This is a genomic window from Nonomuraea monospora (assembly GCF_039531895.1).
Taxonomy (GTDB): Bacteria; Actinomycetota; Actinomycetes; order Streptosporangiales; family Streptosporangiaceae; genus Nonomuraea; species Nonomuraea monospora.
This window is the reverse complement of record NZ_BAAAQX010000007.1, coordinates 57,672-113,262: the sequence shown is the minus strand read 5'-3', so window position 1 is coordinate 113,262 and position 55,591 is coordinate 57,672. Positions and strand designations below refer to the sequence as shown.

Sequence of the window (55,591 nt, the reverse complement as noted above, 5' to 3'; positions counted from 1 at the left end):
GCCGGTCGGCCAGCCGCGCCGTCGTCTCGGCGTGGTGCGGGTAGCGGCGGTAGAACTCGGCGTTCTTGGCCGCGACCCGCGGGTACGTGCGCCGGTAGACCTCGGCGGCGTCCGGGTCGAGCGACGGCAGGCCGCCCGCCACGTAGCAGGCGCTGAGGCCCTCGGGCGCGTTCGACAGGTACGTCAGCGTCAGGAAGCCGCCGTAGCTCTGCCCGAGCGTGGACCAGCGCCGCCCGCCGAAGACGGTCCTGCGCAGGTGCTCGGCGTCGGCCACGATCGAGTCGGCGCGGAAACGCGCCAGGTACTCGGCGCCCTCCGGCGCGCCGAGCGCGCCCATCACCCGGCCGTCGACACGCGAGCTGCGGCCCGTCCCGCGCTGGTCGAGCAGGATCACCCGGTACGTCTCCAGCGCCCGCCCCAGCCAGCCGGACGTGCCGACCGGGCGGGGCCCCTTGCCGCCGGGCCCGCCCTGGAGGTAGAGCAGGCACGGCAGGTCCTCGCCGTCGCGGGCCGGGTCCACCAGCTCGCGGGCGAACACCGTGATCGTCCCGCGCGCGGGGTCGCACCAGTCGAGCGGCACCCGCTCGGCGTGGTCGCGCACCCGCATCCCGGGGATCGTGTACGTCGCGGTGATCAAGACCTCTCCCTCCTGCGGCGGTCCCACTCCGGGTCGATCCGGGGGATGGCCGCCAGCAGCGTGCGCGTGTACTCGTCCTGCGGGTCGCCGAACACCTGCGCCGCGGGCCCGAGCTCGACGATCCGGCCCTTGCTCATGACCGCGACCCGGTGCGCGATCTGCCGCACCACGGCCAGGTCGTGGGCGATGAACACGTAACTGAAGCCGCTCTCCTTCTGCAGCCGCCGCAGCAGCTCGATGACCTGCGCCTGCACCGACACGTCCAGCGCGGAGACGGCCTCGTCGCAGATCACCAGCCTGGGGTTGACGGCCAGCGCGCGGGCGATGCCGATGCGCTGGGCCTGCCCGCCGGAGAACTGCGCGGGGTAGCGCAGCGAGTGGTCGGGGTTGAGCCCGACCCGCTCCATCAGCTCCTTGGCGTGCTCGCGGCGGCTGCCCTTGGGCGCGATGCCCTGGTAGACGAGCGGCGCCATGAGGATGCGCTCCACGGTGTGGCGGGGGTTGAGCGAGGAGAACGGGTCCTGGAAGACGACCTGCACGTTCGAGCGGAAGCGGGACAGCGCCGCGCCCGTGGCGTGCGTGACGTCCTCGCCCTCGAACTCCAGGGTGCCCCCGGTCGGGTCCATCAGCTTGGCGATCATACGGGCGGTGGTGGACTTGCCGCTGCCGGACTCGCCGACGACGGCCAGCGTCTCGCCCAGCCGCACCTCGAAGCTGACCTGGTCCACGGCGGTGAACTCGCTCCTGGCGCCCAGCGGCCCGCGCGAGACGAACCGTTTGGTGAGGCTCTCGGCGCGCAGCAACGTCATAGGACCACCTCATCGTCGATGCGCGGGATGCTCTCCAGCAGCATCCGGGTGTAGTCGTGCCCGGGCTCGGCGAAGATCTGCTCGGCGGTGCCGTACTCGAGCTGCTCGCCGCGCCGCATCACCAGCACGCGGGTCGCGATCGAGCTGATCACGGCCAGGTCGTGGGTGATGAACACCATCCCGGTGCCGCTCTCCCGCTGGAGGCTGGCCAGCAGGCGCAGGATCTGCGCCTGCACGGTCACGTCCAGGGCGGTGGTCGGCTCGTCGGCGATCAGCAGCGCCGGCTGGCACACCAGCGCCATCGCGATCATGACGCGCTGCCGCTGCCCGCCGGAGAACTGGTGCGGGTAGTAGCCGGCGCGCCGCTCCGGCTCGGGCAGGCCGACGTGCCCGAGCGCCTCGACGGCGATCGCGCGCGCGGCCTTGCGGGAGCCGCCGCGGTGCGCGCGGTACATCTCCTCGATCTGCAGGCCCACCGTGTAGTACGGGTTCAGCGACGACAGCGGGTCCTGGAAGATCATCGACATCTGCTCGCCCCGCAGCTTGCGCAGCTCCCTGTCGGGACGGCCGAGCAGCTCCGTGCCGTTCAGCCGGACGCTGCCCCTGGTCTGTGCGCCCTTGGGCAGCAGGCCCATGACCGCCAGGCTGGTCATCGACTTGCCGGAGCCCGACTCGCCGACGATGCCGACCGTCTCGTCCCTGCCGACCGTGAACGACACGCCCTTGACCACGTCCACCGGGCCGCGCGAGGTCGGGAAGGTGACGGTGAGGTCCTCCACGACAAGCAACTCGCTCATGGCGTCGTTATCCTCACTCTCGGGTCCAGCCTCGTGTAGACGAGGTCCACCACCACGTTGCCGATCACCACGAAGAACGCCGCCAGCAGCGTGACCGCCATGATGACCGGCTGGTCGTTCTTGGCGATCGAGTCGGCGGCCATCTTGCCGACCCCGTTCAGCCCGAACACGGTCTCGGTGATCAGCGCGCCGCCGAGCAGCGCGGCGAAGTCCATGCCGAAGATCGTCGCGATCGGCGTCAGCGCCGGGCGCAGCGCGTGCCTGCGCATGGTCAGCGCCGGGCTGAGGCCCTTGGACCTGGCCGTGCGCATGAAGTTCTCCGCCAGGGTGTCGATCACGTTGGCGCGGGTGAGCCGGGCGTACAGGCAGGCGTAGCCGGTGGCCAGCACGATCCACGGCATCAGGTACGACTGGAACCACACCACCGGGTCGTCGGAGAACGCCACGGCCTGCGGGAACGGCAACACCTGGAGCTGCACGACGAGCACGTACTGCAGGGCCAGCGCCAGCACGTAGTTGGGGATGCTGGAGCCGCCCAGCGCCAGGCCCATCGCGGTGCGGTCCCACCAGGTGCCCTCCTTGACCGCGCTGAGCAGCCCGGCGAGGATCCCGACGAGCAGCCACAGCACGGCCGCGCCGATCGCGACCGTCGCGCTGACCGGCAGGCGTTCCACGACCATGTCCATCACGGACTGGTTGGTCTGGAAGCTGTAGCCCAGGCACGGCGCCGCGCAGTGCACGAGGTTGGCGCCCTGGCCGTAGTCGCGCCCGGCGAAGATGCCGCCGAGGAAGCCGAAGAACTGCGCGAGGAACGGCTGGTTGAGGCCCAGCACGTCGCGGATCTGGTCGATGCGCTCCGGCGTGCACGTCTTCCCGCAGATCATCACCGCCGGGTCCGGCTGGAGGGTGAAGAACAGGACGAACGTGAACAGGCACACCAGGAACAGGATGACCACGACGCCGGCCAGGCGTCCGGCCACGTACCGCGCCATCATGAGGCCTCCCCGGCGTCCACGGCGGCCCTGATCCTGTCGCCCAGCACCGTCAGCGACAGCACCGTGAGGAACAGGAACGCGCCGGGGATGACGAAGTACATCGGGTCCACGGCGTACCAGCCGACCGAACTGGCGATCATCTGACCCCACGACGGGGTGGGCGGCGTGACGCCGACGCCCAGGAACGACAGCCCCGCCTCCGTCCCGACGTAGCCGGGCACGGCCAGGGTCGTCATCACGATCAGGGAACTGCGCAGGTTCGGCAGGATCTCCTTGAACACGAGCTGCCGCGTGGAGGCGCCGGAGGCCCGCGCGGCCTCCACGAACTCCCGGTTGACCAGCGTGAGCGTCTGCCCGCGCACCACCCGCGCCAGGTACGGCCAGCCGAACACGCTGATCACCAGGACCAGCAGCACCGGCCGGTTGCCCTGCGGCAGCGCGGACAGGATCGCGATCATGAAGATCAGCGCGGGGAAGGCCATCAGGAAGTCCATCACCCGGCAGATCACCTGGTCGACCCAGCCCTGGTAGAACCCGGCGAGCATGCCCAGCACCACGCCGAGCAGCGTGGTGAGGGCGGTGGCCGAGGCCGCGATGATCAGTGAGACGCGGGCGCCGTAGGCGACGCGCGCCAGGATGTCGCGGCCGTTCTGCGGCTCGACGCCCAGCAGGTGCTCGGAGCTGATGCCGCCGAGCGACCCGTGGGGCACCCCGCCCAGGTCGGTGTTGACCGCGGCCGTGTCGAAGTCGTTGGGGCCGTGCCCGGTGATCGCGCTGATCAGCGGCGCGCCGATGGCCATCAGCACGATCAGCGCGAGGTAGGCGCCGCTGATCACGGCGCCCCGGTCACGCAGCAGCACGCGGGTGACGCGCCGGCCCGAGGTGGCGGGCACGGCGCCCGCCACCTGCTCTGGATGCGCTGCGACGGTCATCTACTTCGTCGGCTTCGCCAGTCCGACGGAGACCAGGTCGACACCGCCGGAGTAGGAGTTGGACTGGTAGGCGCCCGCGATGTTCGCGCCGTTGACCAGGATCAGCTTCTCGTAGGCCAGCGGCACCACCGGGGCCAGCTCCATGATCTGCTTGTCCAGCTCGCCGTAGGCGGCGTTGGCCTGCTCGACGTCGGTCATCGCGGCGATCTCGTCGATCTTGGCGTTGACGGCCTTGTCGTTGAGCTGGGCCAGGTTGGAGTTGCCCTTGCTGGTGATGTTGCGGCCGTCGAACAGCGGCGGCAGGAACGTCGCGCCGGAGGCCCAGTCGGGGCACCAGCCGGTCACGGCCATGTCGTTCTGCTTCGCCGGGGTGCCGATGACCTCGTAGTACGTCGAGGTGTCGATGTTGTTGATCTTGACGTCGATGCCGACCTGCTTGAGCGCCTCCTGGACGGCGACCGAGACCGCCGCCATCTTCGGCTGCGCCCGCGTGTCCAGCGTCAGCGAGAAGCCGCCCGACAGGCTGGCGTCGGCCAGCAGCTTCTTGGCCTGCTCGACATTGTGCGGGTACGGGTCGTAGTCCACCCGTCCGGCGACCGTCGGCGGCTGGATCGAGGTGCCCTTCTGCGCCAGCAGCGACCCGCCCATCGCCGCCACGATGGTGTCCTTGTCGATCGCGTAGTTGATCGCCTGGCGCACCCGTACGTCACTCAGGTACTTCTTGGTGGTGTTCAGGCCCATGTAGGTGGTGCAGCCGTTCAGCCCGGACAACGTGCGCGCCTTGATCTGCGGCGTCTGCACGCGGGCCACGGTCGCCGCCTGGATGCTCGGCCCGAGCGCGTCGGCGTCGGTGCCCTGCCCGGCCAGCATGCGCTCGTCGATCGTGGCCGGGTCCAGGCCGAACGTCCACTCGAACGCGTCCGGCTTGGCCGTGCGCACGGTGTCGGTCTCCTGCTTCCACTGCGGGTTGCGCTCCAGCTTCAGCGACACGCTGCGCTGGTAGCCGGCCACCTTGTACGGCCCGCTCGCGATCGGCTTGCTGTCGAACGCGGCCCCCGCCCCGGTGCCCTTGGGGAACGGCGTGAAGTTCGACAGCGCCAGCGCGCTCGGGAAGTCGGCGTACGGCTTCTTCAGGTGGATGACGACCGTCTTGTCGTCCGGCGTCTCGATCGTGTCCAGATCACCCGACAGGTACGGGCCCTTGTAGTCCTTGGGCGCGTCGAGCAGCAGCTTGCCGTACGGCGAGCCGATGCCCGCCTCCGGGTCGAAGGCGCGCGAGAAGCCGAACTTGACCGCCTCGCTGGTGATCGGCGTGCCGTCCTCGAAGAAGAGGTTGTCCTTCAGCGTGAACGTCCAGGTCTTGGCGTCGTCGGACGGCGTGCCCGTGTCGGTCGCCAGGTCAGCGACGATCTTCGTGCCCTCCGCGCCAGGCCCTGCGCCGAACGTCGTCAGCCCCCGGTAGATGAGCCGGTAGAAATTGTTCACCCCGCCGTCGAAGCCGCGTACCGGGTCCAGGTGGGAGAAGTCCGCCTGCGCCAGGATGTGCACCGTGCCGCCGGTCGCGGGGGCCGCCGACGAGCCGGTGCCGCCTGCGGCCTGGGGCGCGGCCGCGCCGCCCCCGCCGCCACCGCCGCACGCCGTGAGCGCCAGCACGGCGGTCATCGTGACGCTCGCTAGCGCCGCCGATCTCCTCATTTCGCCTTCTTTCCATTGGTTGCGTCGGGGGTCCTGACCCAGACCCGCATGGCTTCGGGGCCGCGGTTGCCCCAGAGGAAGTAGGGGACGAAGGCCGCCGTGACCGTCGTCTCCAGGGGGGCCTCCTCCAGGGGAAGCTCGGGATAGAGCTCGGAGGAGGGTGGGGGAGCTGCGGCGGCGGTGAGGGTCAGCACCACGGCGTCGTCCCGCCGCTCGATGTTCGCGTTAACAATCTCGGGCACGCCGATCACCAGGTCGTCCACGGCGGCGTCCGGGCTGTCCTGCTGCTCCACGCAGTAGACCAGCGGGCCGCGGGCCAGGCTGGCCGCGCCCCTGGTGGCGTCCAGGTAGGGGTGCGAGCCGTGTGCGCGTACGGGCATCGGCAGCGTGAGGCGTACCTCGTCGCCGGCCTGCCAGCGGCGCTCGACGGTCAGCCAGCCGTCGTGCGGCTCGGCCGCGCGTGATCCGCCGCCGTCCGTCACCGCCGCGTCCGCTTCGTGCGGTCGGCCGTTGACCGTGACCGTCGCGCCTCGCGCCCAGCCTGGAACGCGCAATACCAGCCCGTACGGCCCGTCGGGCGCGCGCTCGACCGTCAGCCGCACGTCGCCGTCCCACGGGTAGGCGGTCTCCACCGCCAGGTCCAGCTCCGTGCCTTCGATCCGGCCTTCGGCATAGGAGGCCACCAGCAGCGCCCCGTCCCGCTCGGCCGCCACATAGTCGCCGAGCTGCGCCATCCACCGCACGATGTTCGGCGGGCAGCACGGGCAGGTGAACCAGGCGCGGCGCAACGGCTCGCCGCCGGCTTCCGCGCCGCTGCGCTGCTCGTGGTCGGGACGGCGCTGCAGCGGGTTGTCGTAGAAGAACGCCTTGCCGTCCGCCGACAGGCCCACCGCGTACGCGTTGTAGAGCACCCGCTCGAACACGTCGAGGTAACCGGCGCCGCCCGTGGCCAGGAACATCCGCCAGCCCCACTGCATGACGGCGATGGCCGCGCAGGTCTCGGTGTAGGCGCGTTCGGACGGCAGCTCGTACCGGTCGCCGATCGCCTCGTCGGAGTGGCGGCTGCCGAGCCCGCCCGTGACGTACAGCTTCGTGGCGACCATGTCGTCCCACAGCCGCTCCAGCGCCTCGAACAGCGACCGGTCGCCCGTCTCCAGGTAGACGTCGGCCGCGCCGGCCGCCAGGTACGCCATCCGCACCGCGTGCCCCGTCACCGACGGCAGCTCGCGGAAGGGCAGGTGGTCCTGGAAGTAGTCGCCGGGGAAGATGCTGTGCTTGAGCTGCCCCTTGCCGCGCCGGTCCACGAACGCGGCGGCCAGGTCGAGGTAGGCGCGCAGCCCCGTCTCCCTGTACAGCTCGACCAGCGCCATCTCCACCTCGGGATGTCCGCACACCCCGTCGTCCGCGAACCGCTCCACGACCAGGTCCGCGAACCGCTCGGCCACCCGCAGCAGCCGCTCGTCCCCCATCCGGCGGGCCGCGGCGACCGCGGCCTGGATGAGGTGGCCCAGGTTGTACAGCTCGTGCCCCCAGGCCAGGTCCTCCCACGGCTTCTTCGTGGCGGCCGGGTCCTGGAAGAAGGAGTTGAGGTAGCCGTCCCCGGCCTGGACCCGTTCGAGGAGGCCGACGACCTCGTCGAAGAACTCCCGTACGGGCTCCCCCGCGCGGCCGTCGCCCAGCTCGTAGGCCAGCCCCTCCAGGGTCTTGTACAGGTCGGTGTCCAGGAACGGGTAGCGGCCCCGGTACGGCGCCGGGTCCTGCTCCAGGAGGCGGCTCAGGTTGGCGACGTTGCCCGCCGCGCGGAGCTGCTCGATGGTGTGCGGGATCGTGGCCGTGCCGTTCCGGCGCTGCCAGTGGTGCAGCAGACCGCCGGTGATGCGTACCCCCGCAAGCGGCCGAACGGCTCCGGCGGACGTACGCACGGCGCCGGACAGCGGCTTGACCTGCTTAGACGTCATGAACCTTCCCAGTAATGTGTGGCATTGCACTGAACCATAGGTGTCCGGGAGGTGTGTTGCCAAGGGTTGCGGGGGTGACGAAAAGAGAAAGTAACCCGTCCGGAATCTGGGACGAGGAGGCGCGGACGACTACAGTGGCGCGGTGCGACGCGTATCCGTGGTGGGGAACTCAGGCTCAGGAAAGTCCACCCTGGCCGCGGCTCTCGCGGCCCGGCTCGGGGTGCCGTGCCTTGAGCTCGACTCGGTCTTCCACCTGCAGAACTGGACGCCGAAGCCGCAGGACGACTTCCGGGCCGAGGTGGACAAGTTCACGCTCGGCGACGCATGGGTGGTGGACGGCAACTACTCCGCCGCACGGGACCTGGTGTGGGCGCGCGCCGACACCGTCGTCTGGTTCGACCTGCCCCGCGTCACGGTCATGCGGCGGCTGCTGCGGAGGACGTTGTGGCGGATGGCCACCGGGGCCGAGCTGTGGAACGGGAACAAGGAGTCGTTCCGGTTCCTGTTCTCGAAGGATGAGTCGATCATTTGGTGGGCTTGGAGCAGGCATGCCGACTACCGGGAGCGGTACCGGCGTGCTGCCGCTGATCCGGGCAACGCGCACCTGACGTTCGTTCGGATCGGCTCGCGGGCCGACTCCGAGCGGCTGCTGAGCGCGCTGTGAGCCGCCGGAGCCCTGCCGGTCAGCCGGTGCCAGCTCGATGCGGTAGTCCCGCTGCTGCAAGCTGTGCGCGGCAGCCCCCGGACAGGGAGCCCAGGCGTCGGTACTGCTGTCCGATCCCTGGCCGGATTCCTGGCTGGCCGGGCGCGAGGACTCGATGCGGCGACTCGACCGGACATGCTGCTGGCACTTCGCGTGTTCACCACCGTCTGGGAGGCCGGCGGCTGGGGTGGTCACTCTTCGTGGGTGCCTGGCAGAAGGGCCGTCGCCATGTCTGGCCCCTCGGAACGTGCTGTGAGCCGGTCGGCCAACGCGGCTACGGCGGATGCAAGGTCAGCGGGTCTCTGGCCGAGATCCAGAACGTGCGCGTGCACGCTGATGTCCGAGTTCTTGATCCGGTACGGCTGCGCCGACGGCGTCCCGGAGGCATAGACGAGATGCCCCTCGGTGAGGCCGAGAGCGGTGCAGTAGGAGATCAGCTGAAACAGGTGCTCCGTTGGCGGAGCACCGTCCAGAGTCCGATACTTCGCGTCCACGACAACGAAGGGCCGCCCGTCGCGACAGATGAGGATGTCGGGCTGAAAGAGCACCCGCAGCTGCTGGTCGAGCTGGTGCCCCTGCTGGGCGACACAACGAAAGTTGTGCGGCGAAAGCCCAGCGGCAAGTTGTCTGGTGAGGAATCGTTCGAAGATCTTGGCCATGTTCATGACGAACCCGTCGATCTTTATCGCCCGCGAGCCCTCCTGTTGTAGTGAGGCCCCGGACAGGATCAGTTCAGCCAACTTCAGCGCGGGTGCATAGCGCTCGTTGAGCTGGGTCGGCCGCCAGGGCGGCAGCGGTGCCCCGGGCCGGACGGGAACCACTCCGACGAGTCGCCCGCTCAGGTGGCGCAGCAGCGTGATCGTGGTTTCCGCGATGTCGGGCAGGGTCTGGGCGAGTTCGATGGCGCCGAGCAGTATCTGGTTCTCGGGAATGTCGGCGAGGTAGTCGTCATAGGCGACTTCGATCGCGGTGGGCAGCCCCATCCGGCGGCTCAGCTGGGCGCTGGTCCGGATCCGGCCCCGCACGACGGTGAGAGCGTCCTCGCGGTGGACATAGCCGTGCAGAACCCCGCCGCGGAGCACACGCTCTGCCGCGCGGGCGAACACGGTGGCCAGCGCGGGCACGAGCAGGTCGTCGGTGGCGGCGGTGATCTGGCGGTGTTGCCAGATGTCGTCGTTATCACCGAGCAGGCCGAGGAGCCGCCGGACGGGCAGTTTCGGCTGGATGCGTAGTTCGATGGCGCCGTCGTTGTGGCCAAGCCGTACGGTCCCGACGCGCTGGCGGCCCGCGAGCCGCCACCGTCCGCCCGCGGTCGGGGTCATGGTGACCAGCAGGGGGACGGTGGCCAGCGTGGCGACCTGCGCCGGACTCAGGGGCAGGGGCGGGCCGGTGGTGGCCTCGGCGAGGTGGAGCCGCAGGGTCATGGCAGAGTGTGGCCGAGCGCGTCGAGCAGGACCGGCAGGCCGAACTCGGCCTCGATGTCATGAAGTTTGCCGTAGAGCTGGTCTTCCAGCAGGGGCAGGATCTCGGCCGTCCAGATGAGTTCCAGCCCGCGCCGGGTGGCCACGTTGGGCGTCATCAGGTAGGAAGGGCCGACTGCGCGATCGGGGTCACTCAGACGGCGGTTGACCTCTTCCAGCAGGAGCGCGGGCAGAACGGAGAGTCTCTCGCGCTCCAGCCAGCGGCGTAGCAACCCATCGACAGGGAGCCGGTCCGGGGCCAGGGCGCGGAAGACGAACCGGCGGCGCATGGCCGCGTCGATCAACGCCACCGAGCGGTCGACGGTGTTCATCGTACCGATGACGAACACGTTCTTGGGCAGCTTGAACGGCTCGTCCGGCGAGTACTGCAGGGTGATCTCATGGTTGCGGTACTCCAGCAAGAAGTACAACTCGCCGAACACCTTGGCCAGATTGGCGCGGTTGATCTCATCGATGACCAGGACATATGGCCGATCCGGCTCCTTCTCGGCCGCCTCCACCGCGTTCTTGAACGGGCCGGGCACCAGGTCGAAGCCGATCATGCCGTTCTCGCCGAGCCGGGGGCGGAAGCCTTCGATGAAGTCCTCGTACCCGTAGGAGGGGTGGAACTGCACCAGCCTGGTGCGATCGGGACCGGCCAGCGCCTCACCGAGCTTGGTGGCCAGGTAAGTCTTGCCGGTGCCGGGCGGGCCGTACAGGATCATCTGCCGTTTGGCGGCCAGCAGGTCGGCGGTCTCCTGCAGCCAGCCGAGCGGCATGAGCAGATCGTCGGCGAACGCCTGGGTGAGTGCCGGGACGATCAGGTCGCGGGTCTCGTCCTGGGCCAGCACCTCGTCGGTGAGCTGTTCCTCCAGCCCGGCGTTGGTGGCCAGCGCCGCGATCACACTGGTCAGCTCGCCGATCGTCATCGCGGTCTTGAGCTTGGCCTGGGCTTCCTCGGGGAGGGACTGGCGGCTTACAGGACTGGGATTCCACTCGACCGAGCGGCGGCGAGCCAGGCCACGGCCGGCGGAGTCGTCGTGATACGCGTCGCCGGTGATGGTGCCGACATAGACGGCATCGCCGTCGACGGTCGCGATGAGATCTCCGGGCTGGAAGCCGCTGAGGAAACGCCATAGCTGCCCGGCCGCGACGTCCTTCCTGCCTTGTTTGGCGTCGGGAAGCCCGGCAGCGACAGCGTCTTTGACCTGCTGCCGGGACGCGCCGGCCGGTAGCTGTTCGATGTCCGAGAAGCTGACTGAGCAGAAGCCACCGGCTAGCCACTGGGGGATCGCGTTGACGCCGTCGACGTTGGCCCCGCGCACCAGCCAGCCCTTCTGCGACCGTGGCGGGGGAGGCGGCTCCCAGCGGGACCGCCAGGGCTCGTCATAGAAGCTGAACCGTCCACCGTGTTCAGCTTCCAGTTGCTGGCGGATGGCGTGGATGTCACGATCGAGATCCCCTGTGGGCTCGACCAGCCGGTCGGCGAAGGCATCGCGGATGAGCCGCTTGTTGCGCTCGACGGAGACCGGGGCGAACACGTCGGGAAACAGTAAGAACAGCAGCACGTGGAACTGGGCGCGGGCCCGCGACTTGCCGTCGTAGTCGGTGAGCACCGATTCGGCCAGGTCCCGGAAGCGCCACGGATCCCGCAGAGCCGATTCCCGTTCGGCGAGCGGTAGCTTCACCATCAGCTGTGTGAGGCGGATGAGGAACGCGAACTGGGCCCAGCGGTAGTTGAGGAACGCTTGGCCGCCCTTCATATAACCCGGTGAGGCCGCCCCGGCCAACTCCTCGGGCACCTGCACCTCGAAAGACACCCACGACAACACGCTGCCCAGGATCTCGAATTTGCGATTCACGCCGATCGTGGCCGGGCTCAACGGCATGACGTTGAGATAGAGCAGTTCGGCGGCGAGCACGATCGCCTCGTCGCTACCCTCGGCGATCTGTCGTTTGAGCTTGACCAGGAACTCGTCCGAGGACTCGTCGAAGTTCTCCACGAACCGGCGGAACAACTCGTCCGCGGCATCCGCTGTCCAGGCGCGCAGGCCGGGAGCGAACGATGACCCCCCGGTCAGAACACCACTTTCGACTACTCGGCGTGCCGCTCGGCATACGATGACGCCTTGTTCCCCATCCACCATGAGCCCTTTCCGCGTGAAGTCTCCAACACTTCCTCAGGAATCCAGCATGCCGTTACTTCCGATCCAGGGACGATTGGCAGACTGTTCGAGACGTCCTCCGCGTGGGGTGTCCCATCAGTCGCCACGAAGCGCGCTCAAAGCGCGCTGGCAGACGGCGTGCCACGTCTCGCCGCCCTTATCCCGTGTTAAGACACTGGCGACCACTGATTCCTCGCAGGTTCGGCCGTGCCAGGAACATCGGCCTTGGGCCGCGCGCCGTCCATGGTGCAGCGCTGATTCGTACGGTCTTTCCTCAATCAGTTCGGTTGACATGTGACGCGCGACGGACCCTTCTTCCGCTGCGATCCGTGAATCGGTAAGGATCGCGTAGACGTACGACGGACCGATGATGTCCTTGCTGAGCTGTCCGGGCCCCGAAAGCGGTCTGCGCTCCCACGCGCGGACGAAATTGGACCGATGAATACCAATCTTCGTCCGGTCAGGGTAGACCTCATTGTCGCGTAACCGATATGTGAAGGTGCCGCCGCGCCGTAGCCGGAACGCCTCGCCCGCGTACCGCTCGATACGGCCCCAGACGGGATCGAAGGCATGGGCAGTCGAGGTGGTTTTCGCGACCGCAGTACCTTCGGGCTGTCTCGGCAGCGGCCGAGAAGAGAGGGGACTCGCCAGGTTGGGGATTCGGCTCGTGTCCTCGGCCGGGCGAGCGGTGACGGTGGCCGCGACCTTCCAGAGGAGCGGGACACGAGGGCTCCGCCCGGTGAGCGTCAAGATGGTCAGGAGAAGGTGCAAGGCAGGCGGCCCCAGCATGGATGCGAGCGCCCAGGTCCACATGACGAGGTCGTCCGACGGGATCTCGGCTTGGGTCCCCTGGTACCGAATGGAGGCGTAAACGCCCACCAGAACCAGCGTGACCAAGAAGGACACGACGGCCACGATATCTATCAGGATTGACTGCACGGCGTGGAAGCGCACGTCGGGCCGTTGATCACGACGGAAGATCAAACCTCCGACAAACCCCAGAAGGTACGCGAGAGCGGAGCGCCATGAGCTGCCGACCAGGTCTGGATTCCAGGGCGGCTCGATGTGGGACGCCGCGTCCTTGCGGCGTAACACCGTTCGACCGCTGACGCTGTCTCGCGTGCGCTCAGAAGTGGCGGTTTGCAGTTCGCGGCGCTTGCGCTCGGCCCTCTCGATGATGACGACCACTGTTTGGACGATGCCGGCGATCGAGGCGACGACTCCGAGCACCGCCAGAACAACGCTCATGCGTCCTCCTCTCGCAGAGGGCGACCCTTTCTACCCGGGGGAGTTCGATAGTCGCACATCACACTCGGGACGGTGAGTGCGATGAGTGTCTCCGAGCGTAATGATCGATCTACACGTGAGCGGTCGGACACATCGGCGGCCTTCCGGCCCCCTAGGATCGGGAAAGATCGTCCGACGAAGTGTGCCTCCGCAATCTCAAGCCCTTGTGGCGCCGGCGGTAAAGGAAAGGGTGGTGACGTGGGATCACGCAGTCACGTGGGCCCGCGAGGACGTTGTTTCCCCCAGCTCAGGGCCTGGATTCGCATCCCGGCCTGATGGCATCGATCCGACGAAGGAGACTGCTTGGTCGTTTTCGCCTGTACAGCATGCGGTGCCGTGATCACCGCGAAGGTGGCGCGGGTGGCACTCCCCGACCACTCCAGCCAGAAGTACGGCCATGGCCTGCTCCCCAACCTGCTGGAGCCAGGAACATACGCCGTGGACCCTGGAAACGGCCGACCCTGGCAAGCATGGGAACCCGAGCCGGAAGAACACCGCGTCCGATCGCAGATGTACCGCATCACGGGTCCCCCGAACAGGATCGGCATCGCGCCGGGTGACGTCCGCGGAACCGTCTTCATCCCTGAACGGCTGGGCGGCTGCTGTTGCGGCTGGGACGGCCAATACGGCCCCAACCTCGCCTGCGCGACATGCGGCTGCCCGGTGGCGACCCGCGTCGACGATTGCGGATTCTGGCAGGTGGTGTGGCTCGAACCGGACGCCGTACGCCCCGTCGCCGTCGCCGGCCCCGTCCAGCAGGTGATGGACTGGGAGGAATTGCCCAGCATGCCACCCGCCGACCCGCGTGATTGCTGGAGCGCCCCTTGGGAGGCCGCAGTCGCGGTGGCACTGGCGCACTTGCTGCCGGCCTCGGACGGTAAGCGGGTATCCGTCCCTGACGGACTCGTCGCGACGGCGTTCCGCCGGGTGATCGACGGCCTGCTTCCAGCGGGGCCACCGGAACGGCACCTCGCCCTGGCCGGGCCCGGCCTGTCCACAGGCATCACCGACATCGCCTTGGTGCCGAGGCATCCGCAGACCGGCGAGGTCTGGCCGTGCGACGCGGGAACGGTGGTGCCGCTGGCCTCGGACGTGTGGACGTACCTGGCCTTCCATGACGATCGGCGGCTCGTGCCGGCGGCGCGCGGGATGCCCGCCGAGGTCCGCCGTGATGATTCACCCCCACTGCTGCCGACCGCTCTCTTCCGTCCTGATGGGCGGGTGTTCCTCCGCGCGCTGGAGCAACTGGCCCCGATCAGGCAGCCGTGGCTGCGCCGCATCTACGACCGGGTCAAAGACCGTCCGTACATGCACCCGTTCTCGTAGCCTTAAGACCTCGACCGGATGCGCGGGAACCCACGATCAGCCGACGCGGGCGTCACCCTCACGCCGCCTCCCGAGCGGGCCGACTCCCCCTGCCCCAGCCCGGCCACGCCACGAAACCTCGCCCCGAGAAGCAAGCCCCTCCCCTCAGCTCTGTGCAGGATCCAAGTGGCTGCCCGAATGGCTACAGCGCTGGCTGGCAGACCTGCGAGACACTCGCCCATGCCCGCTCGGGACCTCCAGGTTTGGTTGCTCAACCACGCCCGTAACCCCGCGCTGCCGGCTTCGACCAGCTCACCTCACGCATAGGCAAGCTCGCGTACCGGCGCCCAGGACGGCGGACAGGGACTGTCGCGCGCCGGACGCTGGATCGCCACCGCGACGCCTACACTGAGCGGATGCTCGATACCGATCACTCCAGATTGGAGCGGATCGCCGGGAAGCTCGCCGCAGTGCGGGCCATGCCCATCCGGCCGGACGCCTTCGGTACGGACGCGCACGGGTTCGAGCTCGAGCCGCCGCTGCCGGAGGCCGTGGTGGCCGAGTTCGAGGAGCGGCACGAGATCACGCTCCCCTCGGCGTACCGGTTGTTCGTCACGGAGCTGGCCGGCGGTGGCGCGGGGCCGGGCTGTGGGTTACGCGAGCTCGACACCTCCTGCTGTACGCGCCGCCGGTCGGGGCACCTGGCTCAGCCCAGTCCGTACCTGCCCGGCCCGCGTTACGTCGGCGACTGGGAGGAACGGTACGAGGATCCGCCGGGGCCGGATGACGTTTTCCTGCGGGGCACGCTGAGCATCGCCGAGCACGGGTGCTCACTTGTCACGCAGCTGACCGTGACGGGGCCGGCGCGGGGGCGGGTCTTCAATCTCGACCACGGAGGACCGGTCGGCCCGTACGTGACCGAGGACGCCGACTTCCTGGCCTGGTACGAGCGGTGGCTGGACGAGGCGGTCGCCGGTTACGACGTCGGCTGGTTCGGCGAGCGGCTGCCACTGGAGGAGGCCGAACTGGTCGCCGCGCTCGCCGACGACCCGTCAGCGGAGCGCCGGGCGCGTGCGGGGGAGTCGCTGCTGCAACTGCCCGCCGTCAGTGAAGGCGGCTGGGCCGCCTTGACCGGCGCCATGATGACCGATCCGCACCCCATGGTGCGGGCCGAGATGTGGGATCTGGCACGCTGGGACCGGCACCGGCACGGGCGTCCGCTGGACGACGCCGAGGCGATCGCGGACGACATCGCACGGCACGCCAGGTCCTGTGATCCGCCGGCCCTGGAGGCGCTCGGCACCCTGGGCAGGCTCACCCCGGCCGATCTGCTGCCGGAGCTGGGATGCCGGGACCTCGAACGGCGCCGGCGGGCGGCGTACCGGCTGGCCTGGCCCTGGGGCTGGAACGGTGAGGACCTTCAGCAGGACGTCCTCGCCGACGTGGCCCGCCGGCTCCTGGCGGATGACGATCCGCTTCTCCGCTCACACGGCGTCGTCGTCGTCCGCCAATTCGGCCTGCGCGACCTGCATCCGGTGCTGCGCCGGATGCAGGAGACGGAGACCGGTCCCTGGGTCCTGCATAACATCGAGTGGTGCCTGACGGAGAAGGAGGACGATCCCGCGGCCTGGATGACGCAGGGGTGCAGCGAGGACCCGCCGTTCTGACGGCGGTCAGCGCTCGATGAGCGTGACCTCCAGCGAGTAGTGCGAGGCACGGTAGACGTGCGAGCCGTGCTCCACCGCCCGCCCCTGATCGTCGTAGGTGGTGCGGACCATCGTCAGCAGCGGCGCACCCCGGCGCTCCGCCAGCAGCCGGGCCTCGGCCGGGGTGGCGGCGCGGGCGCCGATGCGCTGGTTGGCGACCCGCATCCGTACGCCGCCGCCGCGCAGCAGTTCGTACAGGCCGCGCCCCTCCAGGTCGGCGGCCGTGAGCGGGGCCAGGCCCGGCGGCAGCCAGTTGTGCAGGACCGCGAGGGGTTCTCCGGCGGCGAAGCGGAGCCGCTCCAGGTAGAGGATCGGCGAGCCGGGCTCCACGCCCAGGATGGGGGCGATCTCCTCCTCCACCGGCCGGGACTCCAGGGCCAGCACCTGCGTGGCAGGCTCCTGGCCCGAGCGGCGCAGGTCGTCGTAGAGGCTCGTCAGCTCGACCGAGCGCTTGACCTGCCCGTGCACCACCTGGGTGCCGACGCCGCGCTTGCGTACCAGCAGGCCCTTGTCGACGAGGTACTGGATGGCCTGGCGGATGGTGGGCCGCGACAGGCCCAGCTTGTCGGCCAGCAGGATCTCGTTGTCCAGCCGAGAGCCGGGGGCCAGGTCGCCGCGGCGGATCGCCTCCGCGATCTGCTCGGCGACCTGGAAGTAAAGCGGCACGGGGCTGGACCGGTCCAGGTCGATGGCCAGGTTCGCGGTCATGCTGATCAGCTTAACCGAGGTCATAATGTCCGGACAAACTAACGTGTTAGCTCAGGTGTCCCCGCAGCCGCAGCCGCAGTCGCAGTCGTCGCCGTCGGCGTTCGGGTGGTGGGGGTGTCTCGCGGGACGCTCGTACGATCAAGAGACCCCGCGATCACGCGACCCGCACGCCCGGTGGATGATGTCCGGATGACCAAGCAGGCACGGCTGCCCGCCGGACTCATCGCGCTGACCCTCGGCAGCTTCGGGATCGGCCTGACCGAGTTCGTGATCGCGGGCCTGCTCCCGCAGGTGAGCGTGGGGCTGGGCGTCTCCGAGGCCGCCGCGGGCTGGCTCATCTCCGGGTACGCGCTGAGCGTCGCCGTCGGCGCGATCGTGGTGACCGCCGCCACCGGGACGCTGCCCCGCAAGCCGGTGCTCGTCGGGCTGGTGGCGCTGTTCGTGGCGGGCAACCTGCTGTCCGCCGTGGCGTCCGGCTACCCGATGATGCTGCTCGGGCGGGTCGTCGCCGCGTTGTGCCACGGCTCGTTCTTCGGCATCGGCTCGCTCGTCGCCCGGCGCATGGTGCCGCCGGAGCGGGCGTCGCGGGCGGTGGCGGTGATGTTCGCCGGGCTGACGCTGGCGAACGTGCTGGGCGTGCCGTTCGGCGCGCTGGTCGGCGAGCGGTGGGGGTGGCGCGCCACGTTCTGGGCGATCACGGTGATCGGGGTGCTCGCGCTGGTCGCCATCGCGGCGCTGGTGCCCGGCTGGGCGGGCGCGGTCGAGCGGGCGCACCCGTCGGCGGGCTCCGGGCCGAGCGGGCTGCGGGCCCAGTTGCACGCGTTCCGCTCCTGGCAGGTCTGGCTGACGCTGGCGGCCACCGCGCTCGGGTACGGCGGCATGTTCGGCGCGTTCAGCTACATCGCCTACACCTTCACCCTGGTCAGCGGCTTCTCGGCCGCCGACGTCGCCTGGCTGCTCGTGGTGTACGGGACCGGCCTGGTGATCGGGAACCTGGCCGGTGGGCGGGCCGCAGACCTCGACCGCGATCGCACGCTGATCGTCTCCCTGGCCGGTCTCGCGGTCACGCTCCTCGCGTTCGGGCTGCTGGCGGCCAGTCCCGTCGCGGCGGTGGTGCTGGTTTTCCTGCTGGGGCTGTTCGGGTTCGCGGGCGTGCCCGGCATGATCACCCGCGTCACCGACTACGCGAACGGGGTGCCGCTCGCCGCCAGCGCCAACGTGTCGGCCTCCAACGTCGGCAACGCCCTCGGCGCCTGGCTCGGCGGCCTGGCCATCAGCGCGGGGCTCGGCTACACCGCGCCGCTGTACGCCGGGGCCGCCCTCGTCCTGGCCGCGCTCGTGGTGATGACGATCAGCGCACGCCGGGCTTCGGCGGGCCTGGAGCCCAAGTGATCGGGCTTCGGCGGGCCTGGAGCCCAAGTGATGACGGTCAGCGGGCGACGAGCTGCGGCAGCTCCGTCAGCGACGTGATGCGGGGGAACCCGGCGGGCGGCGGCACGGTCGCGAGCCGGTCCAGCCAGATCGAGCGCATCCCGATCACCGCGGGCCCCGTCACGTCGTTGGCCACGTCATCACCCACCAGCACCACCTCCCGCGGCTCCAGCCCCAGCACCGCCGCCGCCCCCGTGTAGCAGGCGGGGGCAGGCTTGAAGTGCCCGCCCAGCACCTCGCCCGTCAGCACCGGCCCGACCACCCCCGCCAGCCCGATCGCGCGGACCTTCGCCTCCTGCATCGGCAGCGTGCCGTTGGTCAGCACCCCCAGCGCGTACCCGTCGAGCCCCGCCAGCGCCCCCGCCACGTCGGGGAAGGCGGCCCAGTGCCGCCGGTACAGCTCGGCGAACCCGGCGTAGGCGTCGTCCAGGTCGTCGGGGACGGGCACGGCCAGCTCCTCGCACAGCGCGGTCAGGCGCAGCCGCCGCTGCTCCTGCAGCGTGCACTCGCCCGCCTGCCACATCGCCAGGTACGGCCCCTCCAGCTCCGCCCAGATCGCCGCCGCCTCCGCCAGGCGCGGATGGCCCGGGAAGCGGCCCGCGACCCACGCCGTGATGCCGGCGTCGGCGGCGGCGCGGTGGTCGAACAGGGTGCCGTCGAGGTCGAACAGGATGGCCTTGATCCCGCGCAGGCTCACTGGGCGGCTTCCGCTCCGATGCGGGCCGCGGTTTCGCGTGGGGGGTAGCCGAGCGTGAGGCCGCGCACCGACAGGGCGGCCTGCGCGAACAGCGCCTCGGCGTTCTCCGCGAGCACGTAGTTCAGCGCGGGGGAGAAGGGCCGGTGCGCGTCCAGGGCCTGCGCCTCCCGCTCCGCCAGCTCCTTCGGCAGCGCCTCCCGGTAGTCGGCGATCAGCGCGTCGAGGTCGAAGAGCTGCCCGTACCGCTCGGACGTGCCCGCCACCACCCGCACCAGCTCGCCGTCCACCTCGGCCCGGTAGACCAGGTTCGTGCCGCCGCTCTTGGCGAACCAGCGCATCGCCTCGTCGGCGGGCAGCGTGAACGCCCCGTACGGCTTGCGCCCGTACAGCAAGGCCTCAGCTATCCATCGGTCACACCACAGCTCGTCGCGGTAGGGTGCCGGGGCGTGCGGATCGACGGCCAGGCCCTGCGCCAGCACCGGGTTCCAGGCCGAGACCATCGGGCTGCTGAACCGCGGCATGCGGGGGCCGCGCCAGTGGGAGAGCGCGTGGCCGTACCAGACGGTCACGACCTCGACCCTGCGCTTGGGAAGGGGACGCTCATAGGTGCCGTTCATGATCTGGCCCCCGTCGGGGTGCCGCCATGGTCCGGGGGAGAGGCCGATGTCTGTGGGGGCCGGAGGAGTCCGGTAGTCGGGATGGAGTATCCACGCGTCCGCCACAGTTTCTCTGCCTTTCCGATTGGCGTATGCATGACGTGTCAGACCACTAGAGTGGCCATCGTGCAACACCCGTCACTCGGTTTCAATAGACCAGGTGTAAACGCTGATATTTGTCATCGATGGTTGTGACAGACGTATGCAGTTAAGCGTTGTCGCGGCCCGGCTGTGCTCCCTGCGCGCCGCGGCCAGGCTGTCGATGAAGTCCGCGGCGGACGCCGCGGGGCTCAACACCTCCACGATCTTCCGGATCGAGCACGGGCTGGTGGCGCCGCGCGAGGCCACCGTGCGCACTCTCCTTGAGCTGTACGGTCACGGCGAGCACGTGGGCCGGCTGCTGTCGCTGCTGCGGGAGGAGCGGGTGCCCGGCTGGTACGACGCGCCCGGCGTGCCGCTGGGGCTGTCGGCGTTCCTGGAGATGGAGGACCAGGCGCAGATCATCTACACGTACTGCCCGCTGCAGGTCCCCGCGCTGCTGCAGAGCGCCGCCTACGCGCTGTCGGCCGCGCTGGCCGCGCTGCCCGCCGGGGCCACGTACGAGCAGGCCGCGACGGCCGCCGACCTGGTCGCCGTCCGGCAGCGGGTGCTCGACCGGCACCAGGGGCCGCACCTGTGGACGGTGCTCGACCAGGCGGCGCTGGTCGACCCGCCGCTCGGCCGTCCAGAAGATCGGCTCGCCCAGCTCGACACGCTCGCCAAGGCCGCCAAGCAGCCGCACCTCGCCGTGCAGATCGCGCGGCCCGTCCGCGAGACCGGCTACCTCTACCAGGGGCCGCCGTTCACGCTGCTGCGCTTCCCCGAGCAGGACCGGGCGGACGCGCTGGTGCTGCACCTGCTGCACGCCCCGGTCGTCATCGAGGACCGGCGGCGGGTGGAGGAGCATCAGCAGGCGTTCGCGCGGCTGTCGCTGTCGGCGCTGCCCGTCGAGTCCACCCCCGAGGTGCTGGACGGGGTTCGCGCCACGCTCGCCATGGGCTGACGCCTGTTGAGGCCGGAGAGCTGCCAGGCCAGGCGCTTGCGGACGGCCGGGATGCGGCCCGCCAGCGCGAGGGCCAGGTTGCGCAGCACCCGGCGGCCCGAGGCGGCGGTGGCCAGCGCGGTCAGCCGCCCGGCGAGGGCGACCACCTGCTCGGCCTGCGGGCGGCGGGTGGCGGCGTAGGCGTCGAGCAGGTCGCCGGGCTCGCCGCCGAGCACGCGGGCCAGCGCCTCGCCCAGGTGGACGGCGTCGTCGATACCGAGGTTCATGCCCTGGCCGCCGGCGGGCGAGTGCACGTGGGCGGCGTCGCCGGCCAGCAGGACGCGGCCCTGCCGGTAGGTGTCGGCGATGCGGTGGTGCACCCGGAAGCGGGAGCTCCAGACCAGCTCCTCCACCCGCGCGGGCTCGGCCTCAGGGCCGCGGGTGTCGAGCAGGTGCTGGACGAAGGGGATGCCGGGCTCCTTGGGGGCCTCGTCCACGGTGGCGACGATGCGGTGCAGCCCGCCGGGCAGCGGGGCGACGACGACCAGCCCGGCGGGGGAGAAGTACAGGATGACCTCGTTGCGCGGCACCCCGCCGGTCAGGCGGACGTCGGCCAGCACGAACGACTCGGCGTAGGTGCCGCCGGTGAAGCCGATCCCGGCGCTCTGGCGGACGGTGCTGTGCAGGCCGTCGGCGCCGATCACGTAAGCGGCGCGGATGCGCTCCCCGTCGTCCAGGACGGCGGTGACGCCGTCGGCGTCCTGCTCGACCGTGGTCACCCGGGCGGGCCTGATGACCTTGCCGCCCAGTTCCTCCAGGCGGGCCAGCAGGTACGCCTCGGTGTCGGCCTGGGAGATCATCAGCGTGTAGGGGTAGGCGGTGGGCAGGCCGTCGAAGGGCACCGGCACCAGGACCTTGTCGCGATCGCGGATGGTGAAGACCGGGGTGTGCACGCCGTGCGCGGCCATCTTGCCCGCCACCCCGTACGGCTCCAGGACCTCCAGGGTGCGGGAGTGCACGACGGCGGCGCGGGAGGTGTTGGCGCCCTCGGGCTGGGCGTCCACGATCACGACGGTTCTGCCGCGCTGGGCGAGGACGACGGCGGCGGTGAGTCCGGCGGGGCCGGCTCCGACGATCAGCACTTCGGCGTTCATGTCGACTCCTTGGTCAACGGCTGTTGGCACAACGGTAGATCGGGGGAGACAGGTGTGTCAACGCCTGTTGGCCAACAAGTGTTGGCATGCGTGGGTGCGGGAAGGCGCAGGGCGTGGGGAGGTGGCGCGGGAAGGCGCAGAGCGCGGGCCGGGGGTGTGGGCCGGTGGCGTGGGGAGGTGGCGTGGGGAGGTGGCGTAGGGAGGTGGCGTGGGGAGGTGGCGTAGGGAGGTGGCGTGGGGAGGCGGAGGTGAGTGGTGCGGGCAGCGGGTGTGGAGAGGGGGTGGGGGGTTATGGGTGCGGGAAGCGGTGGTGTGGGGTGGGGGTGCGGGTCAGTGGTGCTGGCGGAACTCGCCGGCGCGGCGCACGTGATCGATCATGATGCGTTCGGCCGTCTCGGCGTCACCGGCCTCCAGGGCCGTCAGGATGCCCTGGTGGGCTTCGAGTTGCGCCTTGACCTGCGTCTCGTCCAGCCACAATGACGCCTCGGCGGGCACAGGGAAGCTGTTGCGCACCGACCGGGCGTGCTCGCCCAGGAAGGCGGGCCCGCCGATGTCCACGATGCGCAGGTGGAAGCGCCTGCTCTGCTCGCCGAGCCGGTCGTGCCTGCCCTGCGCGGCGTCCTCGGCCATCGCGACGTGCAGTTCGCGCAGCTCGGCGAGCTCGGCCGGGGTGATCCGGCCGGCCGCCAGCCGCGCCCCCAGCCCCTCGACGACCGCGCGCACCCCGTAGTACTCGGCCAGCGCCTCGTCGCCCAGGTCGACGACGGTCGCGCCGTGGTGGGCCTCGTAGCTGATCAGCCGGTCCTTCTCCAGCCTGCGCAGCGCCTCGCGGACGGGCGTGACCGAGACCCCGAGGCGCTTGGCCACCTCCCCGGCGCGCAGCGCCGTCCCGCCGGGGATCCGGCCGGTGCGGATCTCCTCCAGGAGCACGGTGTAGACGTAGTCGGCCTTGCTCATGGGCGGACGGGGCTCGGTGGGTGACATGTCGTCAAGTGTCTCGCAGATTCGGCCACGGTCTTGACCTATGACATATTTCTTATAAGTTACATACTCATGACGAGCCTCGCCGACCTGAGGGTCATCGACGCGGCGACGCTGTTCGCCGGGCCCTCCGCGGCCATGATGCTGGGCGACTTCGGCGCCGACGTGATCAAAATCGAGCACCCCCGCCGGGGCGACCCCTCGCGCGGGCACGGCGCCGCCGGCCTGTGGTGGAAGACGCTGTCGCGCAACAAGCGCGCCGCCGCCGTGGACCTGTCGCGTGCCGAGGGGCAGGAGATCCTGCGCCGCCTGGCCGAACGGTCCGACGTGCTGATCGAGAACTTCCGCCCAGGCACCCTCGAACGCTGGAACCTCGACCCGCAGGACCTCCTCAAGCTCAACCCGCGCCTGATCGTGGCGCGGATGACCGGGTTCGGGCAGTTCGGGCCGATGGCCAAGCGGCCAGGGTTCGGCACGCTCGCCGAGGCCATGAGCGGCTTCGCGGCCATGACGGGCGAGCCCGACGGGCCGCCCACCCTGCCGCCGCTGGCCCTGGCCGACGGCATCGCGGGCCTGGCCATGTCGTACGCCGTCATGGTCGCCCTGCACGCCCGCGAGCAGACCGGGCGCGGCCAGGTCATCGACATGGCGATCATCGAGCCGATCCTCGGGCTGCTCGGCCCGCAGATGAGCATCTACAAGGCGCTCGGCCTCGTCCAGCAGCGCACCGGCAACCGCTCCAGCAGCAACGCGCCGCGCAACACCTACCGCACCCGCGACGGCCGCTGGCTGGCCATCTCCACCAGCGCCCAGCCCATCGCCGAACGCGTGGTCACCCTCGTCGGACGGCCCGACCTGGTCGAACAGCCCTGGTTCGCCAGCGGCCACGGCCGGGTGCAGCACGTGGACGAGCTGGACGAGGCCGTCGCCTCCTGGATCGCCGAGCGGGACGCCGACGAGGTCATCGCCAGGTTCGAGGAGGTGCAGGCCGCCGTCGCGCCCATCTACGACGTCACCGACCTGGCCGAGGACCCGCAGTACGCGGCGCTCAACACGTTCGTGGAGGTGCCGGACGAGGAGTTCGGCACGCTCACCATGCAGAACGTGCTGTTCCGGATGTCGGACACGCCCGGTGAGATCAAGTGGGCGGGGCGGGCGATCGGCAGCGACACCGACGAGGTGCTCGGCGAACTGGACTACGCCGCCGAACGGATCGCCGCCCTGCGCGAGGACGGGGTGATCGCGTGACCCCGCCTGTGACGCCGCCCCCCGGGACCTCGCCTGTGACGCCGCCGCCCGGGGCCGCGCCTCTGACCCAGCCGCCCGTGAGCCCGCCGCCCGGGAGCCCGCCGCCCGTGAGCCCGCCAGTGACGCCGCCGCCCGTGAGCCGGCTGCTTGTGACCTGGTTGTACGTGCCCGGCGACCGGCCCGAGCGGTTCGCCAAGGCCGAGGCGTCCGGCGCCGACGTGGTCATCATCGACCTGGAGGACGCGGTCGCGCCCGTGCGCAAGGACGAGGCGCGGCGGAACGCGGTCGCCTTCCTGCGCGCCCGCCGGGACGGCGGCCGGCCTGAGCCGGGGGCGCTGGAGGTGCACGTGCGGGTCAACGACCCGGCCACCGCCCGCGGGCGCGACGACCTGGCCGCCGTCGGTGACCTCGCCGACGCCGTACGGCTGCCGAAGGTCGAGTCGACGGACGTGCTCGACGCGCTCGCCGGTGCGCCCGCGTACGCGCTGCTGGAGTCGGCGGCCGGAATCCTCGCGGCCCGCGAGATCGCCGCGGACCCGCGCGTGGTGGGAGTGGCGCTCGGCGAGCAGGACCTGGCGGCCGAGCTGGCCGTCACCGGCGAGCAGGCGCTGAACCACCTCAGGCTCCAGGTCGTCCTCGCTGCCGCCGCGGCGGGGCTGCCGCCGGTGCCCATGTCCGTCTATCCGGACGTCAAGGACGAGGAAGGGCTGCTCGCCTCCTGCCGGGCGGGGCGCGCGCTCGGGCTGTTCGGCAGGACCGCCATCCATCCGCGTCAGATCCCCGCGATCAGGCGGGCGTTCCGGCCGGGGGAGGAGGAGGTCGCCAGGGCCGCCGAGATCGTGGCGGCGGCGGAGCGGGCCGAGCAGGCGGGCGTCGGCGCGGTGGCGCTGCCCGACGGGCGCTTCGTGGACGCGCCGATCGTCGTCAGGGCGCGCCGCACCGTAGACCTGGCCCACCGCCTCACCGACCCGACCCCGACCCCGCCCGGCTCACCAGACCCGACCCCGACCCCGCCCGGCCCACCAGACCCGCCCCCGGCCGCGCCCGGTTCGCCGGAATCCGGCGCCTGACCACCGGCCTGCACACCCTCACCCCCAGCACTACCCCCATTGGAGGTCATTCGCCATGGGAATCGCCGTATGGGCGCTCATCGCCTACATCGTCGTCATCGTCGTCTGGAACGGCGTGCTCAAACGCAACATCGGTGAAGCGATGCTCATCGGTTTCGCAGGCGTGTGCCTCTTCGGCGGCGCCGACTTCTTCCAGCTGGCCTGGGCGGGCATCGTCGACGCCATGGCCCAGGAGGTCGTCTTCGCCGCCCTGGCCTTCGTCTTCATGGGATACCTGCTCACGAGGCTGGGCCTCATCCAGGAGCAGGTCACCGTACTCAACTCGATCTTCGGAAGGCTGCGCGGCGGGGCGGGTTACGTCTCGACGTCGGCCGCCGCGCTGCTCGGCGGCCCGTCGGGGTCGGGCTCCGGGATCGCCGCGTCGGTCGGCTCGGTCACCATCCCGTGGATGATCCGGTCGAACTGGCGCCCCGACCTGGCCGCCTCGCTGGTGGCGGGCAACGCCGGGCTGGGCATCTCGATCCCGCCGAGCTCCTCGATGTTCCTGCTGCTCGGCTCGGCCGCGGTGGCGCCCGTCCTGACGGCCGACCAGCTCTTCGTGCCCGCCCTGGTGGGCGGGTTGTGGACGGTGGCCTACCGGTTCGTGGTGGTGTTCCTGTGGGTGCGCCGGCACAACATCGCGGCCACCGACGCCGCCGACCTCGTGCCGCTGCGGGCGGCGCTGCGCGCCGGGTGGACGTCGCTGCTCGTGTACGCGGGCATCCTGGTCCCGGTGCTGATGACGCTGGACTTCGGCGTGGCGCTGATGGAGTCGCGGGTCGGCGAGGCGGCCGGCGACATCAGCATCATCGTGTGGATCCCGGTGCTGACCGTGCTGGCCACGTTCGCGGTGGCGTGGAGGCGGCTGCCGCGCACCGGCCGCGCCTGGAGCGAGCTGCTCGGCGAGATGGCCCCCAGGTACGCCGTCATCGGCGCGACGCTGTTCTTCGCGTTCGCCGCCGCCGCCAGCCTGGGCGAGCTGGGCCTGGTGGACCAGCTCACCACGATCCTGCGCAGCGTGGAGGCGCCCGCCGCGGTCATCGCCGCCATCGTCGGCCTGCTGCTCGTCGTCATCGCCGCGCCGCTGACCGGCACCGCGACGATCGCCGCCGTCGGCGGGGTGGCGTTCAGCGCGCTGACCGCGGCCGGGATCGCCCCGGCGGCCGCGGCCACCGCCATCATGATCTTCGCCTCGACCGAGGGGGCGTCCCCGCCGGGAGCGGCCCCCATCTACATCGCCAGCGGCATCGCCCAGGTGGACCCGGCCAGGACGTTCGGCCGCCTGATCGTCTGGTTCGTCATCCCCAGCCTGGTACTCGGCGTGCTGGTCGCGACCGGCGTGCTGCCGATCTGAGAGGAGCCCGCGTCATGAAGAGCATCGTCATGGTCCTGTTCAAAATCGGCCTGGTCCTGTTCCTCACGCTCGGCGTGGTCGTCGTGCTGGTGCAGGCGGCCGGCCTCGTCATCGGCAGCCCCGGCCTGGTGTCCGGGGCGGTGTCCGCGCTCGGCATGGCGATGACCGTGTCTGCCGGGGTGACCGGGCTGCTCGGCTTCGTGATGTCGTACCTGTTCCATTGGAAGACGGGCGAGGACTAGCCGCGCGGCACCCAGCGGGCCGACAGCTCCTCGTCCCGCGGCGGCGCGCCGGGCAGGTCGCGGTGCGCCGGGGGGACGCGCAGGGCGTCCATCGTCAGCGTCAGGTAGCGGTGGCGCAGCTCGGCGGCGCGTTCCTCGCCGCCCAGCTTGATCGAGGCGAGCTGCTCGAACAGCAGCGCGATGTCGGCCACCGTCACGTCGGGCCGCAGCACGCCCGCCGCCACCGCGCGGCCGTGCACCTCGACGGCCAGGCCCGACGCCCTGGCCGCCAGCTCGCGCAGCTCCGGCGTCGGCGTGAACGTGCCCGCCAGCTTGATCGTCAGCGAGCTGGAGTCGGCGTCCACGATGCCGCGCAGGTAGCCGGCGAACGCCTCCCACGGGTCGCCGTCGTCGGCCAGCGACCGCTCGCTGACCTCGACGTAGAGCCGCAGCCCGTCCCCGCACAGCTTCTGCAGCAGCGCCTCCTTGCTGGGGTAGCGGCGGTAGAGCGCGCTGATCCCGACGCCCGCCTTCTCGGCCACGGCCGCGATGGGGGCGCCGGGCTCGGCGGTGAAGACCGCCCGCGCCGCCTGGAGGATCAGCTCGTCGTTGCGTGCGGCCTGCGCCTTGCGGCCGCTCATGGGTGCGCTGCTCATACCTCGCAGTGTATGGGAACGTAGGGTTCCGTTCTACTTTCGTACGCTAAGAGAACCTGAAGGAGAGCGTAAGCGCGGCCCCGCACCATGGTCACATGACCAATCACAAGAGCGACTACGCCCCCGTCAACGGCCTGCGCATGTACTACGAGATCCACGGCGCCGGCGACCCGCTGGTCCTGATCCACGGCTCCTTCTCCGCCATCGGCACCTCGTTCGGCAAGCTCCTGCCGCACCTGGCCAAGAACCGGCAGGTGATCGCCGTCGAGTTCCAGGGCCACGGCCGCACCGCCGACATCGACCGGCCCCTGTCGCCCCAGCTCATCGCCGGTGACGTGGCCGCGCTCCTCGACCACCTCGGCATCCGCCAGGCCGACGTCCTCGGCTACAGCCTCGGCTCCACCATCGCCTTCCAGATTGCGCTCACGCGGCCGGACCTCGTCCGCAAGCTCATCCTCGCCTCGTTCTCCTTCACCGCGGAGGGCCTGCACCCCGGCCTGTCCGACGGCTTCGAGACGCTGCGGCCCGAGCACCTCATCGGCTCGCCCTTCCACGACGAGTACCTCCAGCTCGCCCCCCGCCCCGAGGACTTCCCCGCGCTGGTCGACAAGGTCAGCGACCTCATGCGCACCCTCCGCAACCCCACGGCCGACGACGTGCGGTCGATCCAGGCGCCCACGATGCTGGTCATCGGCGACTCCGACATCATCCGCCCCGAGCACGCCGTCGAGACGTTCCGCCTGCGGGGCGGCGGGGTGGCCGGCGACCAGGTCGGGCTGCCGCCTGCGCGGCTGGCCGTGCTGCCCGGCACCACGCACGTCACGCTCGTGCACCGCGCGGAATGGCTCGCCTCCATGATCGACGACTTCCTCGCCGCTTCGTAGGTCAAGACGGAGGACTGAGGGGATCAAGGCTGGGCAATCACCTCGTGCAGTCGTACGCTGCGCACTGCCCGGTATGCGACCCCCAGGGAGAGACCATGACGCAGCAGGAGGAGCCCCGGTCCGTGCGCGTGCTGCTCTCGCCCGCGAACGTGTGGCGGGCCGCGCTCGCCGTCGTCGCCGTCCTCGCCGTGGTGCTCTTCGCGCGCTTCGTGCTGGCGGACGCGGGCGGGCTGATCGTCGTGGTGATCGTCGCCTGGTTCACCTCGCTGGCCATGGAGCCCGCCGTCGGCCGCCTGGCCCGGCACATGCGCCGCGGCGCGGCGGCGCTGCTGGTGATGGTGGCGATCTTCCTGTTCGCGGCGATCTTCCTCTACCTGTTCGGCAGCCTGCTGGCCGAGCAGGTCGCCGTCCTGGTGCGGGAGCTGCCCGACATCCTCACCGGCGCCGTCGCCTGGGTGAACGAACGCTTCGGCACCAACTACCAGATCGCCGACATCCTCACCTCGCTCAACCTCACCCCGCAACAGGCCGCCCAGTACGCCCAGGACGTGCTCGGCAACGTCCTCGGCCTGCTCGGCACCCTCACCGGCGCGCTCGTCAACACCTTCACGCTGCTGCTGCTGATCTTCTACCTCTCGGCCGACGGGCCACGCCTGCGGGTGTGGCTCGCCCGGCTCATGCCCGCCAACCTCCAGCGCGTCTTCCTCACCATCTGGGACGTGTCCCTCGTCAAGACCGGCGGGTACGTGTGGGCGCGGCTCCTCCTGGCCACCATCAACGCCGTCACCTCGGCCGTCGTCTTCCTCGTGCTCGGGATGCCGTCGTGGCTGGCGCTCGGGTTGTGGACGGGGCTCGTCGCGCAGTTCGTGCCCACCATCGGGACCTACATCGCCATCACGCTGCCCGCGGTGGTCGGGCTGGTGTCGCCGCGGCCGTGGATCGGGCTGGCCGCGCTGGCGTGGGGGGTGCTCTACCAGCAGGTCGAGAACCTGACGCTGGAGCCGCGGATCAGCGGGAGGTCGGTGGACATCCATCCGGGGGTGGCGTTCGCCGGGGTGATCCTGGGGGCGTCGTTGTTCGGGGCGGTGGGGGCTCTGCTGGCCGTGCCGGTGGTGGCGATGCTGCTGTCGCTGATCGACACGTTCGTGAAGCGGCAGGAGCTGGTGGAGGCCGCGACCCCGGGGGACGGCGCGCCCCCGGACGGCGAGGCGCCTTCACCGAAGCCGAAGCCAGAAGCGGAGGCGAAGGCAGGAGCGGAGGCGCGGCCGGGGGAGGAGGCGCGGTCGGGGGTGGGGCCGGAGGCGGACGGCGGGCGCACCGCGCGCGGCTGAGCCGGGTTCAGTCGCGCTTCTCCGCGCCCGTGACGTCCGGAACGCGCATGTCGACGTGCCGCGCCGGCCGCCGGTACCCGGTGGACTTCGGCCGCTCAGGAATCTTCAGCTCCGACTGCTTGACGTCCTGGTAAGGCACCGACGACAGCAGATGGGAGATCATGTTGATCCGGGCCCGCCGCTTGTCCTCGCTCTCCACCTCGTGCCAGGGCGCCTCGGCGATGTGGGTGTGCACCATCATCTCGTCCTTGGCCCTGGAGTACTCCTCCCACCGCGTGATCGACTCCAGGTCCATCTCCGACAGCTTCCAGCGCCGCAGGGGGTCCTCCAGCCGGTCACGGAAGCGCCGCTCCTGCTCCTTGTCGCTGACGGAGAACCAGTATTTGCGCAGCAGGATCCCGTCCTCGACCAGCAGCCGCTCGAAGATGGGGCACTGGTGCAGGAACCGGGTGTACTCGTCCGGGGTGCAGAAGCCCATCACCCGCTCGACGCCGGCCCGGTTGTACCAGCTCCGGTCGAACAGCGCGATGTGGCCGGCGGCCGGCAGGTGCTCCACGTACCGCTGGAAGTACCACTGGGTGCGCTCGCGCTCGGTGGGCGCGGGCAGGGCGACGATCCTGGCCACGCGGGGGTTGAGGTACTCCGAGACCCGTTTGATCGTGCCGCCCTTGCCGGCCGCGTCGCGCCCCTCGAAGACGACGACCAGCCGCCGCCCTTCCGCCTTCACCCATTCCTGCATCTTGACCAGCTCGGCCTGCAGCTCCAGGAGCTGCTTCTCGTACTGCCTGCGGGGCATCCTGTCGGCGGTCATCGGGCGGCGGTCCTTCCTCTGACGGCCCGCGTCACCGGGCCGGTTTTCGCACCACGACGGTGCCGAACACCAGGTCGTGCATGGCCCTGCGGTGTGCCTGCACCAGCACCAGTATCATCCCGAAGAACCAGATCGGGGCGAACAGCAGGCCGAGCGTGGCCCGCAGCGCGGCCCGGAACAGGCCGACGCGGCTTCCGTCCGCGCGCCGGACCATGATCGCCAGGACCAGCCCGCCGAGGGTCTGCCCGGTCGCCCACCAGGCGAGCGAGAAGTAGACGAGGGGCAGCGTCGCCCCCGCGATCTGGAAGCTCGAGGTGAACCACGCGGGCGGCGTGCCCGCCAGGGACTGCCACATCATCGGCGGGCCGAGCACGGCGATCGGGGTCACGACTGTGAGCGCCGCGGCGTCGATCAGCACGGCCATCAGCCGCGACACGATCCCGGCGTAGTTCGGCGGGCTCATCCCTTACGTCGCCGGTCCGCCGCGGCGCAGCCGCTGGAAGGCGGCCTCGGCCCGGTCGTCGGCGCTGGCGATCTTGGCCTGCAGCTCGTCGGCCATGGAGGCCATGACGCTGCGTCCCTGCGCGGCGACCATGGCGCGCAGCCGCTGGTCGGCCACCAGGTCGCCGACGATGGCGGGGATCGCCTGCTCGCGGATGTGCGGCAGCACCGCGTCGATGACCGGCGGCGACAGCGTCTCGGCGGCCTGGCGGACCGCCCTGGTCACCAGGCCGCCGAGCAGCGAGCGGGTGGACTTGGCGACCGTGTCGCTCACCGGCCCGCGCAGCCAGGCGGCGGTCTGCCGGCTGCTGCCCGCGATGGCGTCCTCACCGCGTTCCGCGGCTGTGGCGAGCACCCGGCGCAGCCACGGGGCGGGCAGGCCGGCCACCTTGCGCACGCCTTCCGAGCACTGGCCGATCAGCCGCTCGCCGGCCTGCGCGCCCTGGGCGAGCAGCCCGACGGTCACGTTCACGGCGGGCGGCGCGGGGTCGGAGAGCAGGTGCAGGCGCTGCCCCGCGTTCACGGTGCCGGCCAGCACGATGCGCGGCATCGAGGGACGGTCGTCCTCGCCGTCCCGCACCGTCTCCTCCGCCTGCTCCGGGCCGTCCGGCGCCGCCGCCTGCGCGGGGCCGCTCTCTTCAGGCCCGCTCGCACGGGCCTCACCCACGCGCTCCGTCATCGCGTCCTCCCCTCGGGGTGACCGGTTCGTTGTGCCGCTGCCGGTCGTCCGAAATCTGCTCGTCGTACGTCCGCTCATCGTCCGCCTGCTCGTCGAAGGTCTGCTCGGTGGAGGTCTGCTCGGTGGAGGTCTGCTCGGTGGACGTCTGCTCGGTGGACGTCTGTTCGGCGTACGTCCGCGCCTTGTACTTCCTGGCGAGGCGGCCCAGGTCGAGCGCCAGCGCCGTCACCGGCACGGCCAGCATCACGCCGGCCAGCCCCGCCACGATCCCCGCCAGGACGGTGACGAGCAGCACCACCATCGGGTGGATGCGCAGCGCGGCGCCGAACACGAACGGCGCGAGCAGGTTCTGCAGGGTGCCGTTGGCCAGCACCACCACCAGCAGCATCCACAGCGCGGCGCTCACGCCGCCGGAGCCGAGGGCGATGAGCACGGTGAACGCGCCGGAGACGAACGCGCCGGCGTACGGGATGTACGCGCCCAGGAACGTGGCCAGGGCGATCACCCCGATGGCGGGCACCCCCAGGATCATCGCGGCGGCCACGATGAGCACGGTGTTCATCACCGCGATCAGCGTCATGCCGAGGAAGTACCGGCGGATGATGCCGGCGGCCCGCCCGACCGCCTCGCTGCCCACCTCCGCAGGCAGCGGCAGGGCCCGCACCGTCGCGGACGTCATCAGCACGGTGTCCTTGAGCATGAAGAACACCAGGTACAGGCCGAGCGCGAGGCCGACCACCAGCTCGATCAGGACGGCCACCCCGCCGGCCAGGCCGGTGAGCAGCTCGGTGACCAGGGTGGGCAGCGCGTCGGCGAAGGTCTGGCGGAGGTCCTCGGCCTGCCCCGCCGCCAGGCCGAGGTCGCGGGCGAGCTGCTCGGCCCGTTGCCAGCCGACGTTCAGGGCGGCGGTGATCGACTGGAGCTGGCCGCGCAGCCCGGCGACCAGCACGAAGCCGCAGACCGCCGCCGTCAGCAGGACGGTCAGGCAGCACAGGGCCGCCGCGGCGGCGCGCGGCATCCGCCCGGTCAGCCGTTCGGCGAGCGGGGCGATGACGACGGCGATGGCCGCGGCCAGCACCAGCGGCATGAGCAGCGGCCGCAGCACGTGCAGCAGGAACAGCAGGATGGCGGTGCCCAGCGCGAGCCCGGTGAACAGCCACCCGGACACGCCCGGCGCCTCCAGGCGGGACCGCACCGATGGCCGCGTCCGGCTCGCCTGTCTCATGCTGGTGGTCATATCCGGGCTCCCGGCGGCGATGAGCGACGATGGGCGACGCTGAGGACGATGAACGGGGCGACGTCACGACGGTGAACCGGTGACGTCGGGAACGTCGATGGCCTCGCGTCGAGCGTCGCCACGCACGCGGGTGCGCGCATCACCCTGCGTGGGTGATGGGAGGGTGGGGATGGCTCCGGATGATGGCCGCATGAGCAAACAGCGGAAGAAGAGCCGGCGCGGTCTCATCGTCGCGGCAGGGGCGGGTGCGGCGACGGCTGCGGCCGTCCTCGTCAATCTGGCCCGGCGCCGTCAGCACCGCAGCGGCGCAGTTCAGGATCCCAAGGAGCAGGCGACCCGATAGGTGAAGCCGATCGCCCGATGCCCGGGGTGGTGTGACGGTGAGCGTGGCCTGCCATCACCCGGGTGAGTCCTGCCGCGCGGTCTCACCCGGGTGAAATCGCCGCCGAGGTATGCGAGGAATGCCCGAAGTGCGCCTAACGTCCAGACGCAAGCTGATCCCTTTCGGGCAGGGGTGAGCAGTATGGCACGGATCAGGTTGGACGTAGGTGTTCTTCCGTACAAAGTGGTTATTCCTCAACCACCGCCGTGGCTGATCGTCCGCCGCAGGATCGTGGACCGCCTTCGCCGGGGCGTCCAGGGTCCTCTCACCGTGGTGACGGGTCCTCCGGGAACCGGCAAGACCATGGCGGCGATCTCGTGGGCCATGTGCGGCACCGCCCCGGGCCCCATCGCCTGGGTCACCCTGCAACGGGGCGCCGAGCAGTCAGAGGTCTTCTGGCCCATGGTCCTGTCGGCCTTCCAGCGGGCGGGGGTGGAGGTGAGCGGCGACGGCGACCCCGTGGCCGCCCTGGCCCTGACTCTCACGGAACGGGCCCAACCCGTGGTCCTGGTGCTGGACGACCTGTCCGTTCCGGCCGACTGCGAGGTGAACAGGGACCTCGGCAGGCTCCTGCGCGACACGCGCGCCTGGCTGCGGCTGGTCGTGACGGCGCGCCAGGACCCGCCGCTGCCGATGCGCCGCTACCACCTGGCCCAGGAGCTGACCGAGATCGGGGCCGAGCAGCTCGCCTTCTCCGAGCGGGAGGCCGAGCAGCTTCTGGCGCAGCACAAGGTCGGCCTGTCGCAGTCGTCCCTGCGCACGCTGCTGGCCAGGACCGAGGGGTGGGCCGCCGGGCTGCGGCTGGCCGCGATCTCCATGGAGGGGCACCACGACCCGGACGAGTTCGTCGCCCACTTCGGCGGCGACGACAACTCCGTCGTGGCCTACCTGATGGAGGAGGTCCTGGACGCCGAGCCGGACGACCGGCGCCGGCTGCTGATGGCCACCGGCGTCCCCGAGCGGATCAACGCGGAGCTGGCCACCGAGCTGGCTGGGCCGGTGGCGGGCCGGGCGTTCGCCGCGATGGTGCGCGACAACGCGTTCGCCACGCGCCTCGACCACGGCTGGTACCGCTACCACCCGATGTTCGGGGAGGCGCTGCGGCTGATCCTGCGGCACGAGACGCCGGGCCACCTCGCCGAGCTGGACCTGCGGGCGGCGTCGTGGTTCGCGCGCGCCGGGGACGTGCACGACGCGGTGTGGCACGCCGCCCGCGCCGGCGCCTGGCCCTACGCCGCCCGGCTCGTCGTCGACCATCTGGAGATCGGCCGGCTGCTCGGCCTGCGGTCCGGCCACGTGCCAGGCGAGGGGCCGCGGCCCGGCCACGTGCTCGGCGACAGCCTGCGGGCGATGCCGGACACCGTGCCGCACCTGGCGGGGGCGCCGGAGCCGGCCGTGGTCGCGGCGGCCCTGGCCCGCGCCGGCGGCGACGAGGAGTCCTGCGCCGCCGCGCTGGAGACGGCGCAGGCGCTGATCGACCGCTCCCCGGCCACCGCGTCACCGTCCCTGCGGATGTCTATCGGCCTGGTACGGCTGGCCGACCCGCAGCCGCGCGAGGCGGACCTGGCGCGCACCCTCACCGAGGTGGAGAGCCTGCTGCAGCAGGCGCCGGCGCACTCGCTCGACCAGCACCCGGAGATCGAGGCCATGGTGCTGGCCGCGCGCGGGTCGCTGGAGCTGCGGCAGGGGCGGCTGAACGAGGCCGTCGCGGCCCTGCGCGCGGCCGTCGAGCCGGCGGCGCTGGCCGGTGGCGACTTCCTCTACCGCCACTGCCTGGGTCAACTGGCCCTGGCGGAGGGGTTGCGCGGCCGTCCGGCCCGGGCCTGCGAGCTGGCGGCCCAGGCGGAGCAGCTTCCCGACCCCGGCCCCGTGCCGGCGGGCCGTCGCGGCGCCGCGGCGCATCTGGCCTCGGCGTGGGTGGCGATCCAGCGGGTGGAGCCGGGCCGCGCCAAGCAGGAGCTGTCCAAGGCCCACGCGGCGGTCCGGCAGTGCCCGGACGCCGTCATGGCCGGGGTGCACGCCCTGATCAGCGCCCAGGCCAGGCTCCTGGAGAACCTGCCCCGCCAGGCCCTGGACGAGACCCGCGAGGCCGTCCAGGAGCCGCGTGGAGGACAGGAGCTGCGCGGAGGACAGGAGCCGCGCGGGGCCGGGCAGGAACCGTGCGAGGCCGCTGTGGCTCTGGAGCCGTGGTTGCGGCGGCGCCTGCTGCTCATCCAGGCCGAGGCGCACGCGGCACTGGGTGAGGCGGCGCAGGCGCGGGCGTGTGCCGAGCGCGCAGGGGACGCCGACGACCTGCGCAAACCCCTGGCACTCGCGGTCGCCGCGCTGAGCGAGGGACGGCCGGGCGAGGCCGCGCAGGCGGTGCACGCGGTGCTGAGCGAGCCCGGCCTGGTGCCCCTGGACGTCCGGCTGGACGCCTTGCTGCTGGACGCCCGGCTGGCCTACCAGAACGGCGACCCTTCCAGGGGCCGCCGGATGCTCGACAGGGCGTTACGGCTGGGCGACCGCGAGCAGGCGCTGCTGCCGTTCGCGCGCTCGAAGCCCTGGCTGCAGCCGCTGCTGCGGCACGACCCGTACCTGGTGCGGCCCTACCAGCGTTTCCTGGCGCGGCTGCGGCTGGCTCCGGACGGCGGCGAGGAGCAACTGGACACCGCCATGTACGGCAGGCTCAGCGCCCGCGAGCTCGACGTGTTGCAGCACCTGACCAAGGTGATGACGACCGAGGAGATCGCCGCGCAGATGTACGTGTCCGTTAACACCGTCAAGACGCATCTGAAAAGCATCTACCGTAAGCTCGCCGTCACCCGCCGGGCCGAGGCGGTACGCAGAGCGAAACACCTGTCACTCGTCTGAGAGGGCCCAAAAGGCGAAATATCCTGCCCGTTTTGTGGGTGGTTGACTGTTTGAAGATCACGACAGAAACTCCAGGAGCAAGGACACCGCGATCGGAGCATCGCATGCCTAGGTGGTTCCGCGAGAAGACGCGTGAGGCGAGCACTCCCACCGGTACCCGCCCCACCGCGGCGCTGCTCGGGCTCTCGTCCGAAGCGCGGAGCGTGACCCCGGAAGCACACCCCGAGTGGAGCGAGCGCCCCGGCCTGCTGCGGCGGCTGGACGGCGCGCGCGGCCTGCGGCTCGTCCTGCTGTCCGCGCCCGCCGGGTCCGGCAAGTCCGCCCTCGTCACCCAGTGGCTGGCGGCGGACCAGGATCGGCCCGCCGCCTGGGTGACCGCCGACCGCGGCCTGAACGCCGGTGACGCGCTCTGGGATGCCCTCGCGCGCGCCGCGAGCACGGCGCTGCCCGGGATGGACGACCTGCGCAAGCACCACCGGGGGCCGCCCCTGCCGCACCTGATCACCAGCTTGGCGGCCCTGGAGCAGCCCGTCGTGCTCGTGCTGGACGACCTGCACACGCTGGGCGACCCGGACTGCCTGCGCAGCCTGGAGTTCTTCATCGACCACCTGCCTCCCACCACGCAGCTCGTGCTCATCACCCGTTCGGAGCCGGCGCTGCCGCTGCCGCAGTACCGGATGGCCGGCGACCTGCTGGAGCTGCGCATGGCCGACCTGGCCTGGACGCGGGAGGAGGCGGCCACGCTGGTGCGCCGGCTGTCCGGCATGCTGCTGCGCGACGCCGACCTGGACCGGCTGCTCGACGCGACCGAGGGGTGGACGATCGCGCTGCGCCTCGCGGCGCTGTCGTTACGGATCTCCGCCGATCCCGTCGAGTTCGTGGCCGAGTTCAGCGGCACCCATCGCCTGATCGCCGACTACCTGCACGAGGAGGTGCTCGGCTCGGTCGCGCCCGAGCTGCGGCGCTTCCTGCGCCGGATCTCCGTCCTCGACCGGTTCACGGCGCCGCTGTGCGACGCGGTCGCCGGCACCGCCAACGCCGTGACGCTCCTCCAGGTCGTCGAGCGGGCGAACCTGTTCCTCGTCCCTCTGGACGACCATCGCCGCTGGTACCGGCTGCACCACATGTTCCGGCAGACGCTCCGCAACGACCTGGCCGACGCCGAGCCGGACGCGGTCGCGCAGTCGCACCTGCGCGCGAGCGACTGGTACGCGGGCCGCGGCCTGATCCTGGAGGCGACGGAGCACGCCCGCGAGAGCGGCGCGCTGGGCCACCTCACCCGCCTGTTCGAGGCCAACTGGATGGAGTACGTCAGCACCGGCCGGCTCGACCTCGTGCAGAGCTGGATGGACGCGACGGCGGGCGGCCGCGGCGAGGGCGATCCCGTCGCGGCGGTCTGCGCCGCCTGGCTGGCCGCCCTGTCCGGCGACCGCGCGGCCACCCGGCACTGGGTCCGCCTCGCCACGACGCTGCGGCACGAGGGGCCGCTGCCGGACGGGGCGCCCTCGCTGCGGTTCGCGGTGAACCTGCTGAGGGCGCTGTTCGGGTACGACGGCGTGCCCGCGATGGTGGAGTCCGGCTGGATCGCCTGCGAGCTGGAGGACGATCCGACGTCGCGGTGGTACGCCCCCTCGCGGGCGGGGCTGGCGTACGGGATGTACCTGATGGGCGACGACAAGGGGGCGCTGGCGTTCGCGGCGGAGGCGGCGCAGAGCGGCACGAGCTGGCCGCCGTTCCGGATCATGGCCCTGTCCGTGCTGGCGCTCGCGCTCTGCGACCTCGGGCGGGCCGCCGAGGCGGGCGAGCCGGCCAGGGCGGCGTACGGCCTGTCGGAGGACCACGGCTACATCGAGTCGCCGCACGCGGCCCTGCCCGTCGCGGCGCTGGGCACCGTGCTGGCCCGCGAGGGCCGGCCCGCCGACGCCAGGTCGCTCCTGGAGCACGCGCTCGCGCTGCGCGGCGGCGTGGTGGGCCTGTCGGGCTGGCCGACGCTGAACCTCCTCACCGCGCTCGCCGACACCTGCCTGGACGCCGGGGACCGGGGCGCCGCCAGCGCCTACCTCGTCCAGGCCCGGCATCTGCTGGCCACCGAGCAGGACAGCGGCGAGCACCTGCGCACCAAGCTCGCCCATGTGCACGCCCGGCTCACCCACCTCCTGCCCGCCGACCCGGCCAAGGGCACGGCGCTGACCGACATCCTGACCGTCCGGGAGGAGGCCGTGCTGCGGCTGCTGCTGGAGAACCTGTCCATCCGCGAGATCGGCCTGCAGCTCTTCGTCTCACCCAACACCGTCAAGACGCATACCCGATCCATCTACCGCAAGCTCGGGGTGACCTCCCGCGCGGAGGCGGTCCAGCTCGTCCGCCATCTCAGACTGCTGTGACCGGAGCCGGTGTCACCCGGAAGATGTGAAGGCGGGCGGCTCCAACCGGGTCAGCATCCTGCCCAGCAGGGCCTGTACATCGGTTGGGGAGGTCGCTATGCCTGGCGAAGACGCACACCTCGGCTCCGCCGCGCCACCCGTGGTTCCTGACCAGGCGGTGAGCGAGCCGGCGGAGACCGACGAGCTGGAGCGCCTGCGTGCCGAGGTGGCCGAGCTGCGCGGCCGGCTGGAGGACCGCACGCGGCGGCGCCGGCACGCCCACCTGGCCCGCCGGATCATCGCCGCCGTCCTGGTCGCCGTGGCCGGGTTCGGCGCGGTGTGCTCGGCCATCGGCCTGTGGGGGGCGCGCACCACGCTCGACACCGAGCGCTGGGTGGCGACGGTGGAGAGCCTGCCGGCGCATCCCGAGGTGACCAACGCGATGGCGACCTACCTCACCGACCAGGTCTTCACCGCGCTGCACGTCGAGCAGCGCCTGGCGGAGGTGCTGCCGCCGCGGGCCACGTTCCTGGCGGGCCCGGTGACCGGCGCCGTCCACGGCTACACCAAGGACCTGGTCACCAGGTTCATGGGCACCGAGCAGTTCCGTACGCTGTGGACCGACGCCAACCGGTTCGCGCACGCGCAGATCCTGGCGATCCTGGAGGGCCGCAGCCAGACGGTCTCCGTGTCGGGCACGACGGTGACGCTCAATCTGCTGCCCGTGGTGAACAACCTCCTGGTCACCATCGAGCAGCGGCTGCCGACCATCTTCGGCAAGCGGCTCGACCTGCCCACCCTCACCTCGGGAACCGTGCCGCCCGGCCTGCGCGAGCGCATCGAGACCGCCGTCGGCGTGACGCTGCCCGCCGACTTCGCGCAGATCAGGATGTACGACCGGCCGATGCTGGGCCAGCTCCAGGAGGCGATGCTGACGTTCAAGCGGAGCGTGGTGCTGCTGATCGGCGGCTCCGTGCTGGCACTCGGCCTGGCCCTGTGGATCTCCCCGCACCGCAGGCGCACGCTGCTGCAGTGGGGGCTGTGGCTGTCGATCTCGGCGGTGGTCCTGACCAGCGGGCTGCGGGCGGTGCGCGACCAGCTCCTCGCCCTGGTGCCCGAGGGCGTCTACCGGCAGGGGGTGTCCGTGGCGGTCTACGACATCTTCACCGAGCTGCGCACCTGGGGGATCTGGCTGCTGTGGGCGGGCGTCGTGATCGCGGCCGTCTGCTATCTCGTGGGGCCCGGCCGCATCCCGGTCTGGCTGCGGGGCAACGCGGTGCGGGGCGCCCGCTCCGGCTGGGAGGCGGCGCGTTCCGCCGGGAGGAACGAGCGGCTGCGCACGTGGACCGGGCGCTACCTCGACGTGCTGCGGGTCGGCGGGATCGTGGTGGCCGCCGTCGTCGCGCTGCTGCTGTCGTCGTGGCTGTCACTGCTCGTGGTGGCGTTGCTGCTGGTGGGTTACGAGGTGCTGGTCACCCTCCTCGCGCGCGGCGGCGAACCGGGGAAGGAGGTCCCGGCGGGCGCGGACGGGCAGGAACCAGCAGGCAGGGACATCACGGCGACGCCGGTGCCGCACTGAGCGGCCGGGGGAGAAGTGAGGGCTCCAGATAGCGGAAAAATCATGTCCGAGGGCTCCACAGCGCGGCGTTCCTGGACGACTATGAGGGAACCAGGACGGACGTCCGGAGGGGGCCATGTACGCCTTGAGAGTGTCCACGGAAGCGGCCCTCGGCCCTTTCTGCTGATGGGACCGCGCGCGCGCCGGGCGCTGCGCTCGCCTCTCGTGTACGTGGTCGTCACCGCCGGTCTGCTCGCGGTGTGGTCGGCGGACCTGTGGACCGGCGCGGCGATGCTGGCCGTCGTCGCCATGGCGGTCGTGCACATCTGGGCCCTGGACAGGCGCGTCGCGAACGCGCTCGCCCCGCTCGGGGTCCCTCCCGTGGTCACCCCGCTGACCAGGACGATCGGCCGTCTGCGGTTCCTGACGGCGCTGGTCATGCCGGTCGCCGCGGGCGTCCTGATCGGCGCGGGGGCGCTGCTCGGGCTGGAGTCGTCCGCCGTGCGCGACGCCGTCGCCGTGCTGATGATCGTGGCCGTGCCCTGGGAGCTGCCGTCCATCGTGGCGGCGGCGCTGGCCACGGGGGCCGTGCGGATGGCGCACGGCCGGACGCTGGTGCGCCGGCCCGCCGCCGTGGAGAAGCTGGGCGCCACCACGGTCGTCTGCACCCGCAGGGCCGGGCTGCTCACCTCGGACCGCGCCTACGTCACCACGGTGGTCGCGGGCGGGCGCGGCTACCAGGTGACGGGAGCGGGCGGCGACCAGGGCGAGATCGCGGAGGGCGGGGTGGCGGTGGGGCCGGGTGACAACCCGGCGCTGGACGCCTGCCTCCAGGCGGGGCTGAGCTGCAACGACGCGCGCGTCGTGGAGCGGGAGGGCGTCTCGTCCGCGGTCGGCGACCCCACCGAACGCGCGCTGCTGGTCAGCGCCGCCAAGCTGGGCCTGGAGAAGGTGTCGCCGCGCGTCGCCACGCTGCCGTACACGCCGGAGCAGCTCTTCATGGCGACCCTGCACGAGCCGGTCGGCGAGGAACCCGCGATGGTGTACGCCAAGGGCGCGGTCGAGCGCGTCCTGTACCTGTGCGACGGGCGGCTCGGCGCCGACGGCCAGGTCGGCGAGCTGGACCGGCGCGAGGTGCTGGCCACCGCGCGGTGGCTGACCCGCCGGGGGCTGCGCGTGCTGGCCTTCGCCTCCGCTCCCGCCGTCACTCCTGGGACGGAACTGACGGAACGGTCCTTACCGCCACTGACGTTCCTGGGGTTGCAGGCGATGCACAGCCCGGTGCTCATCGACGCGCTGGAAGCCGTGCGGGGCTGCCAGGACGCCGGGGTGGGCGTGAAGATCATCACAGGGGACGACGCCGTCATGGCCCGCTCCAGCGCGGCCTGGGTGGGGCTGGCCGAGGGCGCCCTCAGCGGCGCGGAGCTGGCCGACGGCCGCTTCGGCGGGCCGGTGTCGCTCGACCGGGCCACCGTGTTCGCGCGGCTGCTGCCCGAGGAGGAGCGGCGGCTCGTGCGGGCGCTGCGCGACCACAACCACGTGGTGGCCGTCATCGACGGCGAGGCGGCGGGGGCGGGGCGCGGCCAGGCCGACGTCGGCGTCGGCACCCTCATCGGCGACGAGGGCGCCGACGTGATCCTGCCCGGCGGCACGTTCGCGACGGCGGCGGCGGGCATCGCCGAGGGACGGGCCACCCTGGAGGGCGTCGCCCGCTACACCGGCTGCGCGCTCGTGCCGCGCGTGATCGCCTTCGTGGTGGTCCTCGCCGTCCTGCTCGGCCTCGACGTGCCGGTCGAACCCGTCCACCTGCTCTGGCTGAACCTGGCGGCCACGATGGGCCTGATGATCACGCTCAACGCCGAGCTGCGGACGCGCCAGGCGGCGTTCCGGCCGCCGCCGGGACCGGTCAGGTCGCCGCTGGCCCCGGCCCGCCTGGCCGAGGCGCTGCTGGTCGCGGCCGTGCTGGGCGCCCAGGCGTGCGCCCTGTTCGCCTGGGCGATGACGCAGGGGGCGGGGCTCGCCGAGGCGCAGACGGCCGCGCTGGTCTCCACCAGCCTGGTGGTGCTCGCCCGCTCGTCGGCCGCGCTCTTCTTCACCCCCGACGGCCCGCGCGCCGGCCCGTACGACAGGCGGGCCGTCGGCGCGCTGCTGGCCATGGCCGCGCTCCAGCCGGCCCTCGTCTACGTGCCCGCGTTCAACCACCTGTTCGCCACCGCGCCGCTGAGCCTGCCGTTCTGGCCGTTGATCATCGGTGCGGGCGCGGGCGCCTGCGGCATCATCGCGGTGCTCACGGAGCTGGTGCGCCGCGGCGTCCGCCCGCAAGTCACTCGCAACGGGTGATGACCCTCCGGCCCGATCTCGGGAGGCTGGCCGCACGGACGACACGTAGAGGAGGGCGGACATGGCGATCGGACCCGTCCAGCTCATCGTTCTCGGGTTCAACCATCCCGAATTCCACGGCGAGGTCATCGCCGAGCTGGAGCGGCTGCGGCAGAGCGACACCGTGCGCGTGATCGACGCGCTCGCCGTCTACAAGGACAAGGCGGGCGAGATCGAGGTGGAGCACCTCAGCAACCTGACCGAGGAAGAGGCGATCGAGTACGGCACCAAGATCGGAGCCCTCATCGGGCTCGGCATCGAGGGCGAGGAGGGCATCGAGGCGGGCGCGGTGGCCGGCGCCGAGACCGTCATGGAGTCGGGCCTGCACGTGATGCCCTCCGACGAGGAGGTCTGGGACGTCCTGGCGGAGATCCCGAACGACACCGCCGCCGCGCTCATCCTGCTGGAGCACCACTGGGCGGTCCCGCTGCGCGACGCGATCCTGCGGGCGAACGGCTTCCGCATCAGCGACGGCTTCATCAGCCCCTTCGACCTCATCGCGCTGGGGCTGCACACGGCGGAGGAGGCCAAGCGGCTGTCGGTTCTGGAGCAGTCGAGGAACGGGAGGTAGGCACATGTTCGGAGCCAGAAGGGTGGCCAGGCGCACCGGGCGCCGCACGGCCAGGAGGGTGAGCCGTCGCCGCCGGTGACGCAGGCCCCGCGAGGCCCGCCGGTGATGACCGGCGGGCCTCGCGCATGTCTCAGCGGTACGGGCGGGTGAAGACGGTCAGGGCCCAGATGACCGTCACGTACAGGGCGATGAGCGCGATCGACCACAGGGGGCGCTCGGCCAGGTCGAGGAAGTTCGCCAGCGCGCCGAGCGCCGCGAGCACGACGCCGATCGCGCGGGCCGGGCCCACCCCGGCGAAGACGCCGAACCCGGCGAGCCCGATCAGGACGCCCAGCGACAGGTGCACCCAGCCCCACGTCGCCGGGTCGGCGATGAGGATCCGGTGCTCCGTCATCGGGTAGATCGCGTCCTGGTTCACCAGCGCGGCGATCCCCGTGATGACCTGGAAGATCGCGATCATCACCATCACGCAGCCGGCGAACGCGGCGATGCCCACGGCCCACTCCTGCTTGGGGGTCGTCCGGATCGGCGTGTGGTTGTCTGTCATGAGCCACCTCCCACGTTCGTCAGTTCTGCCGTGGTTTCATCCCTCACGGGTGATTCGGGCCGCCTGCGGAAGGCCGGATACTGCGGCCATCGGCGAGACAGCCGAGCGGTCCCGCCGGGCAAGAAGCAGGGAGGCACCATGGAACTACTCCTCCAACTCATCGTCCTGGGCGTTCTGGTCTGGTGGCTGTCGCGGACGGCCCGGCGCATGTGGCGCAAGCACCAGGCCCCGCCGCCCCCCACGGGCGAGCACGACGCCGGCGTCTGGGTGAACCCCGTCCGCTGGGCCAGGATCGTCGCGGAGCTGGAGGAGGAGGAGCGGGAGGGCGAGGCGCAGCAGCGGGACCGGCGGCGCTGGGACGACCGGCGCCGCGGGTGGTTCGGCGGGCCGTGACGCCCCAGCGGGGACGTCACTGGAGGCGCGGCGGCGGGGCGGGCTGCCCCGGCCGGATCGTGGAGTAGCCGACCTTGGGCAGCAGCGTCAGGATGACCAGCCCGACGGCGAGGTTGGCGAAGCCCGTGAGGAGCTGGTCGAGCAGGGGGGCTTCCACGGTGAAGGGCAGGACGGCGCAGGCCACGGTGATGAGCCCGATGATCCAGCCGAAGTAGGCCAGCGGGCGCGGCGTGAGCGCGACCATGAGCAGCAGGATCAGCGTGGCGATGAGCGCCCCCGCGCCGGCGGAGATGACGTACAGGGTCGTGCCGGAGGCGCGGGTCAGCCCCCTGCTCTCCGGGGTCAGCAGCTCGGCGTGGAAGACGGCCCGCGCGATCAGCACGGCCACCCACGCCACCAGCGCGGCGACCAGGGCGGTGGCCAGGCCGCCGCCCCAGAGCCGGCGCATGTCGATCACAGGGGGAGGGGGAGAGGCGGGCGCGAGCTGCGGTTCGCCGTCGTACCTGGAGTACTCCATCGTCATTCGCCCTTCATGGGGATCGGTGGTCAGGGTGCGGCCGGATCGACCGTGAAGACGTGGGTGGCCCAGCCGCCGAGCTCGACGTACAGGCCCTCGGTGTGCATGGAGTCGCCGGCCCGCTCGTGGACGGCGCCGGTGAGCAGGTCGCGCAGGATCCACTGCCGGTCCGGCAGCTCGGGCCAGGGCAGCGGCACGCGGGCCTGCGCGGGACGGTCCTGAAGGTTGACCACGACCAGGTGCCGCGCGTCCGGCCCGGTCCAGGCCCAGGCCAGCAGGCCGGCGCACGACTGGTTGTCCGGCCAGCCGTGGCAGTCCAGCAGCCGCCACTCGCCCTGCCGCATGCCGGACGAGACCACCGCGGCGATCAGCCGCTCGTGGAACTCGCGCAGGCCCTCGGCGACGGGCTCGTCGGGGCGGCGGGCCAGGAAGACCGGCACCCGGGTCCGGCGGCCCTCGAACTGGCCCTCCTGCCACAGGGTCGCGCCCGGCAGGGTCGCGATCATCGTCGCCGCCGCCCGCTCCTTGGCCTGGTGCATGGTGCCGGCGGCCCTGGGCTCGTCGTGGTTCTCCAGGAACCGCACCAGGCGCCGCTGGTAGGGCAGCTCGGCGGTCAGGTGCGCCCGCACGGAGCCGGGGTCGCCGCCGAGCAGCCGGTCGTAGAGCCGCTTGTCGTAGCAGTAGTCGAAGCCCTGCTGCTGCAGCGTCCACTCCATGTCCCAGTACGCCTCGGCCACGAACGTCATCCCGGGATGCCGCTTCCTGACCCGGTCGATGACGGACGGCCAGAAGTCCTTGGCGGGCGGCTTGCCGGCCCGCGCGCCCCACGTCCTGGCGAACACCTCGTTGGTCATGAGCATCGCCATGTCGCAGCGGACCCCGTCGCAGTGCTCGCCGATGCGCAGCAGCGTCTCCACGGTTGAGGTGCGCAGCCCCTGGGAGAAGGCGTTGAGCTGGACGACGTCCGGCCACGGCGGGAAGAACGGGTCCCGGCCCCTGGCGTAGACGTAACCGCCGCGTTCGAGGAAGGCGGCCGGGTCGCCGGCCAGGTCGGCGGCGCCGCCCCGGACGAAGTAGTCGGGGTGCGCCGCCACCCACGGATGGTCCGGGGCCACATGGTTGGGGACGTAGTCGAGCAGCAGCGCGATGTCGCGCCGGTTCAGCTCGGCCCGCGCCGCCGCCAGCCCCTCGGGGCCGCCGAGGCCCTCGTCGGCGACGTAGTCGCGCACGCAGTACGGCGACCCGGCGATGTCGTCGTCGGCGACGCCGGGCAGCGCGTCGCCGAAGCCCCGCCGCAGCTCCGGGTCGGCCAGCGCGATGGCGCGGCCCTCGGGGCTGCGCTGCCAGACGCCCATCAGCCAGAGGGTGTCGATGCCGGGCGGGGTCACCTCGTCCCACGCCTCCTTGGGCACGTCCTGGAGGCGGGCCGGGCAGCCGAAGCGGCGAGCCACGTCGCTGAGCCACACCTGGGTGTCGATCTCGTAGATCATCGGTGCGCGTCGGTGCCTCATCGTCACGGCTCCTTGGTCCGGTGCCCTGCCAGCAGGTCTGCGGCGGAGAGGTTGCCGAAAAGGATCATGAAGACGGCGACGTCGGCCGTCCATCCGGTCTGGTGCGCGGCCCCCAGCCCGGCCCCGTTGTCCCCGTGGAAGTACTCGTGGAACTGGATCAGGTCCCGCCAGTGCGGGTCCTCCTGGTAGAGCCGCAGCCCGCCGTACAGGGGGCGGTGGCCGTCCTGGTCGCGCAGGAAGATGCGGGTGAGCCGGGCGGCCAGCTCCCTGCCCACCTCGAACAGCGTCATCCGGTTGCCGGACCCGGTGGGGCACTCGACGGTGAAGTCGTCGCCGTAGAAGACGTACAGGTTCAGCAGCGCCCGGATGATCAGCGCGTTCATCGGCACCCAGACCGGGCCCCGCCAGTTGGAGTTGCCGCCGAACATGCCGCTGTCGGACTCGGCCGGCACGTAGCGGACCTGGAAGGTCTCCTCGCCCACCCGGAACTCGTAGGGGTGGTCGAGGTGGTGGCGCGACAGGGAGCGGATGCCGTACGGGCTGAGGAACTCCTCCTCGTCCAGCATGCGGGCCAGCACCCGCCGGAGCTTGCCCTCGTCCAGCAGCGACAGCAGCCGCCGCCCGCCCACGCCCTGCCGGTCGGCGGCCGACATGCCGCCGCGCAGCCACGGATGCCGCTCCGCGAAGCGGCGGACCTTCGCCGCCAGCGGCCCCTCCTCGCCCTCGGCGGCGCGCGGCGGGAAGACCGTGGACGCGCACAGCGGCAGCAGCCCCACCAGCGAGCGCACCTTCAGCCGCGTGCCGGAGCCGTCGGGCAGCCGCAGGACGTCGTAGAAGAAGCCGTCGGCCTCGTCCCACATCTCGTCCTTGACGTCGCCCACCCGGTCGGTGGCGGCGGCGATCCACAGGAAGTGCCCGGCGAACTTGACCGCGAGGTCGTCGTAGTCGGGGTCGTGCTCGGCCAGCTCCACGGCGAGCTGCAACATGTTCTGCGCGTAGAACGCCATCCAGGCGGTGCCGTCGGCCTGGTCCAGCGACCCGCCGGTGGGCAGCGGGGCGCTGCGGTCGAACACGCCGATGTTGTCCAGGCCGAGGAAGCCGCCCTCGTAGACGTTGCGGCCCTCGGGGTCCTTGCGGTTGAGCCACCAGGCGAAGTTCAGCAGCAGCTTCTGGAACACCCGCTGCAGGAAGTCCAGGTCGCCCCGGCCGCGAAGCTGCGTCTCCAGCAGGTAGATGAATCGGGCCGCCCAGGCGTGCACGGGCGGGTTGACGTCGCTGAAGTTCCACTCGTAGGCCGGGATCTGGCCGCTGAGGTGCAGGTACCTGTCGTCCAGCAGCAGCTCCACCTGGTGCTTGGCCAGGTCGAGGTCGACGACGGCCAGCGCGACCGCGTGGAAGGCCAGGTCCCACGCCGCGAACCAGGGGTACTCCCACTTGTCCGGCATGACGATGATGTCGTGCGCGTCCATCCCGAACCAGCCGTGGTTGCGCCGGTCCGACGGGGTCCACGGGTCCTGCCCGTGCGCCCTGAGCCAGCCGTCCAGGTCGTAGCAGTAGAACTGCTTGCTCCACAGCAGCCCGGACAGCGCCTGGCGCAGCACCGCCGCCTCGTCCTCGCCGGAGCCCGCCGGGGTCAGCTCGGCGTAGAAGGCGTCGGCCTCGGCCCGCCGCCGGTCGAAGATCTCCGCGAAGGCCGCGCCGAGCGGGTCGGCGACCTCGCCCGCGGCCATTCTGAGCCGCACGGTCGCCGTGCCGCCCGCGGGGACGGTCAGCACGTGGTGCGCCGCCGCCTTGGTGCCGGTCCTGTCCGGATTGACGGCGTCCCGCTCGCCGTCCACGACGTGGCGGCCGATGCCGTCCTTGACGTACGGCGCGGTGTTGGGGCTGCCGAACACCCGCTCGTTGTTCGTCTCGTTCTCCGTGAACAGCAGCGGCGCGCCCTCCTGGAAGTACACGTGGTACGTGCCCAGCTCCTCGTGCTCGGCCCGGACGACGGAGCCGCCGCTCGCGCGCATGGCCGGCTTGGCGGTGCCGCCCGGCCACGACCAGGTCTTGCGGAACCACACCGTCGGCAGCACGTGCACGTCGGCCTGCTCGGGGCCGCGGTTGGCGACGGTGATCTCGACCAGCACGTCCTCGGGCGCCGCCTTGGCGTACTCGACGAAGACGTCGAAGTAGCGGTTGCCGTCGAAGACGCCCGTGTCGAGCAGCTCGTACTCGAACGCCTGCCGGTCCCGGCCGCCGTTGACGGCCACCAGGTCGCCGTAGGGGAACTCGGCCTGCGGGTACTTGTACAGGAACCGCATGTAGGAGTGCGTGGGCGTGTTGTCGAGGTAGTAGTAGTACTCCTTGACGTCCTCGCCGTGGTTGCCCTCGCCGTTGGTCAGCCCGAACGGCCGCTCCTTCAGTATCGGGTCCCTGCCGTTCCACAGCGCCACCGACAGGCACAGGCGCTGCCGGTCGTCGCTGATGCCGCCGAGGCCGTCCTCGCCCCAGCGGTAGGCGCGCGAGCGGGCGTGGTCGTGCGGCAGGTAGTTCCACGCCTCGCCGGAGCCGCCGTAGTCCTCGCGGACCGTGCCCCACTGGCGTTCGCTGAGATAGGGGCCCCATCGGCGCCACGGCGCGTCCGGCGCGGCCGACTGCTCCAGCCGTTGGCTCTCCGCGTTCATGCGAGCACCTCCCAAGGTCACTGTCCGCAGCAAACGTCCACCCTGCGGAGGCGGGCGTTCATCACCCCCCGAGGGTGAACACGGCCCCGCTCACCCTGTGCGGGTGATGATGCGGACCCTCCGGTGAGCGTCTGCTGGGAGCTGAAGAAATCGGACAGGAAGGAGTGCGCGATGGCGGACCTGATCGCGATCGGCTACCCGGACGAGGCGACGGCATACGAGGCCGAGCGCGAGGTTCAGCGTCTCACCAGCGAGCTGATCATCCAGCCCGACGCCGTGGCGGTGATCTCACGTGACGTCGAGGGCAAGCTGCACGTCAGCACGCACCACCAGCCGGTGGCCAGCGGGGCCACCTGGGGCATGTTCTGGGGGCTGCTGTTCGGCATGCTGTTCTTCGTGCCGTTCCTCGGCATGGCCATGGGAGCGGGACTCGGCGCCATCATGGGCAAGGTGGAGAAGTCCGGCATCGACCGGGCCTTCCAGGCGCAGGTGCGCGACATGCTGCAGCCGGGCACCTCCGCGCTGTTCCTGGTGGTGGAGAAGGTGACCCCGGACAAGGCCGTGGCCGCGCTCAGCAAGTACGGCGGCACCGTCCTGAAGTCCTCCCTGTCGCGCGAGACCGAGCAGGCGCTGCAGGAGGCCCTGCACGGAGAAGACAAGTAAGCCGTACAGGGAAGGCGGGGAGACCCATGGGCTTGCTCTACAGACGCAGACGGCCACTACGCAACGCCGCGATGCTGGCCGGCGCGGGCGTGCTGGCCTACCAGGCAGGCAAACGCCAGGCCCAGGAGACGGAGTACGACCAGGACCCGTACGAGCCGTCCGGCGCGGAACCGAGCGGCGGCGGAATGGCCGACCAGCTCGAAAGGCTGAAGGCGCTGCTCGACCAAGGCGCCATCAGCGAGGAGGAGTACCGGGCCGCCAAGCAGCAGGTCCTGTCCCGCTGACAGCTAGCAGATGAGGAGGTGCCCGGAGGTGGAATTCGGCCCCCTGCAGTTGCTGGTGGTGGTGTTCAAGGACCCGCACTTCACGGGCGGAGTCCTCACCGAGCTGCATCGGTTACGGGAGCACGACATCGTCCGGCTGATCGACATGCTGGTCGTGCGCAAGAACGAGCACGGCGCGCTCACCACGCTGGAGATGAGTGATCTGTCGGCCGAGGAACGGCACCAGTTCGGCATGGTCGTCGGCTCCCTGGTGGGGTTCGGCGCCGAAGGCGACAAGGGCGTGGACAAGGGCGCGGAGGCCGGCGCCGCGATCATCGGTGACGGGCTCTTCGACGACGAGGAGCGCTGGGCCATCGCCGACGCCGTGCCCGTCGGCGCGGCCGCCGCGATCGCGCTGCTGGAGCACCGCTGGGCGATGCCGCTGCGCACGGCCATCGGTGAGGCCGGCGGCACAGCGGTCACGGACGCCTGGATCCACCCGGCCGACTTCGTGGCGACCGGTGCGGCCCTCGCCGCCCAGCACCAGCAAAAGTCGTTCGGCCAAGGAGGAGACAGATGACAGGCAAGACCTATTCGCCCAGGCGACAGAGCTGGGTCGCGGGCGCGGCCCTGTTCGCCGCCATCATGATGATCACCGTGGGCTTCTTCCAGGCCCTCGAAGGCATCGCGGCCATCATCGCCAACGAGTTCTACGTCCCCACCCGCAACTACATCTACGTGATCGACGTGACCGCCTGGGGCTGGATCCACCTGGTGCTCGGCGTCGCGGTCGGCGTCGCGGGCTGGGGCGTCATGGTAGCCCAGCTCTGGGCGCGCATCGTCGGCATCGCCGCGGCCGTGCTGAGCGCGGTGGCGAACTTCTTCTTCATCCCCTACTACCCGTTCTGGGCGATGTTGATCATCGCGCTGGACATCTTCATCATCTGGACGCTCTGCGTGTACGGCAAGCGCGAGGCCAGGGAAGCGGGGATGCGAGAGAGCTGACCGGACGACGCAGGTCCCCGCCGTAACGGCGGGGACCTGCGTGTTTCCCGTCAGTAGTAGGGCCGGCCGACGTACACGGCGCGCTGGCGGCGGGCGGCGCCTGCCACCCAGTGCAGCACGTCGAGGAAGGCCGCGAAGACCACCCAGGCCCACGCCCCGCCGGACAGGCCGTTGGTCGGGTAGTACAGGAGCACGTACGTGAGCGTGGCGAACGGCAGCAGGACGACGCCGAGCAGCGGGATGATCCAGGTGCCGAAGGCGGCGTCGACGAGGGCCGGCCGGGCCACCCAGACGAACAGCAGCATGAGGCGGGGAAACGCGGCGGCGAGCAGCACGAACAGGCATCCCATGGGCGTCCTCCTGACGGGGGCCGAAGTGTCACTCCACAGCCAAACGCCGCAGGCCGGGCGCCGCCTCACCCGCCGCGGGCGACAGCTCCCGGCATCTCATCCTCGGAGGGTGATGCGACAGGGCGCCGCGAAATGTGACTCTCCTTGCGAGATTCACGACCGGCTGGTCAGGAGGAGGGTGCAATGGCAGAGCAAGTTTCCGCCAGCTCCACGGGATCGGCGGCGGAGGAGAAGAAGCCCGTCAGCGGCTGGGCCGTGGGCGGGGCCATCTTCGCCGGCACGATGATGGTGATGATCGGCATGTTCCAGGCGTTCGAAGGGCTGGCCGCGGTTCTGCAGGGCGAGTTCTACGTCGTCGCGCCGGACTACGTCTACACCTTCGACGTCACCGTGTGGGGCTGGATCCACCTCATCGTCGGGACCCTCGCCGCCGTGGCGGGGTTCTTCGTCTTCACCGGGCAGCTCTGGGCCCGGATCGTGGGCATCGGGCTCGCGGTGCTGAACGCCATCGCTCAGTTCCTGTTCATGCCCTACTATCCGGTCTGGTCGCTGCTCATGATCGCCATGGACGTGCTGGTGATCTGGGCCCTGTGCCTGTACCACAAGGGCGCGATCAAGGACGACGACTACTACTACACACCCATGTACTACTAGAGGCGCGGGAGACGGCGAAGGGCATGAGACCCCAGGGGGAGTCTCATGGCCTTCGTCGTTCCGTCCTGTCAGACAAGCCCCGTCCACTGCGCGGGGCCGAGGTCGCCGGGGCCGCCGTAGTCGCCGGCGGGGGTGACCAGCGTGCCCGCCTTGCCGTCGAGGATCGCCCCGGCGTCCGCCAGCGCCCCGATCGCGCCGAGGCGGCCGGTCAGCTCCACGAACCGGCAGACCGCCTCCACCTTCGGCCCCATCGAGCCGGCGGGGAACCTCTCGCGGCGCAGCTCCGCCGGCGTGGCCCGGGAGATCGGCTCGGCGCCGGGCGTGCCGTAGCCCCGCTGCACCGCCGCGACGTCGGTGAGCAGCAGCAGCGCGTCGGCCTCCAGCGCCTCCGCCAGCTTCGCGGTCGCCAGGTCCTTGTCGATGACCGCCTCGACGCCCTCCAGCCGGCCGGCCTCGTTGCGGACGACCGGCACGCCGCCGCCGCCCGCGCAGACCACGACCGCCCCCGACGCCAGCAGCAGCCGGATCGTCCGGCTCTCCACCATGTGCAGCGGCTCGGGCGAGGGCACCACCCTGCGCCAGTGCTCACCGTCCCGGGCGAAGCTCCACTCGCGGCTGCCGGCCAGCTCGCGGGCCTTGTCCTCCTCGTACACCGGCCCGACGAACTTCGTCGGCGCGGCGAAGGCCGGGTCGGCGGCCGAGACGAGGGTCTGGTTGATCAGGGCGGCGACCTGACGGCCCGGCAGCGCGTTCTGCAACGACTGCAGGAGCCAGTAACCGATCATGCCCTGGGTCTGCGCGCCCAGCACGTCGAACGGGTAGGGCACGGTCAGGCTCGGGTCGGCGGCGCTCTCCAGCGCCAGCAGGCCGACCTGAGGGCCGTTGCCGTGCGTGATGACGACCTCGTGCCGCGCGGCCAGCGGGGCCAGCGCGGTGACCGCGGCCACCGCGTTGGCCCACTGGACGGAGGCGTCGGGACGCTGGCCGCGTTCGAGCAGGGCGTTGCCACCGAGGGCAGCCACGATCCGCATGACGCCGTCCCCCCTCAGGCGCCCAGAGTGGCGAGCATGATGGCCTTGATGGTGTGCATCCGGTTCTCGGCCTGGTCGAAGACGATCGAGTAGTGCGACTCGAAGACCTCGTCGGTGACCTCCAGCGCGGCCATGCCCGTCTTGTCGTACAGCTCCGCGCCCACCTTCGTGCGGCGGTCGTGGAAGGCGGGCAGGCAGTGCATGAACCGCACGTGCGGGTTGCGGGTCGCCCTGATCATCTCGTCGTTGACCTGGTAGCCGCGCAGCAGCGCGATGCGCTCGTCCCACACCTCCTTGGGCTCGCCCATGGAGACCCAGACGTCGGTGTAGAGGAAGTCGGCGCCCGCCACGCCCTCCTCGACGTCGTCGGTGTGCGTGATCCTGGCGCCCGTCCGCTCGGCGAGGAAGCGCGCCTGCTTGATGACGTCCTCGTGGTTCCACAGCGAGCGCGGGGCCACCATGCGCACGTCCATGCCCATCATGACGCCGGCCACCAGCAGCGAGTTGCCCACGTTGTTGCGGGCGTCGCCGAGGTAGGCGAACGCGATCTCCTGGTCGCGCTTGTTGCTGTGCTCGCGCATGGTCAGCATGTCGCAGAGCGTCTGGGTGGGGTGCCACTCGTTGGTCAGGCCGTTCCACACCGGCACGCCGGCCAGCCGGCCCAGCGTCTCCACGTGCTCCTGGGCGAAGCCCCTGAACTCGATGGCGTCGAACATCCGCCCGAGCACCCGCGCGGTGTCCTCGACCGACTCCTTGTGGCCGAGCTGCGAGCCGTCCGGGTCGAGGTAGGTGACGTGCGCGCCCTGGTCGTGCGCGGCGACCTCGAACGCGCAGCGGGTGCGGGTGGAGGTCTTCTCGAAGATGAGCGCGATGTTCTTGCCGGCCAGCCCGGGCCGCTCCAGGCCCGCGTACTTCGCCTTCTTCAGGCTGGCGGACAGGTCCAGTAGCTGCTTCCACTCGGCCGGAGTGAAGTCCAGCTCCTTGAGGAAGTTGCGGCCACGCAGGTTGTAGGTCATTCCGGCTCCTCAGGCGGGGTCTCGTTCGATCGGGCACGACATGCATCGCGGTCCGCCACGGCCCCTGCCGAGCTCGCTGCCCGCGATCGTGATCACTTCGATGCCCTGCTTGCGCAGGTGGGTGTTGGTGGCGACGTTGCGTTCGTAGCCGACGATGACTCCCGGCTCGATGGCCAGGAAGTTGTTGCCGTCGTCCCACTGCTCGCTCTGGGCGGCCCGCAGGTCCTCGTCGGTGCGCAGCACGGACACGCGGTCCACGCCCAGGGCCTCGGCGATCGTCTCCAGCAGGTCGTCGTTGGCGACGATGCGCAGCCCGGCCGGATGGTCCGGGTCGTCGGCCGGCAGCACCGTCCAGGACCGCAGCGGGAGCTGCAGGTACGGGTACATGACGAAGGTCGAGGAGTCGATCATCGTCATGACGGTGTCGAGATGCATCATGGCCCGCGAGTGCGGCAGCTCGACGGCGATGACCTTGGTGGCCGCCTTGGCGGCGAACAGCGAGCGGGCCAGGTTCTCGATGCCCATGGCGGTGCTGCGCTCGCCCAGCCCGATCAGCACCGCGCCGGCGCCGAGGACGTGGATGTCGCCGCCCTCCAGCGTGGCCGGCTGGTGGGCCGTGTCGTCGCCGCCGTACCAGACGGTGAAGTCACCGTCCCTGAACATCGGGTGGAACTTGTAGATCGCGGCGCTGTGCACCGACTCCCGCGCCCTGGCCGGCTTGGCCATCGGGTTGATGCTGACCCCGCCGTAGATCCAGGCGGAGTTGTCGCGCTGGAACAGGTGGTTGGGCAGCGGCGTCAGCAGGAAGTCGTCGGCGTTCATCAGCTCCCAGCGCAGGCTGCTGACGTTGGCGCGGCGCAGCTCTGCCTTGAGCACGCCGCCGATGAGCAGCTCGGAGAGCCGGTCGCTCGCCACGTCCTGGGCGAGCTGACGCAGCGGCGCGGCCAGCGTGGGGCCGACGGTGTCGTCGGTCAGGACCCGGTCCAGCACCCACTCCCTGGCGACGGGGTCGTTCAGCACGTCGGCCAGCAGGTCGGCGAAGTAGTGCACCACCACGCCCCGGTCGCGCAGCACCTGCGCGAACGCGTCGTGCTCCTCGCGGGCCCGCTTGGCCCACAGGATGTCGTCGAACAGCAGATCGTCGACGTTGGCCGGGCTGAGCCTGCTCAGCTCCAGCCCCGGGCGGTGCAGGATCACCTGGCGGAGCCTGCCGATCTCGGAATCCACGTGGAAGGGCATGACGTCGTCTCTCCTCAGTGATAGGGCGGAACCTGCTGGGGTGGGCTCATCCGGTCGCGCATGCGCAGGTAGACCGGGATGCCGACGAGGAACGCACCGGCGGCCATCAGGAACGGTCCCCAGACCAGGAACCAGTCCGTCTCCCCGGTGTTGCGCGAGTACCAGATGAACAGCACGGAGAAGATCAGCGCCACGACCGCGACCACCGAGTCCCGCACGAAGCGCGGCGTGTGCAGGGTGCGATGATCTCGCCAGCGCCACTTGAGCTGCGCCAGCGCCGAGAACCCGTACGGGATGGCCGCGGTGATGCCGGTCATCAGGATCAGCGTGTTGAACACCGTCGCCCCGCTGGCCCCCAGGAAGCTGACGGCCATCGCCAGGGACGACAGCGACGTGGAGGCGATGATCCCGACGGCGGGCACGCCCGCCTTGGAGATCTTGCCGAAGCTCGGCGGGAACAGCCCGTCGCGGGCCGCGGCGAGCGGCATCTCGGCGCAGA

51 protein-coding genes and 2 pseudogenes (2 of these 53 only partly in view) are annotated in these 55,591 nt (G+C 71.2%); 23 read left to right on the top strand and 30 right to left on the bottom strand.

Translation table 11 applies throughout. From position 1 onward, the window contains the following. The 7 genes in view from ABD331_RS15840 to ABD331_RS15810 are tightly spaced (each overlapping or abutting the next) and all read right to left on the bottom strand, a layout consistent with a single transcriptional unit that may run on beyond the window. Positions 1-637 carry the 5' end (the start) of an alpha/beta fold hydrolase gene (locus ABD331_RS15840; protein ID WP_344475214.1) on the bottom strand. The gene continues 641 nt to the left of window position 1, outside the view, so only the first 637 of its 1,278 coding nucleotides appear in the window; its start codon is at positions 635-637; its stop codon lies off the left edge, out of view. Next, positions 634-1,446 (bottom strand): ATP-binding cassette domain-containing protein, encoded by an 813-nt coding sequence (locus ABD331_RS15835; protein WP_344475212.1) that lies wholly within the window; start codon positions 1,444-1,446, stop codon positions 634-636. Before ABD331_RS15835 ends, ABD331_RS15840 begins: the two co-directional genes overlap by 4 nt. Next, positions 1,443-2,243: an ABC transporter ATP-binding protein gene (locus ABD331_RS15830; protein ID WP_344475210.1), complete on the bottom strand. Its 801-nt coding sequence runs from the start codon at positions 2,241-2,243 to the stop codon at positions 1,443-1,445. Before ABD331_RS15830 ends, ABD331_RS15835 begins: the two co-directional genes overlap by 4 nt. Beyond that, positions 2,240-3,238, bottom strand: coding sequence for an ABC transporter permease (locus ABD331_RS15825; RefSeq protein WP_262379267.1), 999 nt, complete (start codon positions 3,236-3,238; stop codon positions 2,240-2,242). The genes ABD331_RS15830 and ABD331_RS15825 overlap by 4 nt, the downstream gene beginning before the upstream one ends. After that, positions 3,235-4,170, bottom strand: coding sequence for an ABC transporter permease (locus tag ABD331_RS15820; protein WP_344475206.1), 936 nt, complete (start codon positions 4,168-4,170; stop codon positions 3,235-3,237). Before ABD331_RS15820 ends, ABD331_RS15825 begins: the two co-directional genes overlap by 4 nt. Next, positions 4,171-5,865 (bottom strand): ABC transporter substrate-binding protein, encoded by a 1,695-nt coding sequence (locus ABD331_RS15815; protein ID WP_344475204.1) that lies wholly within the window; start codon positions 5,863-5,865, stop codon positions 4,171-4,173. Next, a complete protein-coding gene (locus ABD331_RS15810; protein ID WP_344475202.1) occupies positions 5,862-7,823 on the bottom strand; it encodes a glycoside hydrolase family 127 protein in 1,962 nt (653 codons plus the stop codon). The genes ABD331_RS15815 and ABD331_RS15810 overlap by 4 nt, the downstream gene beginning before the upstream one ends. A gap of 142 nt (positions 7,824-7,965) precedes the next feature. On the opposite strand from ABD331_RS15810, the gene ABD331_RS15805 reads away from it, so the two are divergent. After that, positions 7,966-8,487: a P-loop NTPase family protein gene (locus tag ABD331_RS15805; RefSeq protein ID WP_344475200.1), complete on the top strand. Its 522-nt coding sequence runs from the start codon at positions 7,966-7,968 to the stop codon at positions 8,485-8,487. Positions 8,488-8,717: 230 nt separating this feature from the next. Here the strand turns inward: ABD331_RS15805 and ABD331_RS15800 are convergent, their stop codons facing one another. The 3 genes from ABD331_RS15800 to ABD331_RS15790 form a co-directional block, all read right to left on the bottom strand. Next, positions 8,718-9,950: an McrC family protein gene (locus tag ABD331_RS15800; RefSeq protein WP_344475198.1), complete on the bottom strand. Its 1,233-nt coding sequence runs from the start codon at positions 9,948-9,950 to the stop codon at positions 8,718-8,720. Beyond that, positions 9,947-11,989, bottom strand: a complete 2,043-nt coding sequence (locus tag ABD331_RS15795) for an AAA family ATPase (RefSeq protein ID WP_344475197.1) — start codon at positions 11,987-11,989, stop codon at positions 9,947-9,949. Before ABD331_RS15795 ends, ABD331_RS15800 begins: the two co-directional genes overlap by 4 nt. Before the next feature lie 258 nt (positions 11,990-12,247). After that, a complete protein-coding gene (locus ABD331_RS15790) occupies positions 12,248-13,399 on the bottom strand; it encodes a hypothetical protein (protein WP_344475195.1) in 1,152 nt (383 codons plus the stop codon). 342 nt (positions 13,400-13,741) lie between these two features. On the opposite strand from ABD331_RS15790, the gene ABD331_RS15785 reads away from it, so the two are divergent. Further along, on the top strand, positions 13,742-14,764 hold the full coding sequence (locus ABD331_RS15785) for a hypothetical protein (protein WP_344475194.1): 1,023 nt from the start codon (positions 13,742-13,744) through the stop codon (positions 14,762-14,764). Positions 14,765-15,159: 395 nt separating this feature from the next. Then, positions 15,160-16,410 carry a winged helix DNA-binding domain-containing protein gene (locus ABD331_RS15780; RefSeq protein ID WP_344475192.1) on the top strand — a complete coding sequence of 417 codons (1,251 nt, stop codon included), beginning with the start codon at positions 15,160-15,162 and terminating at the stop codon, positions 16,408-16,410. A 6-nt stretch (positions 16,411-16,416) separates the two neighbouring features. On the opposite strand, the gene ABD331_RS15775 is transcribed toward ABD331_RS15780, so the two are convergent. After that, the gene (locus ABD331_RS15775; protein WP_344475190.1) at positions 16,417-17,157 is read right to left on the bottom strand and encodes a GntR family transcriptional regulator; all 741 of its coding nucleotides are present in this window, start codon (positions 17,155-17,157) and stop codon (positions 16,417-16,419) included. A gap of 189 nt (positions 17,158-17,346) precedes the next feature. Between ABD331_RS15775 and ABD331_RS15770 the strand changes: the two genes are divergently transcribed. After that, a complete protein-coding gene (locus ABD331_RS15770) occupies positions 17,347-18,549 on the top strand; it encodes an MFS transporter (protein WP_344475188.1) in 1,203 nt (400 codons plus the stop codon). Between the two features lie 37 nt (positions 18,550-18,586). On the opposite strand, the gene ABD331_RS15765 is transcribed toward ABD331_RS15770, so the two are convergent. Together ABD331_RS15765 and ABD331_RS15760 are read right to left on the bottom strand one after the other, a co-directional pair. Then, on the bottom strand, positions 18,587-19,285 hold the full coding sequence (locus ABD331_RS15765; RefSeq protein WP_344475187.1) for an HAD family hydrolase: 699 nt from the start codon (positions 19,283-19,285) through the stop codon (positions 18,587-18,589). After that, entirely contained in the window at positions 19,282-19,902 is a 621-nt protein-coding gene (locus ABD331_RS15760; protein ID WP_344475185.1) for a hypothetical protein, read from the bottom strand. The genes ABD331_RS15765 and ABD331_RS15760 overlap by 4 nt, the downstream gene beginning before the upstream one ends. Positions 19,903-20,143: 241 nt before the next feature. Between ABD331_RS15760 and ABD331_RS15755 the strand changes: the two genes are divergently transcribed. Beyond that, positions 20,144-20,983 carry a Scr1 family TA system antitoxin-like transcriptional regulator gene (locus ABD331_RS15755; RefSeq protein WP_344475183.1) on the top strand — a complete coding sequence of 280 codons (840 nt, stop codon included), beginning with the start codon at positions 20,144-20,146 and terminating at the stop codon, positions 20,981-20,983. Here ABD331_RS15755 and ABD331_RS15750 read toward each other — a convergent pair. Then, positions 20,887-22,116, bottom strand: a complete 1,230-nt coding sequence (locus ABD331_RS15750; protein ID WP_344475181.1) for an FAD-dependent oxidoreductase — start codon at positions 22,114-22,116, stop codon at positions 20,887-20,889. The two genes, ABD331_RS15755 and ABD331_RS15750, sit on opposite strands and share 97 nt — an antisense overlap. A 330-nt stretch (positions 22,117-22,446) precedes the next feature. Then, positions 22,447-23,100: a GntR family transcriptional regulator gene (locus ABD331_RS15745; RefSeq protein WP_344475179.1), complete on the bottom strand. Its 654-nt coding sequence runs from the start codon at positions 23,098-23,100 to the stop codon at positions 22,447-22,449. Between the two features lie 69 nt (positions 23,101-23,169). On the opposite strand from ABD331_RS15745, the gene ABD331_RS15740 reads away from it, so the two are divergent. From ABD331_RS15740 to ABD331_RS15725, 4 genes are all read left to right on the top strand, one after another. Beyond that, on the top strand, positions 23,170-24,345 hold the full coding sequence (locus ABD331_RS15740) for a CaiB/BaiF CoA transferase family protein (protein WP_344475177.1): 1,176 nt from the start codon (positions 23,170-23,172) through the stop codon (positions 24,343-24,345). A gap of 134 nt (positions 24,346-24,479) precedes the next feature. After that, entirely contained in the window at positions 24,480-25,415 is a 936-nt protein-coding gene (locus tag ABD331_RS15735) for an HpcH/HpaI aldolase/citrate lyase family protein (RefSeq protein WP_344475175.1), read from the top strand. A 55-nt stretch (positions 25,416-25,470) separates the two neighbouring features. After that, positions 25,471-26,808: a TRAP transporter large permease subunit gene (locus tag ABD331_RS15730; RefSeq protein WP_344475173.1), complete on the top strand. Its 1,338-nt coding sequence runs from the start codon at positions 25,471-25,473 to the stop codon at positions 26,806-26,808. 14 nt (positions 26,809-26,822) lie between these two features. Continuing rightward, positions 26,823-27,050, top strand: coding sequence for a hypothetical protein (locus ABD331_RS15725; RefSeq protein WP_344475171.1), 228 nt, complete (start codon positions 26,823-26,825; stop codon positions 27,048-27,050). Here ABD331_RS15725 and ABD331_RS15720 read toward each other — a convergent pair. Further along, positions 27,047-27,685: a TetR/AcrR family transcriptional regulator gene (locus ABD331_RS15720; protein ID WP_344475169.1), complete on the bottom strand. Its 639-nt coding sequence runs from the start codon at positions 27,683-27,685 to the stop codon at positions 27,047-27,049. The genes ABD331_RS15725 and ABD331_RS15720 overlap by 4 nt on opposite strands. A gap of 95 nt (positions 27,686-27,780) precedes the next feature. Between ABD331_RS15720 and ABD331_RS15715 the strand changes: the two genes are divergently transcribed. Both ABD331_RS15715 and ABD331_RS15710 read left to right on the top strand, forming a co-directional pair. Beyond that, positions 27,781-28,569, top strand: coding sequence for an alpha/beta fold hydrolase (locus ABD331_RS15715; RefSeq protein ID WP_344475167.1), 789 nt, complete (start codon positions 27,781-27,783; stop codon positions 28,567-28,569). A gap of 95 nt (positions 28,570-28,664) precedes the next feature. Then, positions 28,665-29,900, top strand: a complete 1,236-nt coding sequence (locus ABD331_RS15710; protein WP_344475165.1) for an AI-2E family transporter — start codon at positions 28,665-28,667, stop codon at positions 29,898-29,900. 7 nt (positions 29,901-29,907) lie between these two features. On the opposite strand, the gene ppk2 is transcribed toward ABD331_RS15710, so the two are convergent. From ppk2 to ABD331_RS15690, 5 genes and pseudogenes are all read right to left on the bottom strand, one after another. Continuing rightward, positions 29,908-30,711 (bottom strand): polyphosphate kinase 2, encoded by an 804-nt coding sequence (gene ppk2 / locus ABD331_RS15705; RefSeq protein WP_344475163.1) that lies wholly within the window; start codon positions 30,709-30,711, stop codon positions 29,908-29,910. A gap of 31 nt (positions 30,712-30,742) precedes the next feature. Then, entirely contained in the window at positions 30,743-31,174 is a 432-nt protein-coding gene (locus ABD331_RS15700) for an RDD family protein (protein ID WP_344475161.1), read from the bottom strand. Positions 31,175-31,177: 3 nt separating this feature from the next. Beyond that, positions 31,178-31,891, bottom strand: a complete 714-nt coding sequence (locus ABD331_RS15695; RefSeq protein WP_344475159.1) for a hypothetical protein — start codon at positions 31,889-31,891, stop codon at positions 31,178-31,180. A gap of 74 nt (positions 31,892-31,965) precedes the next feature. After that, positions 31,966-32,031 (bottom strand): annotated as a pseudogene (locus ABD331_RS60925) (pentapeptide repeat-containing protein); the annotation flags it as partial. Positions 32,032-32,114: 83 nt separating this feature from the next. Further along, positions 32,115-33,116: pseudogene (locus ABD331_RS15690) on the bottom strand (AI-2E family transporter); the annotation flags it as partial. 202 nt (positions 33,117-33,318) lie between these two features. Between ABD331_RS15690 and ABD331_RS15685 the strand changes: the two are divergent. The 6 genes from ABD331_RS15685 (at position 33,319) to ABD331_RS15660 (ending at position 43,234) form a co-directional block, all read left to right on the top strand. Continuing rightward, on the top strand, positions 33,319-33,471 hold the full coding sequence (locus ABD331_RS15685) for a hypothetical protein (protein ID WP_344475155.1): 153 nt from the start codon (positions 33,319-33,321) through the stop codon (positions 33,469-33,471). A 312-nt stretch (positions 33,472-33,783) separates the two neighbouring features. Then, positions 33,784-36,363, top strand: a complete 2,580-nt coding sequence (locus ABD331_RS15680; protein ID WP_344475153.1) for a winged helix-turn-helix domain-containing protein — start codon at positions 33,784-33,786, stop codon at positions 36,361-36,363. A gap of 104 nt (positions 36,364-36,467) precedes the next feature. Further along, entirely contained in the window at positions 36,468-38,747 is a 2,280-nt protein-coding gene (locus tag ABD331_RS15675; protein ID WP_344475151.1) for a winged helix-turn-helix domain-containing protein, read from the top strand. A gap of 97 nt (positions 38,748-38,844) precedes the next feature. Further along, a complete protein-coding gene (locus tag ABD331_RS15670) occupies positions 38,845-40,305 on the top strand; it encodes a hypothetical protein (protein WP_344475149.1) in 1,461 nt (486 codons plus the stop codon). A gap of 165 nt (positions 40,306-40,470) precedes the next feature. Next, complete coding sequence (locus ABD331_RS15665; protein ID WP_344475147.1) at positions 40,471-42,624, top strand: cation transporting ATPase C-terminal domain-containing protein; 2,154 nt, start codon at positions 40,471-40,473, stop codon at positions 42,622-42,624. Positions 42,625-42,685: 61 nt separating this feature from the next. Beyond that, a complete protein-coding gene (locus ABD331_RS15660) occupies positions 42,686-43,234 on the top strand; it encodes a hypothetical protein (protein WP_344475145.1) in 549 nt (182 codons plus the stop codon). Between the two features lie 130 nt (positions 43,235-43,364). Here the strand turns inward: ABD331_RS15660 and ABD331_RS15655 are convergent, their stop codons facing one another. After that, positions 43,365-43,781, bottom strand: a complete 417-nt coding sequence (locus tag ABD331_RS15655; protein ID WP_344475143.1) for a DUF7144 family membrane protein — start codon at positions 43,779-43,781, stop codon at positions 43,365-43,367. A gap of 138 nt (positions 43,782-43,919) precedes the next feature. Between ABD331_RS15655 and ABD331_RS15650 the strand changes: the two genes are divergently transcribed. Further along, positions 43,920-44,174, top strand: coding sequence for a hypothetical protein (locus tag ABD331_RS15650; protein WP_344475141.1), 255 nt, complete (start codon positions 43,920-43,922; stop codon positions 44,172-44,174). 16 nt (positions 44,175-44,190) lie between these two features. On the opposite strand, the gene ABD331_RS15645 is transcribed toward ABD331_RS15650, so the two are convergent. Genes ABD331_RS15645 through ABD331_RS15635 form a run of 3 tightly spaced genes read right to left on the bottom strand, consistent with a single transcriptional unit; the run spans position 44,191 to position 48,871 of the window. Next, positions 44,191-44,697, bottom strand: a complete 507-nt coding sequence (locus ABD331_RS15645) for a DUF6069 family protein (RefSeq protein WP_344475139.1) — start codon at positions 44,695-44,697, stop codon at positions 44,191-44,193. Between the two features lie 23 nt (positions 44,698-44,720). Further along, on the bottom strand, positions 44,721-46,202 hold the full coding sequence (locus tag ABD331_RS15640) for an alpha-amylase family protein (RefSeq protein ID WP_344475137.1): 1,482 nt from the start codon (positions 46,200-46,202) through the stop codon (positions 44,721-44,723). A 2-nt stretch (positions 46,203-46,204) separates the two neighbouring features. Beyond that, entirely contained in the window at positions 46,205-48,871 is a 2,667-nt protein-coding gene (locus tag ABD331_RS15635; protein ID WP_344475135.1) for an MGH1-like glycoside hydrolase domain-containing protein, read from the bottom strand. Between the two features lie 171 nt (positions 48,872-49,042). Here ABD331_RS15635 and ABD331_RS15630 point away from each other — a divergent pair, with 171 nt between their 5' ends. The 4 genes from ABD331_RS15630 to ABD331_RS15615 are packed head-to-tail and all read left to right on the top strand — an operon-like array spanning position 49,043 to position 50,802. Next, complete coding sequence (locus ABD331_RS15630; protein WP_148432748.1) at positions 49,043-49,534, top strand: DUF1269 domain-containing protein; 492 nt, start codon at positions 49,043-49,045, stop codon at positions 49,532-49,534. A gap of 26 nt (positions 49,535-49,560) precedes the next feature. After that, a complete protein-coding gene (locus ABD331_RS15625) occupies positions 49,561-49,818 on the top strand; it encodes an SHOCT domain-containing protein (RefSeq protein WP_344475132.1) in 258 nt (85 codons plus the stop codon). Between the two features lie 28 nt (positions 49,819-49,846). Next, positions 49,847-50,377: a hypothetical protein gene (locus tag ABD331_RS15620; RefSeq protein ID WP_344475131.1), complete on the top strand. Its 531-nt coding sequence runs from the start codon at positions 49,847-49,849 to the stop codon at positions 50,375-50,377. Then, a complete protein-coding gene (locus ABD331_RS15615) occupies positions 50,374-50,802 on the top strand; it encodes a DUF7144 family membrane protein (RefSeq protein WP_344475130.1) in 429 nt (142 codons plus the stop codon). The genes ABD331_RS15620 and ABD331_RS15615 overlap by 4 nt, the downstream gene beginning before the upstream one ends. A gap of 50 nt (positions 50,803-50,852) precedes the next feature. Here the strand turns inward: ABD331_RS15615 and ABD331_RS15610 are convergent, their stop codons facing one another. Continuing rightward, complete coding sequence (locus ABD331_RS15610) at positions 50,853-51,152, bottom strand: hypothetical protein (protein ID WP_344475128.1); 300 nt, start codon at positions 51,150-51,152, stop codon at positions 50,853-50,855. 183 nt (positions 51,153-51,335) lie between these two features. On the opposite strand from ABD331_RS15610, the gene ABD331_RS15605 reads away from it, so the two are divergent. Beyond that, on the top strand, positions 51,336-51,806 hold the full coding sequence (locus ABD331_RS15605; RefSeq protein ID WP_344475126.1) for a DUF7144 family membrane protein: 471 nt from the start codon (positions 51,336-51,338) through the stop codon (positions 51,804-51,806). Between the two features lie 68 nt (positions 51,807-51,874). On the opposite strand, the gene ABD331_RS15600 is transcribed toward ABD331_RS15605, so the two are convergent. The 4 genes in view from ABD331_RS15600 to ABD331_RS15585 are tightly spaced (at most 14 nt apart) and all read right to left on the bottom strand, a layout consistent with a single transcriptional unit that may run on beyond the window. Next, complete coding sequence (locus ABD331_RS15600) at positions 51,875-52,837, bottom strand: carbamate kinase (RefSeq protein WP_344475124.1); 963 nt, start codon at positions 52,835-52,837, stop codon at positions 51,875-51,877. Between the two features lie 14 nt (positions 52,838-52,851). Continuing rightward, positions 52,852-53,853: an ornithine carbamoyltransferase gene (gene argF / locus ABD331_RS15595; RefSeq protein ID WP_344475122.1), complete on the bottom strand. Its 1,002-nt coding sequence runs from the start codon at positions 53,851-53,853 to the stop codon at positions 52,852-52,854. Between the two features lie 9 nt (positions 53,854-53,862). Next, positions 53,863-55,092 (bottom strand): arginine deiminase, encoded by a 1,230-nt coding sequence (locus tag ABD331_RS15590; RefSeq protein ID WP_344475120.1) that lies wholly within the window; start codon positions 55,090-55,092, stop codon positions 53,863-53,865. A gap of 14 nt (positions 55,093-55,106) precedes the next feature. Further along, positions 55,107-55,591, bottom strand: the final stretch of a protein-coding gene (locus ABD331_RS15585; protein ID WP_344475118.1) for an APC family permease. 916 nt of this gene lie beyond the right edge of the window; 485 of the gene's 1,401 nt are visible here — the last part of the coding sequence; the start codon falls outside the window, past its right edge; its stop codon occupies positions 55,107-55,109.

Bases quoted from the DNA above. Each gene is read 5' to 3' on its own strand.
- ABD331_RS15835 (WP_344475212.1), bottom strand. From the start codon at position 1,446: ATGACGTTGCTGCGCGCCGAGAGCCTCACCAAACGGTTCGTCTCGCGC.
- ABD331_RS15830 (WP_344475210.1), bottom strand. From the start codon at position 2,243: ATGAGCGAGTTGCTTGTCGTGGAGGACCTCACCGTCACCTTCCCGACC.
- ABD331_RS15825 (WP_262379267.1), bottom strand. From the start codon at position 3,238: ATGATGGCGCGGTACGTGGCCGGACGCCTGGCCGGCGTCGTGGTCATC.
- ABD331_RS15820 (WP_344475206.1), bottom strand. From the start codon at position 4,170: ATGACCGTCGCAGCGCATCCAGAGCAGGTGGCGGGCGCCGTGCCCGCC.
- ABD331_RS15815 (WP_344475204.1), bottom strand. From the start codon at position 5,865: ATGAGGAGATCGGCGGCGCTAGCGAGCGTCACGATGACCGCCGTGCTG.
- ABD331_RS15810 (WP_344475202.1), bottom strand. From the start codon at position 7,823: ATGACGTCTAAGCAGGTCAAGCCGCTGTCCGGCGCCGTGCGTACGTCC.
- ABD331_RS15800 (WP_344475198.1), bottom strand. From the start codon at position 9,950: ATGACCCTGCGGCTCCACCTCGCCGAGGCCACCACCGGCCCGCCCCTG.
- ABD331_RS15790 (WP_344475195.1), bottom strand. From the start codon at position 13,399: ATGAGCGTTGTTCTGGCGGTGCTCGGAGTCGTCGCCTCGATCGCCGGC.
- ABD331_RS15780 (WP_344475192.1), top strand. From the start codon at position 15,160: ATGCTCGATACCGATCACTCCAGATTGGAGCGGATCGCCGGGAAGCTC.
- ABD331_RS15775 (WP_344475190.1), bottom strand. From the start codon at position 17,157: ATGACCGCGAACCTGGCCATCGACCTGGACCGGTCCAGCCCCGTGCCG.
- ABD331_RS15770 (WP_344475188.1), top strand. From the start codon at position 17,347: ATGACCAAGCAGGCACGGCTGCCCGCCGGACTCATCGCGCTGACCCTC.
- ABD331_RS15760 (WP_344475185.1), bottom strand. From the start codon at position 19,902: ATGAACGGCACCTATGAGCGTCCCCTTCCCAAGCGCAGGGTCGAGGTC.
- ABD331_RS15755 (WP_344475183.1), top strand. From the start codon at position 20,144: ATGCAGTTAAGCGTTGTCGCGGCCCGGCTGTGCTCCCTGCGCGCCGCG.
- ABD331_RS15750 (WP_344475181.1), bottom strand. From the start codon at position 22,116: ATGAACGCCGAAGTGCTGATCGTCGGAGCCGGCCCCGCCGGACTCACC.
- ABD331_RS15745 (WP_344475179.1), bottom strand. From the start codon at position 23,100: ATGTCACCCACCGAGCCCCGTCCGCCCATGAGCAAGGCCGACTACGTC.
- ABD331_RS15740 (WP_344475177.1), top strand. From the start codon at position 23,170: ATGACGAGCCTCGCCGACCTGAGGGTCATCGACGCGGCGACGCTGTTC.
- ABD331_RS15730 (WP_344475173.1), top strand. From the start codon at position 25,471: ATGGGAATCGCCGTATGGGCGCTCATCGCCTACATCGTCGTCATCGTC.
- ABD331_RS15725 (WP_344475171.1), top strand. From the start codon at position 26,823: ATGAAGAGCATCGTCATGGTCCTGTTCAAAATCGGCCTGGTCCTGTTC.
- ABD331_RS15720 (WP_344475169.1), bottom strand. From the start codon at position 27,685: ATGAGCAGCGCACCCATGAGCGGCCGCAAGGCGCAGGCCGCACGCAAC.
- ABD331_RS15715 (WP_344475167.1), top strand. From the start codon at position 27,781: ATGACCAATCACAAGAGCGACTACGCCCCCGTCAACGGCCTGCGCATG.
- ABD331_RS15710 (WP_344475165.1), top strand. From the start codon at position 28,665: ATGACGCAGCAGGAGGAGCCCCGGTCCGTGCGCGTGCTGCTCTCGCCC.
- ppk2 (WP_344475163.1), bottom strand. From the start codon at position 30,711: ATGACCGCCGACAGGATGCCCCGCAGGCAGTACGAGAAGCAGCTCCTG.
- ABD331_RS15700 (WP_344475161.1), bottom strand. From the start codon at position 31,174: ATGAGCCCGCCGAACTACGCCGGGATCGTGTCGCGGCTGATGGCCGTG.
- ABD331_RS15695 (WP_344475159.1), bottom strand. From the start codon at position 31,891: ATGACGGAGCGCGTGGGTGAGGCCCGTGCGAGCGGGCCTGAAGAGAGC.
- ABD331_RS15685 (WP_344475155.1), top strand. From the start codon at position 33,319: ATGAGCAAACAGCGGAAGAAGAGCCGGCGCGGTCTCATCGTCGCGGCA.
- ABD331_RS15675 (WP_344475151.1), top strand. From the start codon at position 36,468: ATGCCTAGGTGGTTCCGCGAGAAGACGCGTGAGGCGAGCACTCCCACC.
- ABD331_RS15670 (WP_344475149.1), top strand. From the start codon at position 38,845: ATGCCTGGCGAAGACGCACACCTCGGCTCCGCCGCGCCACCCGTGGTT.
- ABD331_RS15665 (WP_344475147.1), top strand. From the start codon at position 40,471: ATGGGACCGCGCGCGCGCCGGGCGCTGCGCTCGCCTCTCGTGTACGTG.
- ABD331_RS15660 (WP_344475145.1), top strand. From the start codon at position 42,686: ATGGCGATCGGACCCGTCCAGCTCATCGTTCTCGGGTTCAACCATCCC.
- ABD331_RS15655 (WP_344475143.1), bottom strand. From the start codon at position 43,781: ATGACAGACAACCACACGCCGATCCGGACGACCCCCAAGCAGGAGTGG.
- ABD331_RS15650 (WP_344475141.1), top strand. From the start codon at position 43,920: ATGGAACTACTCCTCCAACTCATCGTCCTGGGCGTTCTGGTCTGGTGG.
- ABD331_RS15645 (WP_344475139.1), bottom strand. From the start codon at position 44,697: ATGACGATGGAGTACTCCAGGTACGACGGCGAACCGCAGCTCGCGCCC.
- ABD331_RS15640 (WP_344475137.1), bottom strand. From the start codon at position 46,202: ATGAGGCACCGACGCGCACCGATGATCTACGAGATCGACACCCAGGTG.
- ABD331_RS15635 (WP_344475135.1), bottom strand. From the start codon at position 48,871: ATGAACGCGGAGAGCCAACGGCTGGAGCAGTCGGCCGCGCCGGACGCG.
- ABD331_RS15630 (WP_148432748.1), top strand. From the start codon at position 49,043: ATGGCGGACCTGATCGCGATCGGCTACCCGGACGAGGCGACGGCATAC.
- ABD331_RS15625 (WP_344475132.1), top strand. From the start codon at position 49,561: ATGGGCTTGCTCTACAGACGCAGACGGCCACTACGCAACGCCGCGATG.
- ABD331_RS15615 (WP_344475130.1), top strand. From the start codon at position 50,374: ATGACAGGCAAGACCTATTCGCCCAGGCGACAGAGCTGGGTCGCGGGC.
- ABD331_RS15610 (WP_344475128.1), bottom strand. From the start codon at position 51,152: ATGGGATGCCTGTTCGTGCTGCTCGCCGCCGCGTTTCCCCGCCTCATG.
- ABD331_RS15605 (WP_344475126.1), top strand. From the start codon at position 51,336: ATGGCAGAGCAAGTTTCCGCCAGCTCCACGGGATCGGCGGCGGAGGAG.
- ABD331_RS15600 (WP_344475124.1), bottom strand. From the start codon at position 52,837: ATGCGGATCGTGGCTGCCCTCGGTGGCAACGCCCTGCTCGAACGCGGC.
- argF (WP_344475122.1), bottom strand. From the start codon at position 53,853: ATGACCTACAACCTGCGTGGCCGCAACTTCCTCAAGGAGCTGGACTTC.
- ABD331_RS15590 (WP_344475120.1), bottom strand. From the start codon at position 55,092: ATGCCCTTCCACGTGGATTCCGAGATCGGCAGGCTCCGCCAGGTGATC.